The organism is Enterococcus sp. DIV2402 (assembly GCF_017426705.2).
Lineage (GTDB): Bacteria > Bacillota > Bacilli > Lactobacillales > Enterococcaceae > Enterococcus_F > Enterococcus_F lowellii.
This window is the reverse complement of the sequence record NZ_CP147251.1, coordinates 2,417,503-2,475,173: the sequence shown is the minus strand read 5'-3', so window position 1 is coordinate 2,475,173 and position 57,671 is coordinate 2,417,503. Positions and strand designations below refer to the sequence as shown.

The following is a 57,671-nucleotide window of genomic DNA, read 5'->3' as shown; positions in this document are numbered from 1 at the left end:
CTATGGGGGGAAAAGACTCCAAAGAGTTTTTAGCAATTTCTGAAGTGGGTGAAGATGTTATTTGCTCATCGACAGAAAGTGATTATGCAGCCAATCGTGAAATGGCGACTAGTTTGTATACTTCTAAAAAATCACATGCAACCTTTTTAGAAAAAGAGAAGGTAGCGACACCAAATGTACACACCATTCGAGAAGTATCTGAGTTGTTAGAAGTTGCGCCAGAAAAAATAATTAAATCACTCTTTTTCATGGCGGATGAACAACCGATTCTTGCGTTAATGCGTGGCGATCATGAATTAAATATAGTGAAGTTAAAAAATTATTTAGGTAGCCAAACATTACGTGAAGGGACTCAAGAAGAAGCACAGCAGATTTTTGGTGCTTCTTTTGGCTCCCTTGGTCCAGTAGGTGTACCAGAAGAGGTGCGTATTTTTGCTGATTTATATGTTCAAGATTTGGTAAATAGTATAACTGGTGCAAATGAAGATAATTACCATTTCATCAATGTAAATGCTAGTCGTGATTTTAAAGTCACTGAATACGTTGATTTGCATTTGGTTCAAGAGGGCGACCTTTCGCCAGATGGTGCTGGAGAGATTGTTTTTCATCGAGGAATCGAAATAGGCCATATTTTTAAATTAAGAACCTATTATAGTGAAAAAATGGATGCTAGAATAACAGATGAAACTGGAACGAAACTTCCTGTTTTAATGGGTAGTTATGGCATTGGTGTGAGTCGTTTGTTGGCAACAATTGCTGAACAGCACAGCGATGATACCGGAATTACTTGGCCTAGAGAAATTGCACCCTTTGATGTTCATTTATTACAAATGGATATGGAAGATGATTATCAAGCTCATTTGACAAGTGAAGTTGAACTTGCTTTACAAGTCGCTGGTTATGAAGTCTTAACGGATGATCGTGCGGAACGACCAGGAGTAAAATTTGTTGAAGCAGATTTAATTGGTTGTCCAATTCGTATTACAGTGGGTAAAAAGGCTGTTGAAGGCATTGTAGAAATTAAAATCAGAAAAACAGGTGCTGCAATAGAAGTTCGTAAAGAGGAATTACCCTCGACGCTAAGTATTTTATTAAGTACAGAATAAAAATTGAAGTCTAGGATACTCATCAAATGATGAATGTCCTAGACTTCTTTAATGAAAACTAAAGAAAAAAAGAGTATACTAAAATGTACGAAACAAAAAGGGAGGAGTCAGCTTGTCTAAAGAAAGAGAGAAGTTTGAAATATTATTGGATCAGATGAATTTAGATCCAGAGTTACAAAAACATCCCTTATTACAAACAGGAAAAATGACCCAAGTCGTGGTTCATCGCCAGTCTAAATGTTGGTCATTTACCTTGGGATTTGAAAAAATATTGCCAGCAGAGTTGTATCAAAATTTTTATCAACATTTGGAACTTGCTTTTAAAGATATTGCAGCTGTCCGATTACAACTCGAAACAGAAGACAAACAATTTGACGAGCAATTACTGCAAGACTATTGGTCATTAGCGTTAGCCAACCAAAATTGTGATACGCCACTTGTCAAGCAAGTGCTAAAATCGCAATTTCCCAAAATGCAGGAGAAAAAAATTGTGTTGCCTGTAACCAATGATGCAGTGATTTCCATTTTACAACAGCAGTATTTGCCAGTTATTGAAGCCAACTATCAACGTTTTGGGTTTGACCGTTTCCGCATTCAGCCGATTTTAGACCATAAACAAGCAGAAGCTGATTTACAAGAATTAGCACAACGCCAACAAAAGCAACAAGAAGCGTTTATGCAACAAGCTGCTGAAAATATTGCGTCACATGAACAACGCAAAAAAGAGAAAAAACAAGCACCTGCTGCGTTGGAAGGTCCAATTATGTTAGGGCGCAACATCCCGGCAGATGAATTAGTGACACCAATGGGAAATATTTTAGAAGAAGAACGTCGTGTGACAATTCAAGGATACGTCTTTGATAAAGAAGTTCGTGAATTACGCTCAAAACGAAAAATCTTAATTTTAAAAATTACTGATTATACATCTTCGTTTATTGTTAAAAAATTCTCGAATGGTGAAAAAGATGAACAAATATTCGATGCTATTTCAAAAGGTAGCTGGTTAAAAGTTCGTGGAAGTATTCAAGAAGATACATTTATGCGTGATTTAGTAATGAATGCGCAAGATTTAGTGGAAATTAAACATGATACACGTAAAGACTATGCTCCTGAGGACGAAAAACGAGTGGAGTTACATTTGCACTCAAACATGAGTACGATGGATGCGACCAATAATATTAGTGATTTAGTTGCACAAGCAGGTAAATGGGGACACAAAGCCATTGCAATTACCGATCATGGTGGCGCACAAGCCTTTCCTGATGCGCATCAAGCAGGGAAAAAAGCAGGTGTTAAAATCATATATGGCGTTGAAGCAAATGTCGTGGATGATGGGGTCGAAGTGGCTTATAATGCACAACCTGTTCCGCTAACTGATGCAACTTATGTTGTTTTTGACGTGGAGACAACAGGTCTATCGGCTGTTTACGATACGATTATTGAATTAGCCGCAGTGAAAATGAATAAAGGTAATGTGGAAGCTTCTTTTGATGAATTCATTGATCCGGGACATCGTTTATCAAATACAACTGTGAATTTAACAGGGATTACTGATGAAATGGTTCGTGGTTCAAAATCAGAAGAAGAAGTGTTACGTCTTTTCCGCGAATTTTCAGAAGGAGCTATTTTAGTAGCTCATAATGCGTCCTTTGATATGGGCTTCTTAAATATGAGTTATAAAAAATATGGGATTCCTGAAGCTGACAATCCCGTGATTGATACTTTAGAATTGGCACGGTATTTGTATCCAGAATTTAAACGTTTTGGTTTAGGTGTCTTATCGAAAAAATTTGGTGTTTCATTGGAACAACATCACCGAGCGATTTATGATGCAGAAGCAACTGGTCATTTGGCGTGGATTTTTGTAAAAGAAGCCATAGAAAAACACGAAATGTTATTACATGAAGATTTAAACCGACATGTAGGTGGCGCAAACTCGATTAAAGCAGCCCGACCGTTTCATGCAACGATTTTAGTGAAAACTCAAGAAGGTTTAAAAAATCTTTTTAAATTAATTTCCATGTCGAATATCACTTATTTTCATGACAAAGCACCACGTATTCCTCGTTCAGAATTAGGAAAATTACGTGACGGCTTGCTTGTAGGAACGGCATGTGATAAAGGCGAAGTGTTTGTTGCAATGATGCAAAAAGGGTATGAAGCAGCAAAAGAAAAAGCGAAATTCTATGATTATATTGAAGTGATGCCAAAACCCGTTTATGCCCCATTGATTGAACAAGAATTAGTTAAAAGTGAAAAAGACTTAGAAGATATTATTCAAAAATTAATCGCCATTGGAGACGAATTAGGAAAACCAGTTGTCGCAACTGGGAACGTTCATTATTTGAATGAAGAAGATGCAATTTATCGTAAAATCTTAATTAATTCAATGGGTGGAGCGAATCCGTTAAATCGTCATAGCTTACCAAAAGTTCATTTTAGAACGACAGATGAAATGTTGACAGAGTTCCAATTTTTAGGAAATGATCTGGCGAAGAAAATAGTTGTGGAAAATCCGAATAATTTAGTCGATAGTTGTGAAGTTGTCGTTCCTGTAAAAGATGAATTATATACACCAAAAATTCCTGGATCAGAACAAGAAATTACCGATTTAAGTTATAATCGCGCCAAAGAATTATATGGTAATCCATTACCAGATATTGTTGAGAAACGTTTGGAAAAGGAATTAAATTCTATCATCGGAAATGGTTTCTCAGTTATTTATCTTATTTCACAAAAGCTAGTACACAAGAGTAATCAAGATGGTTATTTAGTAGGTTCTCGTGGTTCGGTAGGTTCAAGTTTTGTCGCAACGATGACAGGAATCACTGAAGTAAATCCTTTAGCTCCCCATTATTTTTGCCCAGAATGCCAATATTCTGAGTTCTATGAAGATGGTTCCTATGGTTCGGGCTTTGATATGCCTGAGAAATCTTGTCCAAAATGTGGCACTCGTTTGAAAAAAGATGGTCACGATATTCCGTTTGAGACGTTCTTGGGATTCCATGGGGATAAAGTTCCCGATATTGATTTGAACTTTTCAGGGGAATATCAACCTGAAGCGCATAATTATACCAAAGTGTTATTTGGAGAAGAGTATGTTTATCGGGCAGGAACAATCGGTACAGTCGCCGATAAGACTGCTTATGGTTTTGTGAAGGGCTATGAACGCGATCATAATCTTCATTTTAGAGGAGCTGAAGTCGATCGCTTAGCCAAAGGTGCTACAGGGGTTAAACGTACAACTGGTCAGCATCCAGGGGGAATTATCGTTATTCCTGATTATATGGATGTCTATGATTTTACGCCTATTCAATATCCAGCTGATGATTTAGAGTCAGAATGGCGAACAACTCATTTTGATTTCCATTCCATCCATGATAATATTTTAAAACTAGATATTCTAGGACATGATGATCCAACCGTGATTCGGATGTTACAAGATTTATCAGGAATTGATCCTAAAACAATTCCGACAGATGATCCAGAAGTTATGCGTATTTTTGAAGGAACGGACGTATTAGGCGTTAATCCTGAAAATATTTATTCAAAAACAGGAACTTTAGGCATTCCAGAGTTTGGGACGCGCTTTGTTCGAGGAATGTTAGAACAGACGCATCCATCCACTTTTGCCGAATTACTGCAAATTTCCGGACTATCACATGGAACCGATGTATGGTTAGGGAATGCCGAAGAATTGATTCGACAAGGAACAGCTGATCTAGCAAACGTAATTGGTTGTCGTGATGATATTATGGTTTATTTGATGCATGCGGGGCTTGATGACGGTTTAGCATTTAAAATCATGGAAAGTGTTCGTAAAGGAAAAGGGATTCCTGATGACTGGCAAGTAGAAATGAAGAAACAAAATGTTCCTGATTGGTACATTGATTCTTGCTTAAAAATCAAGTATATGTTCCCGAAAGCCCATGCGGCAGCATATGTATTAATGGCACTACGTGTAGCGTATTTCAAAGTTTACTTCCCAATTTTATATTATTGTGCTTATTTTTCTGTTCGTGCAGATGACTTCGATTTGGTTGCAATGGCTAAAGGGAAAGAAGCAGTCAAAGAACGGATGAAGGAAATTACAGATAAAGGTATGGATGCTTCAACTAAAGAGAAAAACCTTTTAACTGTTCTGGAATTATGTAATGAAATGATTGAGCGCGGATATGAATTTGGCATGATTGATTTATATAAATCAGATGCAGAAAATTTTGTCATTGATGGCAATAAATTAATTGCACCGTTTCGTGCGGTACCAAGTTTAGGACTTAACGTAGCAAAACAAATTGTTGAAGCGCGTAAAAATGGTCCATTTCTTTCGAAAGAAGATTTAGCTAATCGTGGTAAAGTTTCGAAAACATTGATTGAATATATGACAGACAATGGTGTGTTAAAAGATTTACCAGATGAAAATCAATTATCATTATTTGATATGTTATAAATAAAGAAGCGAACCGTCAAAGAATATTCGACGGTTCGCCTTTTTTAAATACGGGTTAATTTAGCGACGACTTCACAACGAGCTGTTTGTGGAAACATGTCAACTGATTGTAAATAATCGACTTTAAAAACGGTTGATAATTTTTTCAAATCTTTCGCTAAAGTTGAGACATTACATGAAACGTACACAAGTTTTTTGGGGGTATGTTTCAAAATGGCTTGCAATAATTTGTCATCTAACCCTGTACGAGGAGGATCGACGACAATACTATCAGGTGAGAACCCTTCATTTAGCCATTTAGGCAACAAATCTTCGGCTGTTCCAGTCTCATAGTGAGTATTTTCGTACCCCATACGTTTGGCATTACGTTTAGCATCTTCAATAGCTTGTGGAATGATATCCATGCCACGGACTTCTTTCGCCTTGTCAGCAATGCTTAAGCCAATCGTTCCTACACCACAATACGCATCGACCACTGTTTCATTTTCTGTAATATTGAGTGCTTTTATTGCCTCGTTATATAAGACACTTGTTTGCTTTGGGTTCAATTGGAAGAAGGCACGTGCCGATAAATCAAAAATTAACCCATTTAAATGTTCTTCAATAGCTTCTTTTCCCCACAAGTGCATAGTATCATCGCCCATAATAAGAGAAGTCTTTTTGCTTTGCACATTTTGCATGATAGACACGACTTCTGGTAATCGCTGATTGATTTCACGAATAAGTGCATTTTTTTGTGGCAATTTTGGTGAATTGGTAATAAATACTAATTGTGTTTCACCTGTTTCAATCCCAATTCTAACCATTAATGTACGTAAAATTCCTGAATTTTTGCGTTCGTCATAAATTGGAATTTGATATTTATTTACCAATTGCATAACAGTATTGATTACTTTTTGTGTGGTTTCTTCTTGAACTAAGCAATCGTCAATCGCAACTAAGCGATGTGAATTTTGCTCATATAAACCTGCTTCAGCCCGCATTTGTTTTGGATTATAACGTATTTGAAATTGAGCTTTGTTACGATAATGCCAAGGATCATCCATGCCTAATGTGTCGCGCAATTCATATTTTTGATAATTTTTCGGTTTGAATTTTGCTAGTGCTTGTGCTAATAAATCTTTTTTGAAATCCAATTGTTTGTTATACGACAAATGTTGTAGCTGACAACCGCCACAACGGTCATAAAAGTTACACGGTGGCTGTACACGATCCCGACTTTTTTTAACGATTTTTGTTAAAGCAGCTTCCGCAAAAGTTGGGGTTGCTTTCGTCACTTTGGCAATAATTTCTTCTCCTGGTAAAGCTCGCGGAACGAAGACAATTAGTCGTTTATAATAACCAATTCCCTCGCCATTGATTCCTAGACGTTTAATTTTCAGTTGTAATGTTTGTCCAGTATTTAATTGTATAGTTGACATAAGTACTCCTTTATGTAAATTAATCTTATACATTTTAACACAATTCAGTTCACTTGCCTAAAAATGAGGAAATTTAAAAAAGATAGATGCTTTCTCAATTAAAAGCTAAGACAGATCAGTCAGAAGTTGCCTTCTCTTATACAAACGTTTCGATAAAATGGTATACTTTTTATTGGTGATTTAAGAATATTTTGTTTAAAATAGAATGTATGTTCGTGAGGTGATGACATGTTGAAAATAACTACTATTCGTAAAGAAAAAGGTGCTTTTTATCAAGTGAAATTTGAAGATAAACGAGAACTTCGTGTATCTGAAGATTTATTAGTTCGCTATCGTTTATTAAAAGGCACAGAGATCGATGAAAAAATTTTTGAAGAAATTAAAAAAAGTGCAGGGTATGATATCGGCTTACAGTTGGCAATGAACTATATCAGTTATCAATTGCGAACGGAGCAAGAGATGCGAATTTATTTAAAAGACAAAGAAATAACTAGCGATGATAGTCAAAAAATTATTCAACGCTTGAAAGAGTTACAATTAATAGATGATATTGGTTATGGTAAAAGCTACGTTCGGACACAGCTACGCTTAAGTGACAAAGGCCCCCAAGCGTTGATGCAGCAGTTACGTAAAAAAGGATTAAAAGATGAGGTCATTCAAGAGGTGATATTATTGTATACACCTGAAGATCAATTTGAAATTGGCGTGCGAACAGCAACTAAAATGCTAAACACCATTCGTGGTAAAAGCCATCGCGAGACGTTACAAAAACTGCGCATGAAATTAATGCAAAAAGGGTTTTCTAGCGATATTATTTCGATGGTGATGGAAGAAATTCCTAATGAAAAAGATGAGGACGACGAATGGGACGCGTTGCAAAAAGAAGGCGCGAAATTGATTCGGAGACATCGAACAGATAAACAAAAAATAAAACAAAAATTATATCAAAAAGGATTTGATTTTGATTTAATCCAACGATTTATTGATGAGGAAGTACTAGATGAAGACTGAAAACTGGCTAGAATGGGATGAAGAAACGCTTCACTCTTTTCAAGATATATTTTTAACGTGGTACCACCAAGAAAAACGTAATTTACCATGGCGTGCCAATACGCATCCTTACAATATTTGGATTTCTGAAATTATGTTGCAACAAACGCGCGTTGATACGGTAATTGGTTATTATTATCGATTTATGGAAGAATTTCCGACCATTCAAGATTTAGCAAACGCTGATGAACAAAAACTATTAAAAATTTGGGAAGGCTTAGGTTACTATTCACGTGCTCGTAATTTAAAAGTAGCTGCACAACAAATTATGGATGAATTTGGAGGTGTATTTCCGAGCACGCCAGAAGAAATTAGTACCTTAAAAGGGATTGGTCCGTATACAACTGGCGCAATTAGTAGTATTGCTTTTGGTTTACCGGAACCAGCGATTGACGGAAATATCATGCGAGTTGTTAGTCGTTTATTCGAAATAGAAGAGGATATCGCTAAAGCAAGCAGTCGTAAAGTATTTGATGCAGCCACACGAAAAATCATTTCGCACACACAACCCGGTGAAATGAACCAAGCATTTATGGATTTAGGTTCAAATATTTGTAATCCGACCGCACCAAGATGTGAAGAATGCCCAATCCAAGAATTTTGTTTAGCACATAAAAATAATCATCCCACTGCATTTCCTGTAAAGTCGAAAAAAGTAAAACCCAAAGATGTTTATTATATTGCTGGAGCGATTGAAAATCCTAAAGAAGAATATTTATTGGTTCAACGTCCCGAAACGGGATTATTAGCAAAAATGTGGCATTTTCCCTTACAAGAGGTAACCAAAGAAGAATATACGGAATTATTGCGTACATGGCAAAAAGATGAGGAACAACAGCTGACATTAGATTTAGTGGCAGAAGATTTATCGCCACAAGTCTTTGAGGAACTGCCTGTCATTTGGCAAAGAAAACATTTCGGCGAAGTAACCCATGTTTTTAGCCATTTAAAATGGCACGTTCTTTTATTTTATGGACGAACAAAAGAATCTTTTACATCAGAAAACGGTCAGTGGGTTCAACCAACGGATTTTTCAACGTTTGTTTTTCCAAAACCGCAACAAAAACTCGTTACACAGTTCAATAAATATCAGAAACTTGATAAACATTTCTAGGCAAGGACGTTTTTTATTGCTATAATATTAACGATGTCGGTGTAATGAACACCCAAACAAATGCGAATGAGGTTCGCTGAGGGAAGGGTTGCTATGCGAGTTCCAAAAGAAGGAGAGTTTGTCAGCATTCAAAGCTACAAGCATGATGGCAATTTGCATCGTACGTGGCGAGATACTATGGTATTGAAAACCAGCGAACATTCTATGATTGGTGTGAACGATCACACGTTGGTAACTGAATCAGATGGAAGACGTTGGGTAACCCGAGAACCAGCTATTGTGTATTTCCACAAAAAATACTGGTTTAATGTAATAGCAATGATTCGAGAAAAGGGGGTTTCCTATTATTGTAACCTAGCTTCACCTTATTTATTAGATGAAGAAGCACTGAAATATATTGATTACGATTTAGATATCAAAGTATTTCCTGATGGAGAAAAACGATTATTAGATGTCGATGAATATGAATTGCACAGCAAAATCATGCATTATCCACAAGACATCGATTTTATTCTAAAGGAAAATGTCAAAATTTTAGTTGATTGGATCAATAATGGAAAAGGACCATTCTCCGAGGGTTATGTCGATATATGGTATAACCGCTACAAGCAATTGTCGCAAAAGTGAGAGTAACAACACAAAAAGGAGCTAGAAATCTTCATAAGGTTTCTAGCTCCTTTTATGTATTGAATGCTATATACTTAAAATATCTAATGTTATAATATTTTTTGGAAATATTATTTTTTATGTAGAAAGAGGTATTTTTATGAATAGATATTATTATGTTATCAAAGATTTATATGAAAAAAGTCGTGTTAAAAGAAGTCTGAAAGAAATATGGGGCAAAAAAATAAAATGGGTGTATATTATTTTGACAGGTATGATGATGTCAATTTTAGTCTTGGTGGTTAGTGCAGTTCTATAATTTTTTATTAAAATATTTTTTTGGATTATGGCATCTGCTTACATTTTAACAATACTATTTTCTTTAGCAGCTATAGTACTAGGCAAGTTTAATAAAAATGATATTCGTTCTAGAAAAAGTTGGTTACATGAAATAAATAATTTTGATAATCTTCTATTGGCATATAAATTTGATATTATTGATATTGAACGGATGATAAAATATATTGATGAAAATATAAAAGGAAATAGAGAAGAGAATAGAAGGAAATATGATATATTTGGAAAATGCATCTCAGTAACTATTGTTTCTTTTGGAATAGGTATTGGAGTATCAATTTGGAACAGTTATGAATTCAAAGGACATGAAGCTTTAATCACCGGGGCGATCACATTACTTTCTATTACTATTGTGATAATGATACTTTTGTTTATACTTTTTTTGGTGTATGACTCATTATTAGCTAAACAAAAAATAGAAGAGAAAATAAAAATAGCTTTACAAGAAATTTTATTCAGACGACGTAGTGTTAGAATGTATATTATTATAAAAAGAAACTCATATAAATTACTGGAAGATTCGACAGTAAAATATCATTATATTAAGCATAATAAAAAAAGAAATGATTCATAGTCTAGCTATAAATCATTCCTTCCATCAAATCTCTTTTGTCATCGTTACATGTTCAATCCCAGCATCTAAAAAGACATCGCCTTCTGCTTGATATCCAACGCGTTCATAAAAGGGTACGGCTGTTAACTGCGCGCCTAAGATTAAGCTATGATAGCCTTGTTCTTTTGCAAATGTTTCAGCAGCTTGCATGATGATTTTGCCTAAACCTTTTTGACGATGTTCGTTTAAAACTGCCATACGTTGAACTTTTATTTTTTGATCTTCCATTGGCAGTAAACGAACAGTTGCCATCGGAAGTCTATTTTCATCATATAAGACAAAATGAACTGTAAGAGCTTCGTATTGATCGATTTCTAAATCTAAAGGAACATTTTGTTCAACCACAAAGACTTGATTACGGATTTTTAATGCGTCTAAATAAATATCGCTCATGGTATCTCTTGTGTGTGCAACTAACATTTTCATCACCTCGTCATTATTATAAGCTTCTTTTAAATGGTTGGATAGTTTAAAAGAGGATTTTTTTTGTCAAATAGCATATAATTAATTCAGATTAGAAGGAGGTTAGTTATGTTTGAACGAGTAAAACAGTCGAAATTATTTTTTTGGTCGCTGGAATTATTAGTCTTGGCTACATTAATTTTAGTTTTATCAAAAATTGGTTTTGTTTTTCAACCAGTCGTTACATTTTTTACAACATTGTTTGCTCCGGTTTTAATTGCAGGTTTCTTGTATTATCTGTTAAATCCGATGGTCGAACTATTAACAAAGAGATTGAAAGTCAAAAGAATTATAGCAATTGTTATTGTGTTTTTCATATTAATTCTGGCATTAGTTTTAATGATTAGTAGTATTATTCCAAATTTGGTTATTCAAATCTCACAATTAGCTGAAAATATTCCAAATTTTGTAGAGCAAGTTGAGACTTGGGCATATGGTATAGCAAATACAGAAGTTGTTAAACAGATGTTCCAACAAGTGGACATTATGGAACAATTGGAAAAAATGAATTTATCCTATGGGGCGCTTATCCAACGTTTCTTAGGTGGTTTATCTAGTAGCCTAGGTTCGATTGTAGGTTCAATTGCTTCTGCAACGATGACGTTAGTAACTGCTCCGTTTATCTTGTTTTATATGTTAAAAGATGGCGATAAAGTGGTTCCGAATATTGAAAAAGCAATTCCCGAAAAACGACGTGGTCAAGTGGAAGAATTATTAGGGAAGTTAAACAAAACGTTGTCTAATTATATTAGTGGTCAAGCAATTGAATGTATTTTTGTTGCTACATTTACTTTCTTAGGTTATTTAATTATTGGCGTAGACTACGCGTTCTTGTTTGGTGTTATTGCGGGTATTACTAATTTAATCCCTTATTTAGGTCCTTATTTAGGTTTATTACCAGCAGTAGCAGTAACCATTTTCAATGATCCGTTTAAGGCATTGTTATGTTGTGTAGTCGTGTTAATTGTTCAACAATTAGATGGTAATATTATCTATCCAAACGTTATTGGTAAGAGTTTAGCTATCCATCCATTGACTATTATTATTGTGTTATTAGTTGCTGGAAATATTGCTGGTTTGCTAGGAATTTTCCTAGGTGTACCTTTCTATGCAGTATGTCGTACAATTGTTTTATTTATAATTCAGGTTATAAAAGAAGATAAAACGAAGCAAAAACAAGGGGAATTATTAGGATAAAAAAGAATTCAATTACTTTTTATTGCAAAGAAAACCCCTTTATGATACGATTTTAGCGTGGCGATTGCCACGCTTTTTTTTCAATAATTTGTAAAAATAAGGAGAGAATGCAACTATGAATGCTGACCCCGAGAGTCAGTCGCTATTAGCGCAAATATTGTTGTTAATTGTTTTAACATTGGTGAATGCTTTTTTAGCAGCATCAGAAATGTCGCTTGTTTCGATTAATAGAAATCGTGTCGAACAAAAGGCAGAAGAGGGAGATACAAAATCCCAAAAATTATTAAAAATATTAGAAAATCCAACGAATTTTCTATCGACAATCCAAGTCGGAATTACGTTAGTCAATATCTTGTCAGGGGCTTCGTTAGCTGACAGTTTGTCTAGCTATCTTGCACCGTATTTAGGTGGCGGAGCAGCGGCAAAAAGTTTAGCAAGTATCATTGTCTTGGCAATTTTGACGTATGTCTCAATTGTATTTGGTGAATTATATCCTAAACGAATCGCTTTAAACAAGTCTGAAGAGGTTGCTCAATTTACTTCTGGTGTAATTCGTTATATTGGAATTATTGCCAAACCGTTCGTATGGTTGTTGTCGGCTTCGACAAACTTACTTTCACGATTAACACCAATGACATTTGACGATGAAGATGCAAAAATGACGCGTGATGAAATGCGTTACATGATGGAAACTGAAGGTGTGTTTGAAGACAGCGAGTTGGAAATGTTACAAGGGATTTTTTCTTTGGATACGAAAGTTGCCAGAGAAGTAATGGTTCCACGTACCGATGCCTTTATGGTTGATATTCATGATGACGTAAAAGAAAATATGGATAAAATTTTAGCTGAAAACTTCTCACGTATTCCAGTCTACAATGAAGACAAAGATAAAGTGATTGGTGTTCTGCATACAAAAACCTTACTAAAAAGTGCATACAATGTTGGTTTTGATAATCTTGATTTAAAAGAATTGTTACAAGAACCTTTATTTGTTCCTGAAACAGTCTTTATTGATGATTTATTGTATGAATTGAAAAAGACGCAAAACCAAATGGCGATTCTTTTAGATGAATATGGTGGTGTGGTTGGTTTAGTCACACTGGAAGATTTATTAGAAGAAATTGTTGGTGAAATTGATGATGAGTCAGATGAAATTGAATCATTATATGAAAAAATTTCTGAAGATGAATACATTATTCAAGGTCGCATGTTAATCGATGACTTTAATGAACTTTTCCATACAAATCTACATATGTCAGATGTAGATACAATGGCAGGTTACTTTATTACTGCATTAGGAACGATTCCTGATGAAGACGATAAACTATCCTTTGATGTAGATAATGTCACTTTAACTTCAGAGGAAATGGAAGGCACGCGTGTCTTGAAGCTACGTGCAAAATTCCGTGAAGAAGAAGTGGATATTGAACCTGAAGAGGAACGACGCTTCTTCCGTAAAGATTTTGAAGAGGATGAACCAAGACGATAGTAAACTATGGAGTCTATGATTTCGATCATAGACTCTTTAATTTGAAGAAAGAAGGCAATTATTTTTATGAATAGTTATCAATTAAATCCCGAAGTGCAAAAGAATCGGTGGTGGATTTTAGTATCGGTTTCTATGTTTACGTTTATGTCAACACTAGATGGTAGTATTATCAATATTGCGTTACCCACAATCTCTAAAGACATGAATGTTCCTATGAACCAAGCAGAATGGATTGTGTCCATTTATTTAATTGTTGTGTGTGCGTGTTTATTGTTATTTGGAAAAATCGGTGATAGTTTTGGAAAAATTAAAGTGTATCAAATTGGTACCTTGATTTTTACGATTGGTTCGTTGCTGTGTGGTTTTAATCATTCTCTTTCATTTTTATTGTTTGCTCGTGTAGTTCAAGCGATTGGTGCTAGCATGACGATGGCAACGAACTCAGGAATTATTACAGAAGTTTTTCCTATGAATGAACGAGGACGTGCGTTAGGCTCAATTGGGGCATTTGTATCTTTAGGTTCAATTGCCGGCCCTGGTTTAGGTGGCTTAATTTTGTCCCAATTTTCTTGGCCATATATATTTTGGATTAATGTACCTGTTGGCATCATTACGATGATAGCGGGCACTAAATTTTTACCAAAAGATATTACCATGACGAAGAAAAAAATTGATAAATTAGGATTCTTGAGTTTTGCATCTTTCATCGTAACATTTTTTGGTGCAGTATTTATTGGACAAGAAGAAGGATTTCTACACATTGTTCCAGTAACATTATTTATTTTAGCGCTTATTTCATTTGTTTTATTTATTTTGATTGAAAAGAAAGTAAAAATTCCTTTAATTGCTTTTTCCATTTTTAAAAACAAAATTTTTACGCTAAGTTTAATTAGTGCGGTAATTATTTTTTCTTCTAACTTTTTTGTGAATGTGGTCATTCCATTTTATCTACAAAAAGCGCGTGGTTTAGGACCTAGTCAAGCGGGAATTTTAATGATGATTTTCCCGTTGGTCATGGTCATTGGTTCACCATTAAGTGGGTATTTAACCGATAAAATTGGCCCAACAAAATTAGTGTTGACAGGATTATCCTTACTTTCGATTACGCAATTAATGTATATGTTTATGGATGTACAGACACCACTTTGGTATTATGTGATAGCGACAGCCATTATGGGACTAGGAAATTCTTTATTCCAATCGCCAAATAATATGTTAGTCATGAGCAGCGTGGCTAAGGAGGACTTAGGTGTTGCGAGTAGTATGAATGCTTTTGCTCGTAATTTAGGGATGGTTATCGGAATTGCATTATCGACAACCGTATTATATGCCGCGATGAGTCAAAAAATGGGAGAAAAAGTCACCACTTATCTAAATGAGCGACCAGATGTCTTTGTCTATGGGATGAAAATTACCTTTTTATGTTCATTGTTATTATGTCTTTTTTCTCTAATAGTAACTGTTTGGCGTATTCGTAAAAATCCAGCAAACTAATTTGCGAGGGATCTTTGAAGAAAGATCCTTCTTTTTTTATGAAATCGATCGAGCAACTTCTCAAAAAACAATTGTTCATATAAAATAGAGAAAAGCAAAGGAGTTGTCAGATGAAAAAGAAAGTCACAATTAGCCAAGTAGCTGAACAGGCAGGTGTTTCAAAAACGACGATTTCTCGTTTTTTAAATGGTCAATATGGAAACATGTCCAAAGAAACGAAAGAACGTATCGCTTCGATAATTGAAGAATTGAATTACCGTCCTAGTCGGCAAGCGCAGGCCTTAAAATCAAAACGTAGTTATTTGATTGGTGTTGTTGTAGCAGATATTTCCAATATGTATTCTTCTTTATTGCTGAAAGGAATTGGGGCTGTTTTAGAACGCAATGGTTATCAGATGATTATTATGGATGCTGCAAATTCTGTCAAACAAGAGCGCAGTTTGTTAGAAAAATTACTGGATCAAGGAGTAGAGGCGATTATCTTACAAGCTTCCTCTAGAAATGCTGAAAATTATCAATTTATTCAAGATTACAATATTCCATTGCTGTTAGTGGACAGACAAACTGAACCAGTTATTTGGCCATTAGTCACAACAAATAATCAAGAAACAGTGGAAGAGATTTTACATCAAGCACTGCAAAAAGATTATCAAAAAGTGCTGGTAGTTAGTGAACCGTTACAAGATGTTACTACCCGTGAAGTTCGTTATGACACAGTCAAAAATGTGACTGAAAAAATGGGGAAAAAACAAGAGTTGCTTGAAGTAACCTCTGAGACTAATTTAAAACAACTCATTTTTGCAGAACTAAAGAATCCTGAACGAACGTTATTATTTGCTTCTAATGGTCGGGTATTAATGGAATTATTAACGATTCTAATCGAAAATAAGATTGATATTCCGCAACAAATTGGAATTACCGGATTTGATGATTGGAATCTAACAGCTTTGGTTGGACCTGGAATTACCAGTATTGAACAACAATCTCAACAAATTGGAGAGGTTGCTGCAGAGAAACTAGTAAATTTTTTGAAAAATTCAGAAGAATTAGAACAAGAAATCATCGTGCCAGCAAAAGTTCAATGGAGAAAATCAATTTAATTTTTGTTATTTTATAAAAAATATTTTATTTAAAAGATGCTTTGGGGATCGGTTTCCTAAGGCGTTTTTTTCTTTTTGTTTTTTTGAGCAGGTGTTTTTAATTTAAGAAAGCGTTGACATTTTTAGGAAACCGGTTTACTATTTGTTTATAGAAACCGGTTAACTTATTGAGAGGATAGTGTTTATGAATAAAGAGAATATTGTATTAAATTTATTAGTATTTGCTGAAAAAGTAGAAAATGGCGTTTCGCAAGCCGAAATATTGCAGAAATCAGCAGAGTTGGGATTTAAAAAAGTCGAAATAAGAAGAGAATACTTTCAAAATATTCATCAAGAGAAGCATGTTATTAAACAGCTTGCTTCGGACTTAGGAATTGAGCTGTTTTATAGTGTACCTGATGAAGTATTTGTTAATGGAAAATTAAATGACTCTTTGCAAAGCTATTTAGATGAAGCTAAAGAAATGGGCGTCAAACATATCAAATGGAATATTGGTGATTTCCAACCTTCTACATCATTGGATGAATTAGAAAAATTAACGCATACCGATATCAACATTAATATTGAAAATGATCAGACGCAAACATCGGGAACGATTCAAGCAATTAGACAATTTATGGAGAAAGTGGAAGAAGAACAGCTTCCAATTGGATATGTCTATGATTTAGGAAATTGGCGTTTTGTAGGAGAAAACGAAGATGATGCTGCTAAACGATTAAAAGAATACGTTCGTTATATCCATGTGAAAGATGTGCGCTATCAAGCGGATAAACCACAAGCCATCAAACTAGATGATGGCGAAATTGATTGGCGAACTATTTTAGCTCAATTACCACAAGATGTTCCTGTGGCTATCGAATATCCGACGACAAATGATTTAGAAATTAAACAAGCAAAAAAACTTTTAGAGGAGTGGTCTGCATGATAGAAAAACAAACACAAATTAACGCGGAAAAATTTGCTTATCAATTTATGAATAGTCTTCAACGACCTGAAGTGCAAACAGAAGAAATGGAGACAGCAGCAAAAGAATCTTTGGCTGCATACTTAACAGCATATTATTTAGCACAACGTTTCAATAATTTAGAGAACACTTTTTTTGAAGAAAATCATCAACAACGTACTTCAGCATACCAACGAATTTTAAGTGAATTGAATCAGTATTAGGAGGCAAATTAAATGGGTGGAGCAATTACAGGTATTTTGTTAGCGATTACTTTTGTTGCATTTGTTGTATATGCAATGAAGGGTGGAAATTTAACAGTTGGATTTTTTGTAATGGCTGTTTTATGGACGATGATAGGCTTAGTGCCGTTTAATCAAGCAATTAAAGAAATTTTTACAGACCCAGTATTAAATTATGGGAAAACTGCATCATATATTATTTTTGGATCATGGTTTGGTCGTGTGTTAGTTGATACAGGAATTGCAGGAAGTATTAGCCGACGAACCGAAAAAGTTGGCAAGAAAAATCCAGTTTTAGCGACCATTTTGATTGCTTTAGTTATTGCATTAATCTTTACCAGTTCATATGGTGTTGGTTCTGCAATTGCAGTAGGAGTGATTTTATTCCCAATCATGTTTTCAATCGGTGTACCTAAACCTATCGCCGTTAGTGTTTTTACGATGTCGATTGGGGCAGCAATGTATGTTAATAACGTTTTATTTGTTCAATTTCAAGTATTTTTCCCAGAAGTTTCTTGGGATGCGCATTACCAACGATTTGGTTTTGTAGCAATGATTATCCAAATGCTTATCGTTTTATTATTTATTCTATTTAACGCAAAGAAAATTCGTAATGGAAAACCAGAAATTGTAGCAACTGATTCAAGTGAAGCAATCGCAGAAGTTCCAATTTGGACTTATGTGTTACCGGTATTACCCGTTGCTTTAAGCATTTTTGCTAAATGGGATGCAGTGCCAGCTTTATTACTTTCAACAATTATTGCTTTTCTAGCAACTGGAAATATGAAATCGTATACACGTTTTGTCAAAATGATGAATGAAACAGCAACTCATGCTATTAGTGACATTTCAGGCTTATTGATTATGTTATTTGTTTTAACAATGTTTCAATCAGCAGCAGTGCATGCGATGTCTGGATTCACAGAAGTTTTCCAACAAATTATTCCAAGCAGTAAAGTGATCATGATAATTATTATAGCCATCTTAGCACCATTATCATTTTTCCGAGGACCGTTAATGTTATATGGAGCAGGTGCAGCGACAGCAGCAGTCTTAGTCGGCACAGGAAAATTTGATCAGTATTTCTTATATGGTTTGCTCGTGGTTCCATCCATGATGGGAGTGTCAGCATGTATCACTCAATCTTGGAATTTATGGGCAGTTCAATATGCTAGATTAGATACGAAAACGTTCTTGTCTACTGGAATTCCATGGGCGTGGGGTGCTACTGTTTTGAATTTAATCGCAGCTTTATATCTATTATAAAAATTGTAAACGCGTACAAAAAACGAATGAGGAGAATGAACAATGAGTGAATTTTTAACAATTGGTGAACCTATAGCATTATTTGGATCAAAAGAGGTAGATAAAAACTTAAAAGAGGCCAAACATTTTCAAAAATTTTTAGCCGGAGCAGAAGTGAATGTAACCGTAGGAGTTTCTCGCTTGGGACACAGTACACAATACATTACGCGTTTAGGAAAAGACCCCTTTGGTGAATTTATTATCGACCAATTAAAAGAAAACGAGATTGGAACAGATTATATTGATGAAACATCCGATTATTGGACAGCTTTCCAGTTAAAAGATCGTGTTAGTCATGGAGATCCGAGTATTTTTTATTTCCGCAAAGGATCGGCAGCTGCACATTTTGAGGCATCTGTTTTAGATACAATTGATTTTTCAGAAGTAAAATTGGCGCATCTTTCGGGCATCTTTCCAGCAATTTCTTCTGAAGCGTTAACAGCTTTTCGTCATTTTGTTGAATTGTTAGAACAACACCAGATTCAAACTACTTTTGACCCAAACTTACGTCCGCAACTTTGGGCAAGCCAAGAAGACATGGTCGCTACCATTAATGAACTAGCTGCACATGCAGATATTATTTTACCGGGGATTAATGAAGGTGAAATTTTAATGGGTAGTCGTAATCCAGAAGATATTGCGGACTTTTATTTAAATAATAGTGAAAAAACCCAAACGGTAGTTGTCAAATTAGGAATAGAAGGGGCGTATGTCAAACAAAAAGATGGGACTTCATTTACAATTCCAGGTTTTAAAGTTGAGCATGTAGTGGATACTGTAGGAGCTGGAGATGGTTTTGCAGCAGGATTAATCACGGCTTTAATTGAAGGAGAAAGTTTAGAAAATGCAGTTATTCGTGCCAACGCAATTGGTGCATTGGCAGTGCAATCACCTGGTGATAATGATGGCTATCCAACACCAACAGAATTAACAGAATTTTTAACAAAAAATAAGGTGGCAAATAAATGAAATTACAAACAGCAATTGATCGTGTAAGTTTGACAGAAGCGTGTCATTTAGCAGAGCAACTTGATGGCAAAACGGATATTATCGAAATGGGCACTTCCTTAGTTAAAGATTATGGTAATTTAGCGATTGAAAAGTTACGAGGTATCATACATCACAGCGAATTATTAGTAGATAGTAAAACAATTGATGAAGGTGCGTATGAATTTAATCAAGGATTCAAATTTGGTGCCGACATTATCACCGTGATGGGAGCAGCTTCCTATGATACTTTGCAAGTGTGTTATGAAGTTAGCCAGCAAACAAACAAGACCATGATGATTGATTTATTAGAAGTTTCGGATGAAAAAATAAAACAAATTCTTGATTTTCCGCAAGCTATTTATACATTGCATCATTCGATTGATAAAAAAGACCAACAAGATGCAGTTGCAAGTGTCGCTGATTTCCATCAAAAGTTTCCGCAAATCAATCGTTTAGCGATTGCAGGTGGAATTGATTTAAAACAAGCAACGGCTTTGGCACAACAAAATTTAGTAGAAGTTGTCATTGTTGGGTCAAAAATTACAAAAGCTTCTTCAATGAACGAAGCAGTAAATGAATTTATGAAGGAGATTAAAAGTTATGATTCAAACAATTATGAACGAAATAAATGAAGTGATGAATTTGGTGGATGAAAAGCAAATTGATGCAACGTTACCATTTTTTAAAAAAGATAAACGAATTTTTATTACAGGTGCAGGTCGTAGCGGGTTTCAAGCAAAAGGATTTGCAATGCGTTTGATGCATATTGGTTATCAAGATTATGTGATGGGTGAGACGATTACGCCATCGATTCAAAAAGGAGATACTTGGATTGCTATTTCAGGATCGGGTACCACTAAAGGCATTGTTACGGATACACAGGCTGCCAAAAAATTAGGCTTAGATATTATTGTTTTAACGAGCGATACAACTTCGCCTTTGGCACAACTAGCTGATTTTGTTATCGTGATTCCAGGTGCGACTAAAACAGGTGCAGGAATCAAATCAGTTCAACTCTTATCGACGCTGTTTGATCAAACGGTTCATATCACTTTAGATGCTTTGACCTTAAAATTAGCACAAAGAGATGAAACGTCTAATGAAGATGCGTTGCATGAACATGTAAATGTGGAGTGAGTATTATGAAAAAAATAGAAATTCTCAAAAAAATTGAACGTGCTGGAATTATTGCCGTGATTCGTGGAGAGACAGCAAAAGAAGCTATTCAAAGCAGTGAAGCAATTCTTGCTGGAGGGATTCAAGGGATAGAAGTGACTTTTACGGTTCCGCAAGCGGAGCAAGTGATTTATGAACTACATCAGCGTTACCAAGAATATTCGGAAGTCGTACTAGGTGCCGGTACAGTATTAGATGCAACGACTGCTAGAATCGCTATTAGCGCAGGCGCACAATTTATTGTGAGTCCATGTTTTGATAAAGAAACAGCTAAGCTATGTAATTTATATCAAATTCCTTATTTGCCGGGATGTATGACAATTACTGAAATGAAAACTGCACTTACTTATGGAGCAGATATTATCAAATTGTTTCCAGGCAGTTTATCGGGACCAAATGCAATCAAAGCGTTTCATGGTCCCTTACCGACTGTAGACATCATGCCTACTGGAGGCGTAAATTTAGAAAATTTACATGAATGGGTTGCAGCTGGAAGTATTGCGGTAGGTGTTGGTGGCAATTTATTAGCACCTGCTAAAGACGGTAATTTTGATAAAATGACAGCTTTAGCAAAACAATATCAGAAACGTTATCAAGAAGTCATCAATCAATTATAAAAATGTTTGAAAAAGAGTTTGTAGCTACGGTTGCAGACTCTTTTTCAATACGACAATTCATGGTATACTGAAAAAGTTCGTGAATATGTCTGACATATTTAACTAGATAGTGAAAGGAAATTAGTAATGAATAATCCAAATTTAAAAGAACAAGTAGATAGCCGTCGTACCTTTGCGATTATTTCCCATCCAGATGCAGGTAAGACAACCATTACAGAACAATTATTGCTTTTTGGAGGAGCCATTCGCCAAGCAGGAACTGTTAAAGGGAAGAAAACAGGGAATTTTGCTAAGTCTGACTGGATGGAAATCGAGAAACAACGTGGAATTTCGGTAACCAGTTCCGTTATGCAATTTGATTACCAAAATAAACGCGTCAATATTTTAGATACACCTGGACATGAGGACTTCTCTGAAGATACCTATCGTACTTTAATGGCGGTAGATAGTGCAGTCATGGTTATTGATAGCGCAAAAGGGATTGAAGCACAAACAAAAAAACTTTTCCAAGTTGTTAAACGTCGAGGGATTCCTATTTTTACTTTTATCAACAAATTAGACCGTGATGGCCGTGAACCATTAGAATTATTGGAAGAACTAGAAGAATTGTTAGATATTGAATCTTATCCAATGAATTGGCCGATTGGTATGGGGAAAGGAATGGAAGGATTATACGATATTTACAATCAACGTGTTGAATTATATCGTCCAGAAAATTATGATGGCGAACGTTTAATTACTCTAGATGAGAACGGTGAAATTCCATCTACCCATCCACTTACTGAAAAAAGTATTTATTCGCAAGTTTTGGAAGAAGTTGAATTATTAAAAGAAGCCGGCGATGAATTTGATACAGATAAAATTGCTCATGGCGAACAAACACCGGTCTTCTTTGGCTCGGCTTTAACGAATTTTGGTGTGCAAACATTCTTAGAAACGTTCTTACAATTTGCGCCAGCACCATATGGGCATAAAACAATGGACGACCAAATGGTGAGCCCATATGAAGAAGAGTTTTCTGGATTTGTCTTTAAAATTCAAGCCAATATGAACCCTGCGCACCGTGACCGAATTGCATTTGTACGAATATGTTCAGGAACGTTTGAGCGTGGTATGGACGTTGTTTTAGGACGCACAGGCAAAAAAATGAAATTAAGTAATGTGACTCAATTTATGGCTGACGCTCGTGAAAATGTCCAAGAAGCTGTTTCTGGTGACATTATTGGGGTATACGATACTGGAAATTATCAAATTGGGGATACTTTATATGAAGGAAAATTAAAAGTAGCTTACGAAGAGTTACCTTCATTTACGCCTGAATTATTTATGAAAGTCACTGCTAAAAACGTGATGAAACAAAAATCGTTCCATAAAGGTATTTATCAATTAGTCCAAGAAGGAGCTATTCAATTATATAAAACATATTTAACAGATGAATATATTATTGGTGCCGTTGGTCAACTTCAATTTGAAGTCTTCCAACATCGTATGTTAAATGAATACAACTCCGAAGTAATTATGACGCCTATGGGCAATAAAATTGCACGTTGGATTGAACCCGAAGACTTAGATGAGCGTATGAGTTCTAGTCGTAATATTCTGGCAAAAGATCGTTTTGATCAACCATTGTTTTTGTTCGAAAACCAATTCGCGATGCGTTGGTTTGCCGACAAGTATCCAGATGTGAAATTGAAGAGTTTGATGTAGGAAATTGTTGTTGTATCAACGTTTTCAAGGGAATATTTTAATGTTTTAAAGTGGATTATATTTTTGCTTTAAGATACTTTAACCCTCTTTTCTATAAAAAGAAAGGAGGGTCTTTTTGCGTTGTCTGGAAATATAAAAGATGAGTGGATTGAAAGAATTGAGGAATTTTGTCTTGAGTTAGAAATCCAAGGTTTTGCATTAAATACCATTAAAAATTATCGGTCAAAGCTACCTAATATGGCGGATTTTTTTATCTTAAAAAATATCTATCCAATGAAATTAACAAAACAAGACACAAAAGAATTAATTCGATATTGGAAAAGCCAAAATTATCAACATAGCACCATTAACATTGCTATTAGCAGATTAAAAAAGTTTTACGATTATCATTTATGGGATGACGAGACAGAGAGATTAATCAAACCTAATCCAGCGTATGTAAAACAGTTACCAATGCAAAAAAAAATAATAAAAACACTGAACGAAACCGAAGTGAGACAATTACTTAACGCTGTGAAAAGTTTGAGTGATGTTAAGTATCTCAATCAAAGAAACCTCGTAATGCTGATGTTCATGTTAGATTGCGGGTTAAGAGTTAGTGAGGTTTGCAATTTAAATAATAGCAATGTGCAAACAAAGCAAATATACATTTTTGATTCTAAGAATAATAAAGATAGAGCTGTAGCGGTATCGCCGATTTTAAGAAAAGAAATTATTAAATTTAAACGATTAAAAAAGGCAAGGTACAGTGAATCAAGACCCGATGACCCATTTTTTTTAAGCTATCAGCTAGGGCGACTTTATCCGCAAGCTATCAGTGAGGTTTTAAAAACTATCAAAAAAAAAGTGAAATTTAATCCGCAAATTAGGCTAAGTCCGCACACGTTACGTCATACTTATGCAGTTATGCAAATAAAAAATGGTCTAGATATTTACACGTTGTCAATGAATCTAGGACACGAGGAGCTAAGCACAACGCAAAAATATTTACAGACGCTAAGTAGTGAGGACTTTATTAAAAAATCAGTAAAAAGTAGCACCCTGATGAACTTGGATAAAAGAAAAAAGAGGAGAAAATAAAAATGAATGAATATTGGCAAAAAATGGATTGGACAGAAAAACAGATGAAAAAAGTTGCAATGAAGGAAATGGGACTGACAAAAAAAGAAGTGGATAAATATTGGAAAGAGCTTATTGATAACGACTTAGTAAAAGTTTATCCAAAATTTATTATGCTAAAGGTGGGAGAGAGTGATGAGTAATAGACGTTACACCCTACAAAACTCAATTAACATGAAATTTTACCAACTACCAAAAGTTTTTTTTACAAATAAAACCTATAAAAGACTTTCTAACAATGCAAAAATTATGTACGTGCTTTTGTCTGACCGTCTGGCATTATCTATACAAAATAAATGGCTAAATGAAACGGGAGAGGTCTATTTTGTATTTCCTATCACTAAACTTTGCGAGTTAACAGATTTATCTAATAAAACGGTTATCAAAGTTAAAAAAGAATTGATTGATGCAGGATTGTTGGAAGAGGAACAGACTGGCAGAGCGAATAAAATGTTTCTTTTGCAACCTCAAGTTGAAGAATCGGATGTTTACCACATTCAAAAAATGGAAACTGATTTAGATTTTGGCGCAGAAATTTTAGATAAAGATGGAGATGGAAAAACCAGAAGTGTAAATTCTTCACCTCAAGGAAATTCCAGAAATGAAGAAAGTACACTTCAAGTAGAAACGCCTTTAAATAAACAATTTGACCAGAAATGTAAAAAGGTAATTTCAAGCGAAAACCAGAAATGTAAAAATTACACTACAGAAGTGAAAAAATTACACCCTAATGATATTGAACTTAAAGAGACAGAAGATGAAGATAATAATAATATAAATATAAACGCACACGTGAGAGAATCACTTGACGTTCAAAAAATCGAAACTATAACTGAACCTGTACAAAGTCCGATGTCAAAAATATTAACAGACACAGGCTTATTTGATAATGCCGATATTCAAATTATTACAAACGAATTTGACGGACAGCTAGTAACTCTTGCAATGATACATCGTCAACTAGAGGCAATGAGCCATCAAAGCATGATATTTGACCCTGTAGGCTATTTTATTCGAGGTATCAACAAAATGCTTAGGATGCAAGCTTTTAAGAATCAACAAGAATCAATGCAAGCTGAATCATCAACAAAGCTAAAAGTACCTATGCACAATTGGCTACAGGAGGCGTAATGATGACGTTTACTGTGGTTTTGTGGATTTTAGAAAGCTAGTATATAATAATCTTTTGTCAATTATCAATTATCAAAAAATCGGAGGAAAATGCAATGAAAAATGCAATGACAGCGAATAATCAATCAAATTTAATCACAGGTGAGGTTTTATCAGTTTTTAGCTATGATGCCTTAAACGATTTGGCACGTGAGTTATATGCCAACGAAGCAATTACATCAAAAGCAATTACATTGTGCCAATCAGTCACCGTAACAGAGACAGACACTAGGCTATTACGTATGCTTTGCCAAAAGTTTAAAGAGGAGACGCTAGGTAAAAGCGCAGTAGCTATCAGCGATCATATTTTGCGTGTACTTGACTTTTTGGGCACAGCACGTACAGCTCATTGGTTGATGTTCTCAGCAAGTGTGCTTGATGAGCCGTTATTCTCACTTGGGGAATAAAGTATACAGAATCGAACTTTATTTCCGAATAGGAATTGTAATGAAAATGTAACAATTGCGTTTTTATCACTAGTAGGTAGTATTTTTATTGGTATCCTACCAAAATAGAGGTATAGAATATGTCTTGAAATGTTGATATACTAGGCTTTAAAATTAAATGCTGTAAAAAAGGAGAAATGAAATGAAAAAAGAAGAATTCTTAGATAGTATACTAGAAGTTGCTTATGACGACGCAATTAATTTGCGTGAAGATTATACAGAAGCAATATTCTCGGCGATTAAGAGTAAAAAAGTTGAAGGGAACAAAGAGCTAGATGAATTAATACATGAATCTAATAATCTGCCAGAGATAAATCCTCCATCAGTTAGATGGATAGACATAGAACATAAGACGGAAAATATAAGACACGCTATTCTAATTATATTAAACCATGAATTTAAAAAGTTACTTTTAGATGTTAAGGATAAACTAAAAGTAAATGCCCGTGAAGAAATAGAAATGATGTATTTTCCAGATGAAGACGAAGAAACACCTTTTACTGATAATGAGATTGAAAAATTATTTAATGTTTTTTTTGAAGACGCACAAGATTTGGCATTAGATGAATACATTCGGGAAAATATCGAATTAAATAATATGTCCATTGATTATTTTGGATAACACGGCTTTTCAAAAAAAGCAATGGTTGCAATTTTGCAATGAAATACCATTATTAGTGAAGAGGTAAATTTATTTAAAATTTTTATCAATAAGCACATATAATACGGGATATTAATTAATAGGAGTCTTCTTCCAAGGCTTATCCTTACCAAGGGTAATCAATCTATCCAATTGACTATCCACTTTACTGAGTTGAGTTAATAACTTGGCTCGGTAATCTTTTTGATGTAAATGTATACCGAGCAGTTAAAAATATGCCTAAAAATAAGGCGGAAAAATAAGAAAGAAGGAATGAAAATGGCACGATTAAACACAACACTAGACAATATTAAAATTAGAGAGGACTTCCAGCAAGCATGGAAAAATAGTGGTATGTCACTTGTTTTTATAGCCAAGCAACTCAACTTTAATCACACCACGCTAAAAATGTGGAAAGTTGGAATGACTAATTTTAACAAGCCATCAGACAGAGATAAAATAGCTAAATTTAATGAAAAATTTAAAGAACCAATTTCACTGATCGAATAAGGGAGGGAGAACATGACAAAGTTTTTTTATTGCTACAATAAAAATTTGAGTAGATACATTAAAAATAAAGGTATTAGATACGTTTTGCACGGAACAAATAAAAATAGTGGAAATGATTACGTTTTATATGAGCGAACGCACGAGTTATCTTCAGCCATTGATGAGTGGCAAAAATTACAAAATAAATAGAAGTCAGTATCTATTTTTTACAAAAGGACATTTAAAAGTAAATGTATTTTTGCAAGGATTGGATTGATAAATAATAGTTAAAAATAGGGTTTCAATAAAGGGGTCAAAAGGGACGTATATAGATTATAGGGTTTCAATAAAGGGGTCAAAAAGGAACGGAGCTGTTTCAATAAACGTCCCAATCAGCACCATTATTGGGAGCAATATATTACTTATACAATATACAGTGTGGGAAATATTAAACAGTATCAAGTCGGTTTTTTGCTGGCGCTAAACTCGACTTTAATTAATTTTTTTGATTATTATTATTCGTTGGCTTCTCGAAACGGAGAAAAGCAATGAAGCAAAAACAAGAAGAAACATTTTTGATTACGTATGGAGAAAAAAAGGAAGGTGCCCAAGTTTTTGCAAGTCCTAAATTATGGACGTTAGCAGAGATGGCGAATAAAGAGAATGATGTATCACTCTTTGATTATTTTCAGGTACCGCTAATAAAATCGGTTCACGAAAAAGAAACAGAAGACAAAGATGATTTCTTATTTTTTATAAATTTGATTGCAAGGAGTGGGGCAAGATTTTATTATGACTCAAAATTGAATCAGGGAGTATTTAGTTTTGGTATATCAAAAGAAATCGCCAACTCTCACTATCAATCAATTTTAAAAAATAAGATGACAAAGCGGAAAAAAGAAAGCTTTAATAAATCATTTGATAGATTTTTAATTTTCGCTAAAAAAATAGAAGAGATTGACATTGAAGAAAATTTTGTTGGATATTTTAATTTTAAAATTTATTGCAAAAATTACAACAGCATCAATGAACAACTCTTTGATAGTTTATTTGTTGATTTAAACGATTTTCGTGAGTTGAAATCTGCAATAGCAATGTTTTACTCAATTATGACAGTATCACAAGTAAAATCAGTTTTTTGTGAGACTACGGTCTCTTACAAAACATTAGATAGCCTTTCTAAAATAGCTGGCATATCCAGGAACACCGCAACAAAGGCAATCAGTAATTTGAGTCAAATTGGAGCTATTTCTTTTATTTTAAATCGGAAATATGAAAATGGTGTCTACCACAGTGATAGATATTGGATTGCTGATAGACTCCATGAAAGTTTAATTTTTGATAGATTATTATCTATTCAGTTTCAATCCAACCACCGCTACAAATTGATTGAGATTGTAAATAGTTTTGGTCGGTTAGTAAGTAGTGATTACAGCTCGGGGCGTTTAGATGATGACTATAAAAAGGTTGATTTTAACAGCAAAGATGGTGTTCGAGCCAAAGCTAAAATCAAACCACTGATTGTAACCAGGTTGGCGAAATAAACACCAGAACCAGAAGCAGAAGATTCATTTGGCAAAAAATACACAAAAATACACAATAAGGAGAATAAAATTAATGACAAAAACACAACAAAAAGAAAAAGTAAAATATGAAAAAGGCGAAGTTTATCTCACGCAAAATCAGATACATGAACATTTTAACAATCTGTTTGGTTGGGGGAAGTTTAAGAGAGATGGAACAATCAGTGGTACAATAATGGTTAATGATTATGTTGTCAATGGGTACAATTATAGATCGAGATTAAATAAAATATACAATAAATACAAGCATGATAAAGGCATGACCTACAAAGATTTTTTATCTCGCTCCACTATTTGGACGTTAGAACAACTAAATAGCTTTACCTACTGTGGCGATTTGTACAGCAAAGGCAATCAATTACATTTATACAATTCCATCTTTTTTAAAATTAGCAAAGAGATGATTTTGGCTGCAAATCCAAACGCGAGAGAAGTAAGTATGGATGGGCGCAAAGTTGTGGTGAATATTGACCTAAGTAGCTTAGATGTCCCCATTGATAAGGCAGATACAGATAAGGGTAATCTAATTGATGTGTTAGGAAGTGACAATTCGCTGTTTGGAGTAGATGACGATCGGTCATTGTTTCAAAATCAAAGATGGCATAAAACACCTTTTAAAGAGTGGTTTGATTGCAATTACTCAAAAATTTTAAATAATGCAGACATTAAATTTTTGGAAAACGTCCATCGATTTTTGCAAGAGAACGGAAGATTTGCAAGTGATAGTTACACCAAGCATTTTATTGATAATGGAAAAGTTGTTACTCAAGCATTTTTTATTAACAAAAAAAATGACCTGGAAAAATTAGAAGCTAATCCTAACGTAGTACGTGTTGGATTAAACGAGAGTAGAGCCGATGCAACGGGATATAACGCCGATGCATGGAACAAATTAGATGAGATACGTAAAAAAGTTGCAAAAAAATGGAACAAATCACTTGAGGAGGGTAAGTTAGTTTTGAGCAATCAAAAATACAAAAAATTAATTGAATATCGGAAACTATACAGCAAAGGCAATCAAAAAAGTCTGAGCAAATGGATTGTCAAAGAATCTAATAAAAATTGGATGCAAGATATTTTGGTAAATGATTTGACAGCCTCCGAGATCAGAGAGTTAAGTCGAGTTGAGCGAAATAATGCAGACATTAAAAAATTGGATGATAAAATTAATAAATTGAGAGATAGATTAAAATCAGCAAGTGATATTGAGTTATTAAATTATCAATTTGTGATTGATGATAAGGGTGTCAAACGTGAGTTAGAGCGACAGGAGCACATACGCTTATCATTGGCTTACTACGAGCGAGAGAGACATATAGCAACATTTAATAGACAGGATAGTATTTTGAGTAAAGCGACTGTGGAGCGAATTACAGGTGTTTTACTGAGAGCATTATCTGATGAGCAAGATAAATTGATTAGACTACAAGCCAATCAAACCAAAATGGACGAGACACAAAAAGTGAATAGATTGTTTAAATTTGGAACAGAGGACAACCAAATGTACAAACTTACACCTCAAGGGACATTGTCAAAAATTCATAGGGAAGAAGAATTTCTTTTGAAAAAGCGTAAAAATAAAGAAAGTAAGCATGCGATTATTTGGGATAAAGGTCAAATCAGACGTAAATACGGCAATAGTGATAGCCAAGTCAATTATTATTCTTAAGATAACTAGGATAAATATGAGGAACACGAGATATTAATTAATAGAGGTGATGAACCTCAAAAAAAGGAAAGCATATATATATTTTTGATTATGGTTTATTAGTCATGGGGGCATAGCTAGTAAAACTTTAATTGTATGTGTTAAATTCTCATTTCGTCACCCTGTTAGCCAAGCAGGGTGATATTTTTTATTATAAATTATTAGTTATTTAAACCAGTGTATTTATATGGTATATTTTTTGTAATTGTAGGAGGGATAACTAAAATGAAAAAATGGATTGAATTAAGTATTATAGGTTTAATGGGGATTTTATTAGTTGGATGTAAAAAAGTACATACTATTGATGAGACTCTAGATCGCATTGCGATTGGAATGAGTAAAACATACTTAGATGTGTATTCTTCTGAATATGATTACGATAGCAACACAATTATTTTAACCGAAGATGAGTATAAAACACCTTACTTGCGATTACCAGAGGATAATAGAAACGAATTTAGATATTTATATATGTCTCACTTGGCATCACCTTTATTTGGAATGAAAGATAAGTCTTCCTATATTCAAATAAATGATTCAAAAGGCAATGAGTTATTTAAATTTAATAACCAGGAAGTTAAAACTAACAATATTCCAAGTGAAATTTATGGCCAGGAATTTGTTGATATAGTAGGAAAGGCCCAGGCTTCCACTGAGAAGCATAAATCATTATCTGAATTTGAGAATGCAATGAGAAATGTTCTAGGGGAAAACTTTGAGAGAAATGAATATGACAAGAATGAAGATGCTTATATTGTGAAACTTAAAAGTACGGAAAATCATATGGAATCTAGAATTGCAAGGGTATTGAAATTATATAGTTCTAATGCGCCATCTGATTTGACGGTTAAGATTTATTCCAGCGATAATACGAAACTGGCTGAGATTAAAGATACTAAGATTGTAAATTATAATACGGAAATTTTTGATGACGATTTTTTAAGTATAGGTCAAGAGGAAGTTGAACGAGTAAATGACTTAAATTACAGTGTAAATAAAAGGTTAAAAGAGCTAGAATAGAGCTAAATATAATAACAAAAAAGAGGCGTAAAATAAATTTTATGCTTCTTTTTTGATGGAAAGCAGGTAGATAGATAATGACGACAGGTCTGATTGACTTAAACTACTATAAGTACAAAAAAGATATTTTAGATAGGCAATTATCAAACAAAGAAATCACACAACAAGAGTATGATGAGAGCATCAAATGGATTGAATTACAAGAAATAAGTCGAATTAGTCCTAATTACATGGATGAGTTAGACGTGTTAAATCAAGATGCTAGTAATAGATTTAGAGCTATCCGTGATGATTTGATCCAACATTTTTATTTGGATGAGTTGGCAAAACGATATGTTACATTAATGCCAAATGAGATTCAGGCGCTAAAGGATGCACAAAATATTATCACGATTCAGAACTCTGTTGAGGATATAGATAGGGCGATAGACAAATTTGAGTATGCTTATTTGCACAAGGGAATTCAAGCAGATAGCGATGAGAAATGGTAAAACTTTTAAAAGTTTTGTTAAAACAATCAAAAATGGATAGAACACGAGATATTAGTAAGTAGAGGCGATAAACCTCGGAAAACATTTATTACTCTCTTTTAAACGTGTGTATTTTTTACACAATACTCCTTTGTAAAGTACGGTACTGTCTTACCGTACTTTATTTTTTTGGTTTGATAAAAGTTAGTAGATAAGATTATAAAATAAAAGGATAGGTAAATGATGGATAAATACATTGTAGATAAAATTAAAATGATTCGGAATGAGATTTCAGATAAATACAACAAGGGATATGTGTCATGCGAAGTTAAACTTGATGAATATGACGTTAATATGATCAAAGCTAATCTTGAGATTGTCAAAACATTGGGAGATATGGGATTTGATGTAGTAGATTATCGAGACGAAAATATTGTACATTTGATTGTTATGTGGATGCTCAGAAATGATGATGAAGAGTTTGATCGTGAACTTGAGATGATACATGACTATTTGGCATTAGTGTTAGATTAATGCCAAAGCGCAGATGTGAAAAAGCTGGATGCCGTAAACTAATTGATTATAGTAAACGTTATTGTAATGAGCATAATGGCAGTAATGATAAATATTATAATAAGTATAAGCGTATGAGTAGCAACTTAACCAGTAATGGGAAAACCGAGAAAGAGATAGCAAATTTTTATAGTTCAAGCACATGGAGGAAAGTTAGGAAGCTAGTGTTGATAAGAGATAGCTACGTTTGTCAGATATGTTTAAGAGATGGTTACGTGCATGGAGCTGATATGGTTCATCACAAGATTGAGCTGAGAGCTAAAAATGGATGGAAACATAGGCTGGATATGGAAAATTTAGAGGCAGTAAATAGAAGCTGTCATAATCAGATTAAGCATGATAGTTAGTGATAGAGAGATAAATCGGTAAAATTTAATTAAATAACATGGAATAAATGTAAAAGGGGCATGGGGTTACTTAAACCCAGTGGTTATATGAAAATAAAATAATCGTTGTGCCCTCACGCGTGTAAAAAATTCCCTTTATCAAAAATTTTTAACTAGCTATTATCCACTTTTTTCATCAAAATTATCACACAAAAATATATATCAGATAAAAAAGAAACAGAATATACAACAAGGAGGTTTTTATAATAGGTAGAAATTTTAAATTTGCCGATACCTCAACCAAACATTACACCAAAGAAGAGTTAGAAGATAAAAAGGAACAAGAAGAAACACTTGCAACTTTTGAACCGTTAGATTTTTCAATTATTCCAACTCATTTGGATACTCAAGGGAAAAAAGAGTGGAAAAGGTTAGGTACAATTGTAGGAGATTTACCATTAAGCGAATTGGACAGAGCCATCATTGAAAATATTTGCTTGTACACGTCACTCATCAAAAAAGCACAAATAATGCTAAAAAAAGAAGAATTAATCATCAACAATCGGATCAATCCATTAGTCAGTTTGATAGATAAAAGCTCCAAGGAGCTAAGGGCGTTGGCTAGTATGAGCGGTCTCTCTATAGACTCCCGTTTGCGCATAAAAAAACCTGAAACAGAAATCGAACAAGAAGATGAATTTGCTAAGATGTTCCAGGAGTCAAGGCAATGATTGACTATGCTCAAAAGTACATAAACGCAGTGGAATCAGGCGATATTATCGTTGGTAAAAAGATACAACAGGCGATTGATCGACACTTAAATGACATAGAAAAAAGTAAAAATAAAGATTATCCATACATATACGACATTAATAAGACGCAAATACCAATTAAATTTATCGGTGCCTTACCTGATCCAAAGAGTGGCAAACCTAATCAATTAGCTTTATTTCAAATGTTCATTTTAAGCTTGATTTTTGGATGGGTGCACAAGAAAACAGGCTACAGACGATTTAAAAAAATATACGTATCATTGGCGAGAAAACAAGGTAAATCATTGATACTAGCAGGCATTGCACTGTATATTTTAATTTTTGGTACAAGTCCAGCCAATGCTAGGCAAATTTACTCAACCGCAAATAAAAAAGATCAGGCTCGAATCGTTTTTAATATGGTCAAGAAACAGCTGAAAGCATTGCGTTCCGAGTCCAAATTTATTCGGAAGCGTACCAAAATATTGCAAACCGAGATTAAAACGGAAGATGATAGCTTTATGCAACCACTATCAAATGACGCAGACACTTTGGACGGTCTAGATGTTAGCCTAGGAATTTTTGATGAATATGCTTTATCTAAAAACACCGATATGATGGATGTAATAGAAACGTCAATGAGTCAACAAGAAGAGCCGTTAATTGCTATTATCTCAACAGTATCAAGCAAGTTAAATTATCCGATGCACACAATTGAATATCCTTACATTTCCAAATTATTAAGCGAAGAAATCGAGGATGATAACTACTTAGCCCTGTGTTGGGAGCAAGATAGCATAAATGAAGTTAAAAACGAATCATTGTGGATGAAATCTAATCCATTACTAGAAGTTGACTCGGTAGCTGAGCGTATGAGGGACGATATTCGAAAGCTTTATAAAGAAGGTAAAGTGAAAGGTAACGTATCAAACGTGTTAACCAAACATTTTAACTTGTGGGTACAAGCGTCAAAAGAGTCCTATTTCTCAAAAAGCGAATGGGAAAAAACTAAGACAAATAAACCAATTAACATTAAGGGACGTAAAGCCTATTTTGGCGTTGACGTTTCTAGGAGTGGAGATTTGACTTCAATCAGCTGGGTTATTCCCATTGAGGAAAGTAAGAAGTTTTATGTTGATTCATATAGTTTTATCGCTACTAAAGGTGGAATTGAGAAAAAAGAAAAAGACGAGAAAACACCTTACCGCCAATATGAAAGAGATAGCTATTGTCAAATTTCAACTTTGCCTAGTGGTTTAATTGATTATGACGCAATGTGTGATTGGTTGATTGATTTTGTAAATGACAATGAACTACAGGTTGAAAGTGTCGCTTATGATAGAGCATACGCCAATGTGGTAGTACAACGACTTGATGGTGTGTTTGATTTAATTGACGTGCGCCAGGTGCCTAATATTTTATCAGCGCCTACTAAGGATTTTAAGTACCAAGCAGAAAATGGAAACGTAATTAGTGCGAATAATCCCTTACTTGATAGAGCAATTTATAACGCAATCACCATCGAAAAGAACGACTTACTTGTTATCGATAAGCAATCGAACAGGAATAAAATTGATCCAATAGATGCTTTACTAAACGCATGGTTTGAGAGTCAATATCATGACTGGGATAAGCTATCTATTGATGTGATGATTGCTAATGGCGAATATGGATTCGGCTTTTAAGGAGGAGCAAAAATAGAAAAAGAAAAGATTAATATTTTAAATTTAATTATAACAATCGCCTTTTTAATGGGCTTAACATGTATTGCTATTGCTGCTTTTTTAGTAGGTGCTATAGTAGGTTTTGCTACGTTAGGCATATTTCTGATTATGGTAAGTGTTATCCTTAACCATGAGTTAGGGGGCGAATAGATGAGTTTTTTCTTACATAGAAAAACAGAAAAAAGAGATGATAGAGCAGTTAATAGCTTTGTTGATTTTGTTTCGTTTAATGATTCAAAAATAACAAGTAACTTTATCGGCGAATCAGCACTTTTACAGTCAGATATTTACACAGCAGTGCGCATTATTGCTGGGGATATTGCGAGCGCAAAAATCAATGTGCAGGATAACGAGCATATCTATGACCTGCTGAACAAGAAAGCTAATAACAGCACAACCGCTTATAATTTTAAGTTTGCAATGGTGGCTAATATGTTATTAAATGGTAATTCATACGCTCATATTGAACGGAACGATGAGGGCATTGTAACAGGATTACGTGTCTTATTGCCTTCACAAGTTGTGATTCGCGAATCAGAAGATGATGGGAAAGTAATCGATTATAAGGTTACCTTTACGGACGGCACAAAAGAAATCGATTATGAAGATATGCTTCATTTTAAAGCGTTTTCTATTGATGGGAAAGTTGGTAAGTCACCTTTATACTCATTAACACCAGAATTATCCATGCTAAAAAATGGAAATAGTTTGCTAGCTTCATTTTTTAAACGCGGTGTGAATTCGAGTGCCATTTTAAAATTAAAAGAAGCAACCATTGACAATAGTTCGAAACGCGAGATCAAGAAGCAATTTGAAGAAATAAACGCAGGTATTCAAAATTCTGGCGGTGTAATCGTGTTAGATGACACGCAAGATTATTTGCCGATTGAAGTTAATACAAAAGTCTTGGAAATGATTCAAAACAACAAATATTCCACCCAGCAAATTGCCAAAGTGTTTGGTATTCCTTTGAGCCGCTTTGGCCAGGAACTAATGAACACAAGCGATTCGCAACAAAATGACATTTACATTACCTCAACTTTAAATGCTTATATTCAAGCGATTGAACAAGAGCTAGCTAAGTTAAACTGTTGCGTTGAGTTTGATTTTTCAACTCTGCGCAGTATGGATAAAAACACTATGCTAGCTAAAGCTATCCAACAAAACGGTGGGAACGGTTTTCTTAAAGTTGATGAAGTCAGAACTTTTTATGGTTTAGATCCAATTGGCGGAGACGGAGGAAAAACAATCTTTGTCAATAGCGCAAGCGTACCATTAATCAATGAGGTTATTAAAAATGAATAACTATGACAAAAATGGGGGAATCCCTATTAAAAATGCTACAACAAAAGGTTATTTACTAGCTTATGATGGTGATGGGATTGATTTATCGTATCCTAAATCCAAAACCAGAAGAGGTAGGGTGCAATCTCAAACAGCACATACGATTACTACTAATCCACACCTAGGAGTCGTGTTGATAGAAGGATGTGAGAACAAAAATTGAAAGTTAAAGGCGAAAATATTATTGAAGGATATGCCATCACGTTTGGAAAGCAGTCTAAAAAGTTAGGCAACTTTTACGAAGTGATTGACAGTCATGCATTAGATGATGTCGATTTATCAGTAGTAAAATGCCTAGCCGACCACGACACGAGCAAAGTGTTGGGAAGTGTAAAAAATAAGACTTTAGAGCTATTCATTGATGATGTCGGTTTAAAATTTAAAGTCATGCTACCTGATACCACCTATGCCAATGATTTGTATAAATTAGTGGAACGTGGGGATATTGATGGTTGTTCATTCGGATTCAACATCAACGAGAAAAACAGAAAATCTCAGTCAGTTAGTAGATTATCTAACGGCGACTATGTACGGAAAATACATAAGATTGACACGTTAAAAGAGATTTCTATCGTTTCGATTCCGGCTTACGATAGCACGACAGCAACTATTAAACGTGATTTTAAACAGGCCGTGAATCAATTTGAATTAGAAAAATTAAGTACACAATTAGAGCTGCTTACGTTGTAAGGAGTTTTTTTATTACCAAAAATACACAGGAACACGGAGGGAAAACCTTGAATTTAGAAGAACTAAAAGCACAGGCACAAGAGGCCTTAGAAGCCAATGACGTTGCCAAAGCTAAAGAGTTGATTGCTCAAATTAAAGCGATTAACGAACAAAACGAAGAAAAAGCATTACTATCCAGTGAGTTAGAAGAGTTAACCGCTAAAAGTGATGTCGCACAGGAGGATTCTCAGCACGTTTCAGACGATGAAGACGTACAAGAACCCAAACAAGACGAATCAGAAGCCGTAGAAGAAGTGGCAGAAGATAAGTTAGAGGAAGAAAAAGACGAAAAAAGAACGGAGATTAACGCAGACATGAAAATGAAAGAAATTAAATTAGGTCAAACAGACGACTTTGAAAACTACATTCGAACTCAAGGTACAGAATTACGTGGGTTAGACACAGCAAACGGTTCGGCAGTTGTACCAGTTGAGGTGGCAACAGATGTCCTGGAATTAAAAGATACCCAAGCAGATTTAACAAAATATGTTACTTCTCAAACAGTTGGAACGGGAAAAGGTAGGTTTCCAATTGCACGGCGTTCACGTTCAATTTTGGCTACAAAAACAGAATTAGCAGAAATTGCTGAAATCAATGAACCGTTATTTATTGATGTTGAATACGCATGTGAAACTCGTATTGGTCAAATTGCTCTTTCAAATGAATTGATTGAAGATGCAGTAATCGATGTAGTGGGCTATGCGAAGAAACAAATGCAACGCATGGTTACAAATACTAATAACAAAGGCGTTATTGATGTTATTTCTGCTTTTTCTAAGAAAGTGGCAAATGGCATTGATGAATTAAAACGTGTTATTAATGTTGACCTTGACCCAGAGCTTGATTTAAAAATTGTGTTAAACCAAGATGCTTATAACTACATTGACACATTAAAAGATACTCAAGGACGTTATTTATTACAAGATGCTATCGCATTTGAATCTGGAAAATCTTTGTTTGGCAAAGAGGTTATTGTTGTATCAAACAAAGTTGCTTCAACGCCTTCAACATCAAAAGGTTTTGTCTTTGTAGGCGACTTACAAGAAGCGGTTGCTTACTTCAAACGAACAGAAATCACAGCTGAATGGGAAAAATTTGATGCTTACTCTAAAGGGTTAGCGGTTGGTGTCCGTTCTGATTATAAACAAATCGATGCAGAGGCTGGATTTATGGTGACGTTAAAAGATGCGCCGACAGCACCTTAATCAAATAGAGAGTTAGGTGAGTAGATGATGGATTTACAAGAAATCAAAAACTACCTACGAATTGACCACTCACTAGATGATACCTTACTTAAAACGCTACAAACAACAGCAGAAGCATACATATATAGCGCAATTGAAGCACCGCAAGTTAAAGATTTACGCTTTGACTTGTGTGTGCTTTTATTGATTGGCCATTTTTATGCGAACCGTTCAGCAACAACAAATGAGAATATTCAAAATTTACCACTAGGCGTTACTTCCCTTATTCAGCAGTTGCGCGGTTTGGGGAGTGGTGCTTAATGGCTAATTTTGTAAAAACCTCCGACTTATCCGAGCGCATTTCATTCAATCAAGTTAAAAATGTGAAAAATGAATTTGGCGAAGTGGAAAGACAAGAGGTTGAAATTTTCAGTTGTTGGGCTAGTGTCCACACGCTGATGTTGAAAGATATTGTCGCAAGTGTAGGTACCGTGCTAGAAGGTACGATTACATTCATTATTCGTTACTACCAAGACTATGCTATTGATAACGCCATGACACTAAAATGGAATGGTAAAAAATTTAGTATTGTTCAGATTACACCAGGGGAGTTTAAAAAAGACTTCACTACGGTAATTGCAAAGGCGGTATTGTAATGAGTGTAATGGTTGATTCGTCAAGTGCTATCAAAGCGCTAAAAAAATTAGGTAGCAACTATAAAAAAGCTGAAAAGAAGGCCGTGTCGGAAGCAAGTTTATTCGTCCAATCGAAATTGGAGAAGAATACACCAGTTTATAAAGACTCACGGAATGAAAAGAAGGCCAAAGATGAAGTTGTTAAATCAACAACCAAGGATGGATATGCCGAAATTGGTTATTCCAATGAGGTTTCATGGCGCATGCACTTCATTGAATTTGGAACGATAAACCAACGCCCACAAGGCTTTGTTCAGCGTACACAGCGAGAAATAGAAAATGAAGTAGTAAAAATAATGACTAACGCTATCAAGGAGGAGTTGATGAAGTAATGCAAACCGCTACTACTATGATTTATCAGATTTTAAGTAATGAAGAAAAATTAAAAGGTATTGAGTTCTTTACCAATTCAATTCCCGAAGATAGCCAAAAATTAGAGAAACTACCAGTCTCACGAATTGTTGAACTACAAGGTGATTACGGAAACTATGCAAGCAATGAGCCGAATACGATACGGTTTGATGTGCAAGTTGATGTATGGCTGAAAAATCAGCGAGACGTAGAGCAATATTATTATTTATTTGATTCAATTTTAAGGAAACAAAGTTGGGTTAACACGTATTCGTCAGTCGAAGAAGATTCAGATTTAAATAATGCAAAAAGAATAATAAAAAGATATACAGGGACATTTAGACTAGAGTTATAAAATAATATAAAGAATAGGATGATTTAATAAATGGCAACAATTGGATTTTCAGAGGCAATTTTTAAAATCGGTACACAAGAATTTACTGTAAATAAAGCAAGCGGGGGAGCAATTGAGGCTTCTATTTCTGGACTGGGATCGCCAGCAAATACCGTTTATGCGTCAAATGTACCTTTTTATACAGTCCAAAAAGGTACTGGCGCACCAGAAGTTGAGTTGCAAATTGCAGATTTACTTGATGGCGGTTTGTACGATGCTTTGCTTGGTGCAAAAGTTGAAGACGGTATCACAATATTAGGTGAGGATACGCAAGCACCATATACTTCACTAATCCTGATCGCAGAGAATAAAGAGGGAAAACGTCAATTTTTTGGTCTCCCAAAAGGTAAATTTACAGCACCAGACACATCTATGTCAACGACTGGAGATGGTGGCGGTGAACTTAATACGGATACAATCAGCGGTACATTCGTCACTGATAATCGCGGTATCACCTACTTGACAGCAGTTGAGTCAGCAACAGTTACATTGGCAAAATTTAAAGAAAAAGTTAACGGAAAAACAACACCATAAATACATAGTTTTTAATTAAAAAATAAAGGAGTCGTTTTATAAATGGCAATCAAGTTACAACTAAAAATCGATGGTAAAAATCGTATTTTTACCCAAAAAACAATCAGTGCACGTAAAATGCGAGAAATGTTCAAATTTTATGAAAAAATGGAAAAATTAGAATCTGAACAAGGGAAAATCTCTCAATTGGATGTACTAGATGATATGTTAATTTTGACAGAGAACTTTTTTGACGCACCAGAGGTCAACTTTGACAATTTGCTTGATGGCATTGATGCGGTTGATTTAATGCCTACTTTACAGGGCGTATTCGAACAAGTATCAGAGATTGGTGCGGACGAAAAAAAGCCGACAATGAAGCCAGCATAAGCTTTTCAGAAGCACGACAAACTATAGATAAGATTTATCGCGATTTAATCGAAGCTGGTTGGAAGCTACCTGAAATCGATGAATCAGACTACTTCTACTTATTCCATTTGCTAGGCGAAGATGGTAATTCTTCAAGCCCAAATGACATTATGTCAGCAGAAGACTTCTTTGCTTCATTGGGAGCTACAATATAAAAATAACATAGAAATTAAGAGGGAGGTAGCCAATTTGGTTACTTCCCTCTATTTTTTGTATATAGGATGTGAATACATAGATGGCAGAACAAAAGCCAGTAGGTGCGATTAAGTTAGGTGTTAGCTTAGATGGCACCAGTTTTGGTAATGATTTAGACACAATTAATACCAAAATAAAACAAGCAGAATCGTCAATGAAAGCCAATATGAAGGCTTTTCAAGGCGCTTCCAAAACATATGATGGATTAGGTCAAAAAGTAAAAGATTTAACGACCGTCATGAATGGTCAAGACGCTAAAATACAGGAACTAAACAAACGTAGAGACCAAGCTATTGAAAAATATGGCGAAGAATCCAAGCAGGTAATCAAGCTTAATACACAAATAAATAACGCAACAGCTAAATATAATGGGTATGCGAAACAGTTAAACGACACAAAAAAAGAACTAGCTTATGCGTCAACAGGTGTCAACACATTAACGAAAGAAATGCGTGAAAACGAAAAGGCAACGAATGATGAAGTTAAAGCGTTAAAACAAGCAGGCGATGAAGCTGGTGCATTAGAAGCCCAACAAAAAGGGCTGGAAAAACAACTGGTGTTGACTGAACAAGCAACACGTGAGCAAGAAAAAGTTGTCGCTCAATTATCCGAAGAGTTTGGTGTGTCGGCAAAAGAGACGCTAGATGCAGTAGCCTCTTTAGAGAAATTGGAACGTCAAACCAAGATTACTAGCACCCAGTTAGACGGTGTAAAAAAATCAGGGCAAAACCTCGACTTGTCCAGTGAGGTAGGGAAGACTGAAAAGGGAATCGGTGGGGCAGATGTGGCGTTAGATACATTTATCGGTTCGTTAGGCGCAAATATTACCGCTAAAGGTTTGGAAGCAGTAGCCAATTTAGCGAGTGAGGTAGCAGAAGAATTCGGAGCTGCAAAAGAAAGCTATGAACAGTTTTTGCTTGCGACACGTGGGAATAAAGGTCAAACAGGTAAGTTGTCCGAAGCAAGCAATAATGCGTATACAGAAATGGGTGGAGATCGTGAGGAATTCAATCAAGCAAGTGAAATTGTTCTTTCATTTACACCACAAATTGACCAGTCAGAATTAGAAAATCAATCAAAAATGGCTGTGGCTTACGCGAAAGCAACTGGGTCGGATGTATCGGAGTCCATTGCTGGTGCGTATAAATTGGCTGGCGAATTTGGAATTCCAGTAGAAGAAGCCTACAATGCAATGCAAACAATGGCAAAAAATGTAGGCGACCAAAAGCACGAAATAGCAGACCAAATGAATGAGTACGCCCGTTTCTACGCACAGAATGGCGATTCAGTTCAGTCCATGGCTGATAAAATTGTCAATGGATATCGTAGTGGTGCCTATCAAGTAGATAAGTTTAACGACCTATACAAAGAGATGGGTTTAACTATTCAGGACACGGGCAAAATGGCGGATGTGGTAGACGATTTAGGGTTATGGGATGTATACGGCCAGTATAAAGATGGCTCAATCACTGTAACACAAATGAACAATGCTGTATTGCAATCAATTCAACAAATTGAAGATCCGCAAAAACGTTTGATGAAGTATCAAGAAGTATACGGCACATTAGCCGAAGACAATGGGTTAAAAGTATTAGACTCACTGGGAAAACAAGGCGAAGGCGCTAAGATAACAGCTGGCGAAATGGATAAGTTAATTGCGTTGTCCGAAGATAATTCGCCGTGGGAAGCTTTAAAACGTAATACAGCTAACTTATTTAGCCCAATGTCTGATAGTATGGTTACTTTCAACTCTAAGATGAAAGATTTTATCGATGAGATGTTTAAACCTCGTAAAATACAGTGGTTCGAGGATTTAAAAGGATTTTTAGAGCCGTATCTAATCCCGATGATTGATAAGGTGAAAAAGATTTTTTCAGATATGTTTAAGTCTTTCTCAGATTATTGGAACACAGACGGGAAACAATTTATCGAAGCTTTCAAGAATTTCCTAGAATTTATAAAGCCATTATTAAATATAGTATTAGGAATTATACACCAGTTTATAGATAGTGTTGGCAATTTAGTCAATGGTATTGTACAGAGTATCCAAGGCCTAATGAAAATATTTACTGGTATTTTTACGGGTGATTTTAAAATGTTGTGGGATGGTCTCAAACAATTATTCTTTGGTTCCATTGAGGCTATTTGGGGTTATTTGAACATGATGTTCTTTGGCCGCATTGTAAAAGGTTTCGGTGGATTCGTCAAAGCAATTCCTAAGTCAATTAGTGGCATGTGGACGAGTATCAAAGCATTCTTTACCCAAGGCATATCAAACGTTGGGCGCTCGGTTGGTGGCTTTGTTGCGTCAATTCCAAAAAAATTATTTACAATGGGTTCAAACAGTAAAAGCGCAATAACCAACATGTGGAATGGAATTAAAGGAAATTTTATAAGTGGTATTGCAAATGTGGGAACGAATGTATCTCGTTTTGTCGCATCTATTCCCCAAAGATTGTTTTCAATGGCATCTAGTGGAAAAAATGCTATTACTAGCATGTGGAAGGGTATCAAAAATTCGTTTTCAAATGGTGTATCAAATATAGTAACAAAAATGAAGAATCTTCCTGGTACGATTGCGGAAGGTATTGTAAACAATACATATAAAGTAGTTAACGCCTTTAAATCAATGTTCAAAAAAGCACAGCAAATTATTAAAAAGCCGGTCAATACGGTAATAGGTGGAGCCAATTGGGTTCTAGAAAAATTTGGTGCTAAAAAACTACCGACTTGGCAGCCAGATGAGAAGTATGCGAAAGGTACACCAAGAGGCGGACATAAGGGCGGAAATGCCTTAGTAAATGATGGTAATGGTGCCGAAATGGTGGTTATGCCAAATGGACAGGCATTTATACCAAAAGGGAAAAATGTGCTTATACCAAATGCGCCAAAAGGTATGCACGTACTTAACGCTGAAGACACTGCTAATGCAATGGGTAAAAATTCCCCAACATTTGCATATAAGAAAGGAACGAATTGGTTTAGCGAAATTGGTAAATGGGCGAAAGAAAAAGTTACCGATGTATGGGATTTTGTTTCAAATCCCTCTAAATTAGTTGACGTTGCGTTAGGTAAGTTTCTTGATTTTGGTGATGCTTCTCATTTTGCATTAGATGCCGGAAAAGGTTTAGTAACAAAAGCGAAAGACTCAATGGTTGGATGGACAAAAAATCTATTTGCTAAAAATGAATCGAATCTTGGTGACAATGGGTTTTATGGAGATGTTTCCAAAAACGGTAATGGTGTTTATCAATACCTCATGAATATCGCCAACGGATTTCTGAAAAAATATAAAGACCAAGGCTTATACCTTTCTTCTGGACTCCGTTTTACAGATAATTTTGATCACAGCAAAGGTTTAGCGGTCGATTTAGCAATACCAGGAGTTAATAATGGTTCACCAATCTATCGAAAAATTGCGGATGAAGCAATTAAAATGGATGGAATCAAGTATGTTATTACAAACGGTATGTGGCGCTGGAAAAATCAAGGATGGAAACCTTGGGCTGATGGAGATCACTATGATCACGTTCATCTTAGCGGAGAAAAGCCGATTGGACAAAAATATAAAGTTACTTCTCAGGGTTTTGGTGTTGATAGATGGCGTAATCTAGCAACCCAAGCATTACAAATGGAAGGTGTTTATTCAACAGCTAATCTAAATGCGATGATGAATCAAATTCGCACCGAGTCAAGTGGTAATCCTAACACCATCAACAATTGGGATATTAATGCTAAAAATGGAACGCCGAGTAAAGGATTATTACAAGTTATCGATCCAACATTTCAGTTTTATAAACGTCCTGGATTCAATAATATTTGGGCGCCGTTGGATAATATGCTTGCTTCTATTAGGTATGTAAAAGCACGTTATGGATCAATTACTAACGGTTATCGTGGAGTTGGATACGAAAACGGTGGTTTTATTACTAAACAGCACCTGGCAATGGTTGGAGAGGGAAATAAACCAGAAGTTGTTATTCCTTTATCGTCCGCAAAACGTTCAAGAGCGATGGAACTGTTGGAGAAAACTAAAACGATTTTAGGCGATACGGATAATGTCATTATTAAAAGTAACGACAATGGTTCAGATTTATCAAAACTCGAATCTAAGTTCGATAAATTGATAAGCTTGGTACAAGGATTGTTGGAAAAAGATAGCAATGTTTACATGGACGGTAGACAAGTTAGCAAGCAGTTAGAAAAAAGAAATAATCGTGACAAAATTAGCAAAGCTCGTGGCAGAGGTCAAGTGGTATTTGCATAACACAAATATAAGGCTTGGTAATAATATCAAGCCTTATTATTATATAGATAGGAGTTTATAGATGCCAACAATTATTGAGAACAAAGAATACACTTTTTTAAATCATATTATTTTTGACGGTGTAGCGAGTAATGAGTTGTTCTATTGCACTGATATGAGTTACAGCTTATTGGATAAGGATGTTCAAACCACACAATTAGGCAAGCAAGACGGTATAACAGTCAAAGATGTTCGATATGCAGAGAAAGAATTTTCACTGGATATTCTATTCACTACAGACCAATTGATTAACAAAAAAATAACGAATATTCATGACCTAAGACGTACCATTGCAAACTATTTTGACTCAAATGAGCCTAAAGAAATGATATGGACGGCAGACCCAGCGTTATATAGAAAAGTTATTTACACAGGAACGACCGATATTGAATTTTTAAATAACAGCACATGTACGGCTAAAGTTACTTTTCTTAATCCCTCAGGCATTGAGTATGCTAGAGATAGCAAAATAACAACTAACCAAGTACCATCTAGTGGTACAGGCAATTTATTTATTCAGCCGGAATTTGCAATGAAGACGAAATATTTTGCTTCATGGTCATTCGTTGAACCCAACGAAAGGTTTAATGGATCAAGAGTATTGACAGGATTTCATGATACTAGCACAGATAGTATTTATCATGGAGAGTATCATAGGTGGGTAACCAATAGTGTAAAAAGGCGCGTTAATCTTTCTAAAGGGGATAGTGTGTCAGCTAGTTTATGGGTACGCTTAAATGAGCCAGCCAACGGACGTGTATTCTTGGCCTCCATCGAGGAGTATAACGAACGTGGGAAAAATCGTACTTATTGGCAAGATTTACCATTGCCAGAATTCATTTTAGGCGAATGGGTTCAGATAAAATTAGAAAATTATAAAATTAAAGGGAGTGATACCAAATATATTAGTTTGTTACCTCGTACTGTAAAATATGGGAACTTTAGCATATCCAAACCACAAATTAATTTAGGCGAGAGATTAACTACGTATGAAGTAACACCTATTAATTTAGATGACACCATCAAAATAGAAAATAGAGGTACATATAAAGCTTACCCTATCCTTAGAGCAAAAATGAACGGAGAGAGTGGCTTACTAGCTTTTGTAAATTCAAATGGTGGCGTGTTGCAATTTGGTAATCCTCAAGCACTAGACGGATCAACAGCTGTACGGTCAGATAGAGTTTTGTATGGCGGATTTGAAGGGAAATTACCCACAGGTTCAATAATGAATCAAGGTATAAGTAGCTATCCTATACATACAAGTGGGAAAGCAAACACTATGAAAGGTTCATTTAGCTGGAAAAATAAAGATGTGGCTACGCCTGTATGGGCGTCCAATGCTAATGATATGTGGAACGGGCCGAGTTTTACAGTTCCAATTGATAAAAATGCGAATAATCAAAATACAGGAGATTTTTCATTTACTAATCGCTTTAATTTTAGGTCAGGTGTAAGAGAGTGTCATCGTATTGAGTTTGCTTTAATTGATGACAATAACAAGCATTTTTTAGGTTTTGTTATGCGTGACTCATCGGGATCAAGAAAAGAATTAATTGCTGAATTCCATATAAATGATGCAGTAAATACCCGTTCATTTAATTTAGATTTAAAGAAGTTTGATGGTGGTTTCTTTGAAATCCAAATTAATCGTAAAGGTAACAAAGTAACTTTTCAACTTGGACAAATTACAAATTTAAAAGGTGCTGTTAATCTTAAAAAAGATGCGATATTAAGTAAAACGTACACAGATGACGCATATAAAAATAGACCAATCGAAAAATCTTTTTATTGGGCTATGAGATGGGCAAACGGTACAGTTGGTACGATTAATTTTACAGATACTAAATTCACTTGGGTTAATACACCGTATTGGAAGGATATAAAAAATATCTATGATGATCAAGATGAGGTGGAAGTTGATGTACAATCCAGAAAGCTGTATGTTAACGGTGTAGAGGCACAAGATTCGGCATATCATTCCATTGCCAACGAATGGGAAAAGTTTGTACTTAATCCATATAGTGATACAGAAGTACAAGTTGTATCTAGTAGTTGGGCACTAACACCAGAAATCGAAGCAGAATTCACAGAAACATTTATTTAGAGGTAGCAAGTGCTATCTCTATTTTTACATAAGGAGAAAATAGATGACCAATTTTTACTTTACTGATAGAAAATATAACTTAATTGACATTGTAGCAGACGAAGGAACAAGAATACAAGTTACCGATGTAACAGACGTTGAAAGCATTGGCGATACAGTCCGAAAATTTGAAGCTGTGTTGACATATGACGAAAATGATTTTGCGTTAGCTGAGAAGTTAACCGCAGTAGGCAATTTTATACTATACAAAAATATTCAGGGAGCATCAGTGTGGATTACTATTGAAGAACAATCTGAGTATGACCCAGTTGATGGAACAGTTCGAGTGATTGGGCGTGATGCTTCCATTGATTTGATTAATGAAGTTCTTCCACCTTTTGCGCCAGATAAACAATATTCAATCAAAGAATATATTGATAAGTTCGTGTATGATTCGGGCTTTGTGGTGGGATTAAATGAAATCCCAGATAATAAGCGAAAGTTACCAGCTTGGGAAAATGAAAATACTTCATTGGAGAGGATTATCAGTGTCGCAAATCAATTTGATGTTGAGCTAGATTTCTCATTTGATATTGATGGGCTGGATGTCATAAAAAAACACGTTAATATTTATAAAAAGCGTGGGACAGATGTCAATCCAGTCACATTATATGTAGGTAAAGAGATTGACAAAATTGTAACAAGTCGTGATTTATATGAGTTTGCGAACTCGATTCAAGCTATTGGAGGGATTCCAGAAGGAAAAGATAGGCCTATCAATTTAAAAGGATATGCGTATACTGATCCAAACGGAAAATACATATTAGATAGTGGTGGATTGTTAAAAGACAGCGAATCTGTTAAAGAATGGAGCCGTCTGCTTTCCAACGAAAATCCGAACCCTCAATCAAGCTATATCGTTCGCTCGAAGTCTTATGATACAGTGGATCAAAAGAAACTTTTTGAAATGGCTATGTCGGACTTGAAAAAGTCTGTGAAGTTGACAGAAAATTATGAGGTTACTATTTTAGATTTTCCTTCACAGATTGGAACAGGCGATACAATCAATTTAGTTGATGAGAGACATAGTATATACTTATCTGCTCGTGTATTAGTCCTGGAATATGACCACATTCATGGCACCGTGTTAGCAACATTAGGAGATTATTTAGTTCAGCAAGTAAGTGATAATAGCATGTTACGTGCCTTGGCTAATGAACTACAATCAAAAATGGAAAAAATCCAAATTGATGGACGTGGTAAGGCGATTGTGGTAACAAGTGAAACACCACCAGAAGGTACAAACAATATTATTTGGATTGATATTAGTTCGCCATATACGCCAATTAAAACGTGGCATGAAGAAACACAAACGTGGATTGAGAGCGGTAATACTTCAAAAATCGTGGAAGATGCTAAAGAATATACAGATGGCAAAGCGGCAGAAGTTGATAATAATGCCACTGAAAGATTGCACATAGCACAAGAAGAATTCAGGAAAAAACAACAAGAAATTACTCGTCTGCAAAAAGAAGCAGAGGAACGTTTCAGACAAGCTGTAGAAGAAGCCAATGCAAAAATGGAAGAAATAGATAAGTCGGTTAATGAGAAGCAGAAACAGTTGAAAGAAGATTATGAAGATCAATCATCACGACTTACTAACAAACTTGAAAGTGTTAAAATGATGCAACGTTATGGTACGGAAATCTTTAGGAAAAAAGAAGAAGATACAATAACGTTCTATGCTTTTGTGTTCCGAGACAACAAAAATATTACAGATAAATTAAGCTCAAATTGTTTTACATGGCGTAAAATCAATAAAGTAACAGGTGATTACGATACAGTATGGAATAATGCTCACAAATATGACGGACAATCAGTCACATATATAGCTTTGGATAACGATTTGGAATGGATGTATCAAGTTACAATTAATCAAGACCGATGCGAGGAATTACTATCTGAAATACTATAAATAAAAATAGACCTTCTAAGAGGTGAGAAGGTCTATTTTACATTGATAAAACTCGTATTTTATCAATATAAAATATTGCAATATTTGATTCTATAACTTTCAATTAATTACGCCATTTTATAATTTTACGATAGGTAATATATACAACAATTAGAACTATCTGAAACAATAGATAGGCTAAAAATGAATATTCTTTAATTTTTAAATCAATAAGAACTTCTTTTATTGGTGTATATGACAGAGCTATTGACAAAAATAAAGTTACGAGTGCCAAAAAGTTATTATTTTGTTCAATATAGCTATTGATGGATTCTTCTTCATAGTTTTTCCTATAATAATCTAGTTCATTCATTTGACTTGAAATATATTCAGGTATTATTAGAGACTCAATTTGATAACTAAGCTTTGAGACAGAATCATAATTGGCAAAAGTCAAGTTTGTTTCAGTGATTGTAAAAATGTAACTATATTTTAAATCTTTTTTCTTTTTTTTCATTATTTTTGACAAATCCAATTCATTTTTACCTAAGAAAAATAATTTATATTTTTTTAATATGATTTTAAAAAGCATTGGGTAAAATGTACTGGCACTTGTAAAGTAAATATTTTCAGAATCACTTTCATTCATGTTCCGGCAGTTATATTTAATAGTTTGTTCAAGTTGTTTGGTTACTGATAAAAAAGTCTTATTTGGAGTGACATACATTTCTAAACCATTTGACTCGATAAAATTTTCTGTATATTTTTTCGAAATATTAGTGTAGTTTGGAAATAAAACGAGATGATTTAACCATGCGCTATGTTCTTTCTCTGAAAAATTATCTAGTTTAAGCTTTAAAATATATGCGGTTTCATACAAGGGAGTATTCTGAAAATCTAAATTAGTTATAGGAGACATTGTGATAAAATACTTTTCATATATATCACTAAAAATATGGTTAATCGATTGTTTTTCAGAGATAGATTTTTTATTAAATTGCTCATGTTCTTTTTCAAAATAATAAGCACCTGATAAATTTTTACTAATAGAATAATAATCAGTGATACTATTTTCATTAAAATCAAAAGTAAATTTAAATATTTTTCTATTGTCAGTAAAGTGATAAACAATAGGAAATAAATAATTGGATTCTTGATCAGTATTATCGATAATAGGACATAATACTGATATCTTATATAATGTTGTTTTGTTTTTTTTTGAAAATATCTATATGGTTATTAGCTAACCTTTTTTCTTTCTCTACTGTGTTAGCTAAAGCTTTGTCGAAAGATTCTGTATTATCGTTTAGTATATAATTCAATTTGTCTAGATTTTTATTATAAGGTATAACTTCTCTTGGATTAATATGTATATCTGCTAATATATAATATTTTTCTTTTTTATCTGCTTTTTTCTTGCTAGGCTTTGAAAGAAAACAGTAATAAATTTCATATCTTCCATGTAATTCAATTATTTTGGATTTTGGTTTGTCAATAGTTGTCATATGAAATACTCCTAACTAATTATTTATTTAGTATTACAACTATCATATGTATAAAACATAAAAAATGCTAGTTTTTCTTTGTTATTTGTTTGGTTCAGATTAAAGAAAATAATAGTATTATCAGTATGTAGTAAATAGCTGTTTTATTTGGTATCTTTCAGCCTATATCAGCCACCGTAAAATTTGCGGGTACTAAGTATCTAACAGTATATTTCAATAGATTATAGAGCCACTTTTTAGCAATTAATTGCTGAGAGTTTTTTATTATTTTAAACACTAAAATAGGCGTTTCTAATATGGTACTTTAAAGACTAAAATTTTTTATCACAAGTTGACTGAAATTTAAAGGCAGGGTATAATGAAAAATATAGTTAAGAGCGTATGAATCCTTTTATATCAACTTTTTCAAATGAGTTCTAGTCGTAATATTCTGGCAAAAGATCGTTTTGATCAACCATTGTTTTTGTTCGAAAACCAATTCGCGATGCGTTGGTTTGCCGACAAGTATCCAGATGTGAAATTGAAGAGTTTGATGTAAATATTTACTGAAAAATGATTAAAGTCCCCTTTTATGTCTGATTAGGCATAAAGGGGGCTTTGTGTTTATGTAAAAGTAACTACATTATATAGAGAGAACAAAAAGTAGCTAGGGAACTTAAAGGGAAAATATTATTTTTCATTCATTGCGACATTGCCACAAATATTCTAAAATAACGTTAAAGGAGTGAACAGAGTAATGAATCAATTAAAAGTAACTATTGTTTTTAATGGCAAAGAAATTTCTAATAGCCTAGACCCTGCAACTATTGATGGCATTGAAGAAGCAGAAAAAATTGTGAATGAGACAATCGAAACCTTTATTCAAAGATATAAATTAAATGATTTATTCGCACAAAAAGTTCGTAAAGATTCATATTGGAATAAAGAAGAGTTTCAACAAATGAATGAAGAAGATAAATATAGTGCTACTCATTCAAAAGAAATTTATGATTTATTCCAGAGCTACCTGAAAGAGTCGAATATGGAAAAAGCTCAGGCAGTTCGTTTGGCAAAAGAAAATATTGCAAATTATTATCAATTAATCACCGATTTGGAGCATGAAGGGTATGAACGAGCAATCGCTAAACACATCGTAGAAAATAGTCCGCGAAGAAAAGAACGTTTAGAATTTGCGGTGATGGTTTTAGGAGATAAAGGTTATCCAAAGCATAATAAAGAAATTGCTGAACTTAAAGGATTTTATGAATAAAAATATCCAAACTATAGGAGATGATGTACAATCTCTCCATAGTTTGGATATTTTTTCTTTATTCTACAGGTAACGCTTTAGGAATCGATATTTCAATAAACTCATTGTCTTCAATAATGGTTATATCTTTATCAGAGTACAATTCAGAAGGAATCTTAGCTAAAAAGTGTTTTTTGATTTCTTCGATTTCTTCTGGATGGATTTTCCTCTTATTATTTACAATTAAAATTTCATTATGGAGCGGTGCTTCAGTATAAATAACAGTGGTATTACCAGCAGTGAAAACTTTAACTAATGAAGCATCGGTATTCTCGAGTTGTTGTTTGACTAATCGAGAGTGGCTGTTTGTTACATTTACCAACTTCATATCGCTCACCTCACATTCTCTTGTCTATAGGATAATTATATTTTCTTTTCAAAGAAATAGAAAGTATTATCTCTTAAAAAATTAAAAAAAGTTGGTCAAAAAATGATATTTGACCAACTTTTTTTTAGATAGTAAATCTAGTTTATTCTTTTTCATCGACGACAACGTTTTTTGTTGCGATAATTACTTTACCCTCATCATTTAAAGTTGCTTCAAGTGAATGTTCGGTTGGATGATCGAGGTAGAATTCGGCAATCCCATCTTCAATTTGTTCTTGGATTGTTCGACGTAGTGGACGAGCACCCATTGCTGGATCAAAGCCCAGTTCTACGAGTTTTTCTTTCACTTCTGGTGTGACATCGATGTGTAAATGTTGTTGTTCTAACATGCCATTTACTTCATCTAACATCAACGCAACAATTTTCAATAGATTTTCTTTACTCAACGCTTTGAATTCAATGATACCGTCAAAACGGTTCAAGAATTCTGGTGTGAAATAATGATGCAATTGATTTAAGACAGAACGAGTGATGCCTTCTCGAGCAGCGCCAAAACCTACATTGGCTTCTACTTTGCCTGACCCAGCGTTACTTGTCATAATGATTAATGTGTCTTTGAAGCTGACTGTGCGTCCTTGAGCATCTGTCAAACGTCCATCATCTAAGATTTGTAAGAACATGTGCAATACATCCGGATGAGCTTTTTCTACTTCATCTAATAAAATGAGACTATACGGATTACGGCGCACTTTTTCAGTTAATTGTCCAGCTTCTTCATAACCAACATAACCAGGAGGGGAACCAATTAATTTAGAAATACTATGTTTTTCCATATATTCCGACATGTCAAAACGAATCATTGAATCTTCTGAACCAAACATTTCATAAGCTAGTTGTTTGGCAAGTTCTGTTTTTCCGACACCGGTTGGACCTACAAATAAGAAAGAGCCAATCGGACGATTTTTCTTGCCAAGACCGACACGATTGCGACGAATCGCTTTGGCTACTTTATCAATTGCTTCATCTTGACCAATCACATGTTCTTTTAAGTCAATGGCTAAGTTTTTCAATTGGGCTTGTTCTTTTTCTTTTAGTTCACCGACTGGAATACCTGTCCGCTCTTCAACGATTTGTTCCATAGTTTTTTCATCGATTACAGGTGTTTCTTCTTCAGTAATTTGACGTTCTTTCATTTTTTGTAATTTATTGATTTGGTCTCGATAATAAGCTGCTTTTTCAAAATCTTCTTCCTGAGAAGCTAGTTGTTTTTGTTGTTGGGCATCTGCTAATTTTTTATCGATAACTTTTGGATCAACAAATTGAATAGTTAAGTTTTCTTTTGAACCAGATTCATCTAATAAATCGATTGCTTTATCTGGTAAGAAACGGTCTTGGATATAACGATTTGAAAGAACAGCCGCAGCACGGATTGCTTCATCTGTATATTTTACATGATGATAATCTTCATAACGTGGTTGGAGACCTTTTAAAATGGTAACTGTTTCTTCAACAGATGGTTCGTCCACACGAACAGGCTGCATTCTACGTTCTAACGCAGCATCTTTTTCAATGATACGATATTCACTAAGTGTAGTCGCGCCTACCATTTGTATTTCGCCACGAGCTAATGCTGGTTTCAAAATATTACCGGCATCCAAGTTACCATCCCCAGCACTACCAGCACCTACGATTTCATGCACTTCATCAATAAATAGGATAATATTTTCCGCTTGCTTAATTTCTTCAATTAGTTTTTGGACGCGTTCTTCAAATTGACCACGGATACCTGTTCCTTGAACTAATGAAGCAACATCTAGACGAATTACTTCTTTATCCAAAAGTTTTTGAGGAACATCACCATCGACGATTTTTTGTGCCAATCCTTCAACAACAGCTGTTTTACCGACACCTGGTTCACCGATTAATACCGGATTGTTTTTTGTTCGTCGATTGAGAATTTCAATGACACGTTTAATTTCTGAATCGCGACCAACAACAGGATCGATTTCACCATCTCGAGCTTGTTGCGTAATATTAATACCATATTCACCTAAAATTCCAGGTGTATTGTTGATAGGTGGTTGCCCACCATTAAAATTATTTTGATTTCCACCTGCTTGGGTAGGAGGCGTCTGATTATAGGAAGGAGTTCCTTGTTGCATTTGTTGAGACATTTGTCTAAACAAATCATCTAGACTACCAAAGCCAAATGGATCTTGAGGCATCGCATTTGTTGTTTGTTGACCTTTAATTTTTTGATAACAACTTTGACAATAATCAATTTGTTTTCTTTGTCCGCCGACATTTGCATATAAATGAATTGTCGCTTCGTTTTTTCCACAGTTTTGGCAAAGCATAGTGTCTCACGACCTTTCATACAGTTTTGTCTTTTGTAGTGAGTAATCAGGAAAAGAAGGGCAATTAATCCATTGACCAACTTTGACCTTTAACACTATTATACAATCTTTTTAATGATGTGCAAGTATTTGAATTTGCAGTTTTCTTAAAAAGAATTATAATTTTTAAGGTAGAAGAATTACAATTAAATAAAGGAGCTTAACTATGGAAAACAACCCTTATGTTGATTTATTAGATAAATTGCAAAATGGAGAGATTGAAGAAATTGTAATAGAAAGAGACGATTTTTTTTTGTTTCGTGAAGTGTGGATTAATCGAGAAGACCGCACATCCTTTGTTGGGGAAGCTGGTTTAAATGGGAAAATAATTTATCGCTATGAAATGGATGCGAAATAAAAAGTAATTTTCGTAAGTATTTGATGATTTATTTGGGAAAACGGTTGTCTAACTAACAAAAAAATGGTAATCTTAACAATTGAAAGGGTGGTTAAATTCTGTCTGTTAGACAAGAGTTGACAAAAGTAAGCCCTCACAAAAAATTTAGATATCACTAAAGGAGATTGATAATATGGAAAAGAAAGATTTTCACGTAATTGCTGAGACAGGAATTCACGCACGTCCAGCGACTTTATTAGTTCAAACAGCGAGCAAATTTAACTCTGATGTTAACTTAGAGTACAAAGGTAAATCAGTTAACCTTAAATCAATCATGGGCGTTATGTCTTTAGGCGTTGGTCAAGGTTCTGACGTTACAATTACTGCAGAAGGTGCTGACGAAAAAGAAGCAATTGCTGCTATCGTTGAAACAATGCAAAAGGAAGGATTGTCTGAATAATGGTTGAAATGCTAAAGGGAATTGCGGCAAGTGATGGCGTAGCAGTTGCGAAGGCATACCTATTAGTTCAACCTGACTTAACTTTTACAAAAGTTACAGTTGAAGACATATCTGCTGAAGAAGCTCGTCTAGATGATGCACTAGCTAAATCTACTGAAGAATTAAAACAAATTCGTGATAAAGCTGCTCAAGCTTTAGGCGAAGAAGAAGCGCAAGTATTTGACGCTCATTTAATGGTTCTTAGCGATCCAGAAATGATTGGTCAAATTAAGCAAAATATTTCAGACAATAAAGTTAATGCTGAATCTGCGTTAAAAGAAGTTACAGACATGTACATTGGCATGTTTGAAGCAATGGAAGATAATGCTTATATGCAAGAGCGTGCTGCGGATATCCGTGACGTTGCGAAGCGTGTATTAGCACATTTATTGCAAGTAACTTTACCTAATCCATCTATGATTAATGAAGAAGTTGTTGTGATTGCACATGACTTAACACCGAGTGATACAGCGCAATTAGATCGTAATTTCGTTAAAGCATTCGTAACTAATATTGGTGGACGTACTTCTCACTCAGCGATTATGGCTCGTTCTTTAGAGATTCCAGCAATTGTGGGGACAAAAGATATTACTGCAAAAGTAAAAGCAGGTGATATTATAGCTGTTAACGGTATCGAAGGCGATGTTATCGTCAATCCTACTGAAGAACAAGCTACAGAATTCCATAAAGCTGGAGAAGCTTTCGCTGCACAAAAAGCAGAATGGGAAAAACTTAAAAATGCCCAAACTGTTACAGCTGACGGTAAACACATTGAGCTAGCAGCAAACATTGGTACACCAAAAGATTTAACTGGTGTCCATAACAATGGTGCTGAAGCTGTTGGACTTTATCGTACAGAATTTTTATACATGGATGCTCCAGATTTCCCATCTGAAGAAGACCAATATGTAGCTTACAAAGCGGTATTGGAAGGCATGGATGGTAAACCTGTAGTTGTTCGTACAATGGATATCGGTGGCGATAAAGAACTACCATATCTACAATTACCACATGAAATGAACCCATTCTTGGGATACCGTGCATTACGTATCAGTTTATCTGAATTAGGCGATGGCATGTTCCGTACACAATTACGTGCATTGTTACGTGCTTCTGTTCATGGACAATTACGTATCATGTTCCCAATGGTTGCAACGCTGAAAGAATTCCGCGCTGCTAAAAAAATGTATGACGAAGAACGTCAAAAATTAGTTGACGAAGGTATCGCAGTTGCTGATGGTATCCAAGTAGGTATCATGATTGAAATCCCTGCAGCAGCCGTTTTAGCTGACCGTTTTGCTAAAGAAGTTGACTTCTTCAGTATTGGAACAAATGACTTGATTCAATACACAATGGCAGCAGACCGTATGAACGAACAAGTTTCTTACTTGTATCAACCATATAACCCATCAATTTTACGTTTAATTAAAAACGTGGTTGATTCAGCACACGCTGAAGGTAAATGGGCTGGTATGTGTGGAGAAATGGCCGGCGATCAAATGGCTGTTCCATTATTAATGGGGATTGGTTTAGATGAGTTCTCAATGAGCGCAACATCTATTCTAAAAACTCGTAGCTTAATGAAACGTTTAGACACTACTAAAATGCAAGAACTTGCAAATCGTGCGCTTAAAGATTGCGACACAATGGAAGAAGTCGTTGCTTTAGTTGAAGAATACG

General features: G+C 34.7%; 57 protein-coding genes (2 of these 57 only partly in view). 51 read left to right on the top strand and 6 right to left on the bottom strand.

Features of this window, described 5'->3' with window-relative positions; translation table 11 throughout:
* Positions 1 to 1,106, top strand: the 3' portion of a protein-coding gene (locus DOK78_RS12005) for a proline--tRNA ligase (protein WP_207940128.1). It extends 601 nt beyond the left edge of the window; only the last 1,106 of its 1,707 coding nucleotides appear in the window; its start codon lies beyond the left edge, outside the window; it ends in the stop codon at positions 1,104 to 1,106.
* 112 nt (positions 1,107 to 1,218) lie between these two features.
* Entirely contained in the window at positions 1,219 to 5,556 is a 4,338-nt protein-coding gene (locus DOK78_RS12000) for a PolC-type DNA polymerase III (RefSeq protein WP_207940129.1), read from the top strand.
* A gap of 44 nt (positions 5,557 to 5,600) precedes the next feature.
* On the opposite strand, the gene rlmD is transcribed toward DOK78_RS12000, so the two are convergent.
* A complete protein-coding gene (gene rlmD, locus DOK78_RS11995; RefSeq protein ID WP_207940130.1) occupies positions 5,601 to 6,977 on the bottom strand; it encodes a 23S rRNA (uracil(1939)-C(5))-methyltransferase RlmD in 1,377 nt (458 codons plus the stop codon).
* Between the two features lie 228 nt (positions 6,978 to 7,205).
* Between rlmD and recX the strand changes: the two genes are divergently transcribed.
* The 5 genes from recX to DOK78_RS11970 all read left to right on the top strand — a co-directional run bounded on the left by recX (position 7,206) and on the right by DOK78_RS11970 (position 10,678).
* Positions 7,206 to 7,988 carry a recombination regulator RecX gene (gene recX / locus DOK78_RS11990; protein ID WP_207940131.1) on the top strand — a complete coding sequence of 261 codons (783 nt, stop codon included), beginning with the start codon at positions 7,206 to 7,208 and terminating at the stop codon, positions 7,986 to 7,988.
* Positions 7,978 to 9,141, top strand: coding sequence for an A/G-specific adenine glycosylase (gene mutY, locus DOK78_RS11985; RefSeq protein ID WP_207940132.1), 1,164 nt, complete (start codon positions 7,978 to 7,980; stop codon positions 9,139 to 9,141). Before recX ends, mutY begins: the two co-directional genes overlap by 11 nt.
* 93 nt (positions 9,142 to 9,234) lie before the next feature.
* Positions 9,235 to 9,768: a nucleoside tri-diphosphate phosphatase gene (locus DOK78_RS11980; protein ID WP_207940133.1), complete on the top strand. Its 534-nt coding sequence runs from the start codon at positions 9,235 to 9,237 to the stop codon at positions 9,766 to 9,768.
* 139 nt (positions 9,769 to 9,907) lie between these two features.
* Complete coding sequence (locus tag DOK78_RS11975) at positions 9,908 to 10,066, top strand: hypothetical protein (protein WP_207940134.1); 159 nt, start codon at positions 9,908 to 9,910, stop codon at positions 10,064 to 10,066.
* 27 nt (positions 10,067 to 10,093) lie between these two features.
* Entirely contained in the window at positions 10,094 to 10,678 is a 585-nt protein-coding gene (locus DOK78_RS11970; protein WP_207940135.1) for a hypothetical protein, read from the top strand.
* 24 nt (positions 10,679 to 10,702) lie between these two features.
* On the opposite strand, the gene DOK78_RS11965 is transcribed toward DOK78_RS11970, so the two are convergent.
* On the bottom strand, positions 10,703 to 11,137 hold the full coding sequence (locus tag DOK78_RS11965; RefSeq protein WP_207940136.1) for a GNAT family N-acetyltransferase: 435 nt from the start codon (positions 11,135 to 11,137) through the stop codon (positions 10,703 to 10,705).
* A gap of 111 nt (positions 11,138 to 11,248) precedes the next feature.
* Between DOK78_RS11965 and DOK78_RS11960 the strand changes: the two genes are divergently transcribed.
* From DOK78_RS11960 to DOK78_RS11770, 40 genes are all read left to right on the top strand, one after another.
* Entirely contained in the window at positions 11,249 to 12,376 is a 1,128-nt protein-coding gene (locus DOK78_RS11960; protein ID WP_207940137.1) for an AI-2E family transporter, read from the top strand.
* Between the two features lie 115 nt (positions 12,377 to 12,491).
* Positions 12,492 to 13,865, top strand: a complete 1,374-nt coding sequence (locus DOK78_RS11955) for a hemolysin family protein (RefSeq protein ID WP_207940138.1) — start codon at positions 12,492 to 12,494, stop codon at positions 13,863 to 13,865.
* Between the two features lie 66 nt (positions 13,866 to 13,931).
* The gene (locus DOK78_RS11950) at positions 13,932 to 15,359 is read left to right on the top strand and encodes an MFS transporter (protein ID WP_016175423.1); all 1,428 of its coding nucleotides are present in this window, start codon (positions 13,932 to 13,934) and stop codon (positions 15,357 to 15,359) included.
* 110 nt (positions 15,360 to 15,469) lie between these two features.
* Positions 15,470 to 16,459, top strand: a complete 990-nt coding sequence (locus tag DOK78_RS11945; protein ID WP_207940139.1) for a LacI family DNA-binding transcriptional regulator — start codon at positions 15,470 to 15,472, stop codon at positions 16,457 to 16,459.
* Positions 16,460 to 16,643: 184 nt separating this feature from the next.
* Complete coding sequence (locus DOK78_RS11940) at positions 16,644 to 17,384, top strand: sugar phosphate isomerase/epimerase family protein (protein WP_207940140.1); 741 nt, start codon at positions 16,644 to 16,646, stop codon at positions 17,382 to 17,384.
* Positions 17,381 to 17,626: a hypothetical protein gene (locus DOK78_RS11935; protein WP_016175420.1), complete on the top strand. Its 246-nt coding sequence runs from the start codon at positions 17,381 to 17,383 to the stop codon at positions 17,624 to 17,626. The genes DOK78_RS11940 and DOK78_RS11935 overlap by 4 nt, the downstream gene beginning before the upstream one ends.
* Before the next feature lie 12 nt (positions 17,627 to 17,638).
* The gene (locus DOK78_RS11930) at positions 17,639 to 18,910 is read left to right on the top strand and encodes a hypothetical protein (RefSeq protein ID WP_016175419.1); all 1,272 of its coding nucleotides are present in this window, start codon (positions 17,639 to 17,641) and stop codon (positions 18,908 to 18,910) included.
* 42 nt (positions 18,911 to 18,952) lie between these two features.
* Positions 18,953 to 19,918: a sugar kinase gene (locus tag DOK78_RS11925; RefSeq protein WP_207940141.1), complete on the top strand. Its 966-nt coding sequence runs from the start codon at positions 18,953 to 18,955 to the stop codon at positions 19,916 to 19,918.
* Positions 19,915 to 20,571 (top strand): orotidine 5'-phosphate decarboxylase / HUMPS family protein, encoded by a 657-nt coding sequence (locus DOK78_RS11920; RefSeq protein WP_207940142.1) that lies wholly within the window; start codon positions 19,915 to 19,917, stop codon positions 20,569 to 20,571. The genes DOK78_RS11925 and DOK78_RS11920 overlap by 4 nt, the downstream gene beginning before the upstream one ends.
* Entirely contained in the window at positions 20,540 to 21,076 is a 537-nt protein-coding gene (gene hxlB, locus DOK78_RS11915; protein WP_207940143.1) for a 6-phospho-3-hexuloisomerase, read from the top strand. Before DOK78_RS11920 ends, hxlB begins: the two co-directional genes overlap by 32 nt.
* Positions 21,077 to 21,081: 5 nt before the next feature.
* Entirely contained in the window at positions 21,082 to 21,732 is a 651-nt protein-coding gene (locus DOK78_RS11910; protein ID WP_207940144.1) for a bifunctional 4-hydroxy-2-oxoglutarate aldolase/2-dehydro-3-deoxy-phosphogluconate aldolase, read from the top strand.
* Between the two features lie 126 nt (positions 21,733 to 21,858).
* Positions 21,859 to 23,439 carry a peptide chain release factor 3 gene (locus DOK78_RS11905; protein ID WP_207940145.1) on the top strand — a complete coding sequence of 527 codons (1,581 nt, stop codon included), beginning with the start codon at positions 21,859 to 21,861 and terminating at the stop codon, positions 23,437 to 23,439.
* A 120-nt stretch (positions 23,440 to 23,559) separates the two neighbouring features.
* Positions 23,560 to 24,519, top strand: coding sequence for a tyrosine-type recombinase/integrase (locus tag DOK78_RS11900; RefSeq protein WP_207940146.1), 960 nt, complete (start codon positions 23,560 to 23,562; stop codon positions 24,517 to 24,519).
* A gap of 2 nt (positions 24,520 to 24,521) precedes the next feature.
* Complete coding sequence (locus DOK78_RS11895) at positions 24,522 to 24,701, top strand: hypothetical protein (protein ID WP_207940147.1); 180 nt, start codon at positions 24,522 to 24,524, stop codon at positions 24,699 to 24,701.
* Positions 24,694 to 25,689 carry a replication initiator protein A gene (locus DOK78_RS11890; protein ID WP_207940148.1) on the top strand — a complete coding sequence of 332 codons (996 nt, stop codon included), beginning with the start codon at positions 24,694 to 24,696 and terminating at the stop codon, positions 25,687 to 25,689. The genes DOK78_RS11895 and DOK78_RS11890 overlap by 8 nt, the downstream gene beginning before the upstream one ends.
* Positions 25,690 to 25,784: 95 nt before the next feature.
* Positions 25,785 to 26,135 (top strand): hypothetical protein, encoded by a 351-nt coding sequence (locus DOK78_RS11885; protein WP_207940149.1) that lies wholly within the window; start codon positions 25,785 to 25,787, stop codon positions 26,133 to 26,135.
* 181 nt (positions 26,136 to 26,316) lie between these two features.
* On the top strand, positions 26,317 to 26,796 hold the full coding sequence (locus tag DOK78_RS11880; protein ID WP_207940150.1) for a hypothetical protein: 480 nt from the start codon (positions 26,317 to 26,319) through the stop codon (positions 26,794 to 26,796).
* 297 nt (positions 26,797 to 27,093) lie between these two features.
* Positions 27,094 to 27,324 (top strand): hypothetical protein, encoded by a 231-nt coding sequence (locus DOK78_RS11875; protein ID WP_207940151.1) that lies wholly within the window; start codon positions 27,094 to 27,096, stop codon positions 27,322 to 27,324.
* 12 nt (positions 27,325 to 27,336) lie between these two features.
* The gene (locus tag DOK78_RS11870; RefSeq protein ID WP_207940152.1) at positions 27,337 to 27,513 is read left to right on the top strand and encodes a hypothetical protein; all 177 of its coding nucleotides are present in this window, start codon (positions 27,337 to 27,339) and stop codon (positions 27,511 to 27,513) included.
* A gap of 338 nt (positions 27,514 to 27,851) precedes the next feature.
* Positions 27,852 to 28,847: a hypothetical protein gene (locus DOK78_RS11865; protein WP_207940153.1), complete on the top strand. Its 996-nt coding sequence runs from the start codon at positions 27,852 to 27,854 to the stop codon at positions 28,845 to 28,847.
* Between the two features lie 73 nt (positions 28,848 to 28,920).
* Positions 28,921 to 30,555 (top strand): hypothetical protein, encoded by a 1,635-nt coding sequence (locus DOK78_RS11860; protein ID WP_207940154.1) that lies wholly within the window; start codon positions 28,921 to 28,923, stop codon positions 30,553 to 30,555.
* A gap of 264 nt (positions 30,556 to 30,819) precedes the next feature.
* Complete coding sequence (locus DOK78_RS11855) at positions 30,820 to 31,614, top strand: hypothetical protein (protein ID WP_207940155.1); 795 nt, start codon at positions 30,820 to 30,822, stop codon at positions 31,612 to 31,614.
* Positions 31,615 to 31,691: 77 nt separating this feature from the next.
* Positions 31,692 to 32,105 (top strand): hypothetical protein, encoded by a 414-nt coding sequence (locus DOK78_RS11850; protein ID WP_207940156.1) that lies wholly within the window; start codon positions 31,692 to 31,694, stop codon positions 32,103 to 32,105.
* Positions 32,106 to 32,327: 222 nt separating this feature from the next.
* Entirely contained in the window at positions 32,328 to 32,618 is a 291-nt protein-coding gene (locus DOK78_RS11845) for a hypothetical protein (protein WP_207940157.1), read from the top strand.
* Positions 32,618 to 33,004 (top strand): HNH endonuclease signature motif containing protein, encoded by a 387-nt coding sequence (locus DOK78_RS15805; RefSeq protein WP_207940158.1) that lies wholly within the window; start codon positions 32,618 to 32,620, stop codon positions 33,002 to 33,004. Before DOK78_RS11845 ends, DOK78_RS15805 begins: the two co-directional genes overlap by 1 nt.
* A gap of 377 nt (positions 33,005 to 33,381) precedes the next feature.
* Positions 33,382 to 33,714, top strand: a complete 333-nt coding sequence (locus tag DOK78_RS11840; protein ID WP_207940159.1) for a P27 family phage terminase small subunit — start codon at positions 33,382 to 33,384, stop codon at positions 33,712 to 33,714.
* Complete coding sequence (locus DOK78_RS11835) at positions 33,711 to 35,420, top strand: terminase large subunit (RefSeq protein ID WP_207940160.1); 1,710 nt, start codon at positions 33,711 to 33,713, stop codon at positions 35,418 to 35,420. Before DOK78_RS11840 ends, DOK78_RS11835 begins: the two co-directional genes overlap by 4 nt.
* Before the next feature lie 189 nt (positions 35,421 to 35,609).
* On the top strand, positions 35,610 to 36,764 hold the full coding sequence (locus DOK78_RS11830) for a phage portal protein (protein WP_207940161.1): 1,155 nt from the start codon (positions 35,610 to 35,612) through the stop codon (positions 36,762 to 36,764).
* Complete coding sequence (locus DOK78_RS11825; RefSeq protein ID WP_207940162.1) at positions 36,757 to 36,966, top strand: hypothetical protein; 210 nt, start codon at positions 36,757 to 36,759, stop codon at positions 36,964 to 36,966. The genes DOK78_RS11830 and DOK78_RS11825 overlap by 8 nt, the downstream gene beginning before the upstream one ends.
* On the top strand, positions 36,963 to 37,493 hold the full coding sequence (locus DOK78_RS11820) for an HK97 family phage prohead protease (RefSeq protein WP_207940163.1): 531 nt from the start codon (positions 36,963 to 36,965) through the stop codon (positions 37,491 to 37,493). The genes DOK78_RS11825 and DOK78_RS11820 overlap by 4 nt, the downstream gene beginning before the upstream one ends.
* A 47-nt stretch (positions 37,494 to 37,540) precedes the next feature.
* Positions 37,541 to 38,737 (top strand): phage major capsid protein, encoded by a 1,197-nt coding sequence (locus tag DOK78_RS11815; protein ID WP_207940164.1) that lies wholly within the window; start codon positions 37,541 to 37,543, stop codon positions 38,735 to 38,737.
* A 27-nt stretch (positions 38,738 to 38,764) separates the two neighbouring features.
* Positions 38,765 to 39,037 carry a head-tail connector protein gene (locus tag DOK78_RS11810; RefSeq protein ID WP_207940165.1) on the top strand — a complete coding sequence of 91 codons (273 nt, stop codon included), beginning with the start codon at positions 38,765 to 38,767 and terminating at the stop codon, positions 39,035 to 39,037.
* Positions 39,037 to 39,372, top strand: a complete 336-nt coding sequence (locus DOK78_RS11805) for a phage head closure protein (RefSeq protein WP_207940166.1) — start codon at positions 39,037 to 39,039, stop codon at positions 39,370 to 39,372. The genes DOK78_RS11810 and DOK78_RS11805 overlap by 1 nt, the downstream gene beginning before the upstream one ends.
* Complete coding sequence (locus DOK78_RS11800; RefSeq protein ID WP_207940167.1) at positions 39,372 to 39,743, top strand: HK97-gp10 family putative phage morphogenesis protein; 372 nt, start codon at positions 39,372 to 39,374, stop codon at positions 39,741 to 39,743. The genes DOK78_RS11805 and DOK78_RS11800 overlap by 1 nt, the downstream gene beginning before the upstream one ends.
* The gene (locus DOK78_RS11795) at positions 39,743 to 40,117 is read left to right on the top strand and encodes a hypothetical protein (RefSeq protein ID WP_207940168.1); all 375 of its coding nucleotides are present in this window, start codon (positions 39,743 to 39,745) and stop codon (positions 40,115 to 40,117) included. The genes DOK78_RS11800 and DOK78_RS11795 overlap by 1 nt, the downstream gene beginning before the upstream one ends.
* A 30-nt stretch (positions 40,118 to 40,147) precedes the next feature.
* Entirely contained in the window at positions 40,148 to 40,690 is a 543-nt protein-coding gene (locus DOK78_RS11790; protein ID WP_207940169.1) for a major tail protein, read from the top strand.
* A gap of 42 nt (positions 40,691 to 40,732) precedes the next feature.
* Positions 40,733 to 41,059 (top strand): phage tail assembly chaperone G, encoded by a 327-nt coding sequence (gene gpG / locus DOK78_RS11785; protein ID WP_207940170.1) that lies wholly within the window; start codon positions 40,733 to 40,735, stop codon positions 41,057 to 41,059.
* Between the two features lie 274 nt (positions 41,060 to 41,333).
* Positions 41,334 to 45,560 (top strand): hypothetical protein, encoded by a 4,227-nt coding sequence (locus tag DOK78_RS11780; RefSeq protein WP_207940171.1) that lies wholly within the window; start codon positions 41,334 to 41,336, stop codon positions 45,558 to 45,560.
* A gap of 61 nt (positions 45,561 to 45,621) precedes the next feature.
* Positions 45,622 to 47,706, top strand: coding sequence for a distal tail protein Dit (locus DOK78_RS11775; protein WP_207940172.1), 2,085 nt, complete (start codon positions 45,622 to 45,624; stop codon positions 47,704 to 47,706).
* 43 nt (positions 47,707 to 47,749) lie between these two features.
* On the top strand, positions 47,750 to 49,660 hold the full coding sequence (locus DOK78_RS11770; RefSeq protein ID WP_207940173.1) for a phage tail protein: 1,911 nt from the start codon (positions 47,750 to 47,752) through the stop codon (positions 49,658 to 49,660).
* 103 nt (positions 49,661 to 49,763) lie between these two features.
* On the opposite strand, the gene DOK78_RS11765 is transcribed toward DOK78_RS11770, so the two are convergent.
* Both DOK78_RS11765 and DOK78_RS11760 read right to left on the bottom strand, forming a co-directional pair.
* Positions 49,764 to 50,558 (bottom strand): hypothetical protein, encoded by a 795-nt coding sequence (locus DOK78_RS11765; RefSeq protein ID WP_207940174.1) that lies wholly within the window; start codon positions 50,556 to 50,558, stop codon positions 49,764 to 49,766.
* A 274-nt stretch (positions 50,559 to 50,832) separates the two neighbouring features.
* Complete coding sequence (locus DOK78_RS11760) at positions 50,833 to 51,144, bottom strand: hypothetical protein (RefSeq protein WP_207940175.1); 312 nt, start codon at positions 51,142 to 51,144, stop codon at positions 50,833 to 50,835.
* A gap of 736 nt (positions 51,145 to 51,880) precedes the next feature.
* Here DOK78_RS11760 and DOK78_RS11755 point away from each other — a divergent pair.
* The gene (locus tag DOK78_RS11755) at positions 51,881 to 52,393 is read left to right on the top strand and encodes a hypothetical protein (protein WP_207940176.1); all 513 of its coding nucleotides are present in this window, start codon (positions 51,881 to 51,883) and stop codon (positions 52,391 to 52,393) included.
* 58 nt (positions 52,394 to 52,451) lie between these two features.
* Here the strand turns inward: DOK78_RS11755 and DOK78_RS11750 are convergent, their stop codons facing one another.
* Together DOK78_RS11750 and DOK78_RS11745 are read right to left on the bottom strand one after the other, a co-directional pair.
* Complete coding sequence (locus DOK78_RS11750) at positions 52,452 to 52,760, bottom strand: DUF1827 family protein (RefSeq protein ID WP_207940177.1); 309 nt, start codon at positions 52,758 to 52,760, stop codon at positions 52,452 to 52,454.
* A gap of 142 nt (positions 52,761 to 52,902) precedes the next feature.
* Positions 52,903 to 55,116 (bottom strand): ATP-dependent Clp protease ATP-binding subunit, encoded by a 2,214-nt coding sequence (locus DOK78_RS11745; protein WP_207940178.1) that lies wholly within the window; start codon positions 55,114 to 55,116, stop codon positions 52,903 to 52,905.
* 205 nt (positions 55,117 to 55,321) lie between these two features.
* Here DOK78_RS11745 and DOK78_RS11740 point away from each other — a divergent pair, with 205 nt between their 5' ends.
* The 3 genes from DOK78_RS11740 to ptsP all read left to right on the top strand — a co-directional run.
* Positions 55,322 to 55,513, top strand: coding sequence for a hypothetical protein (locus DOK78_RS11740; protein WP_207940179.1), 192 nt, complete (start codon positions 55,322 to 55,324; stop codon positions 55,511 to 55,513).
* A gap of 172 nt (positions 55,514 to 55,685) precedes the next feature.
* A complete protein-coding gene (locus DOK78_RS11735; protein WP_016175407.1) occupies positions 55,686 to 55,952 on the top strand; it encodes a phosphocarrier protein HPr in 267 nt (88 codons plus the stop codon).
* Positions 55,952 to 57,671 carry the 5' portion of a phosphoenolpyruvate--protein phosphotransferase gene (gene ptsP, locus DOK78_RS11730; protein ID WP_207940180.1) on the top strand. 11 nt of this gene lie beyond the right edge of the window, so the window shows 1,720 of its 1,731 coding nt (coding positions 1–1,720); the start codon lies at positions 55,952 to 55,954; the stop codon falls past the right edge of the window. Before DOK78_RS11735 ends, ptsP begins: the two co-directional genes overlap by 1 nt.

Coding starts and splice junctions, on each gene's coding strand:
- DOK78_RS15805 (WP_207940158.1), top strand. CDS start 32,618: ATGCCAAAGCGCAGATGTGAAAAAGCTGGATGCCGTAAACTAATTGAT.
- gpG (WP_207940170.1), top strand. CDS start 40,733: ATGGCAATCAAGTTACAACTAAAAATCGATGGTAAAAATCGTATTTTT.
- DOK78_RS11970 (WP_207940135.1), top strand. CDS start 10,094: ATGGCATCTGCTTACATTTTAACAATACTATTTTCTTTAGCAGCTATA.
- DOK78_RS11930 (WP_016175419.1), top strand. CDS start 17,639: ATGGGTGGAGCAATTACAGGTATTTTGTTAGCGATTACTTTTGTTGCA.
- DOK78_RS11835 (WP_207940160.1), top strand. CDS start 33,711: ATGATTGACTATGCTCAAAAGTACATAAACGCAGTGGAATCAGGCGAT.
- DOK78_RS11810 (WP_207940165.1), top strand. CDS start 38,765: ATGGATTTACAAGAAATCAAAAACTACCTACGAATTGACCACTCACTA.
- DOK78_RS11735 (WP_016175407.1), top strand. CDS start 55,686: ATGGAAAAGAAAGATTTTCACGTAATTGCTGAGACAGGAATTCACGCA.
- mutY (WP_207940132.1), top strand. CDS start 7,978: ATGAAGACTGAAAACTGGCTAGAATGGGATGAAGAAACGCTTCACTCT.
- DOK78_RS11830 (WP_207940161.1), top strand. CDS start 35,610: ATGAGTTTTTTCTTACATAGAAAAACAGAAAAAAGAGATGATAGAGCA.
- DOK78_RS11790 (WP_207940169.1), top strand. CDS start 40,148: ATGGCAACAATTGGATTTTCAGAGGCAATTTTTAAAATCGGTACACAA.
- DOK78_RS11870 (WP_207940152.1), top strand. CDS start 27,337: ATGACAAAGTTTTTTTATTGCTACAATAAAAATTTGAGTAGATACATT.
- DOK78_RS11960 (WP_207940137.1), top strand. CDS start 11,249: ATGTTTGAACGAGTAAAACAGTCGAAATTATTTTTTTGGTCGCTGGAA.
- DOK78_RS11950 (WP_016175423.1), top strand. CDS start 13,932: ATGAATAGTTATCAATTAAATCCCGAAGTGCAAAAGAATCGGTGGTGG.
- DOK78_RS11925 (WP_207940141.1), top strand. CDS start 18,953: ATGAGTGAATTTTTAACAATTGGTGAACCTATAGCATTATTTGGATCA.
- DOK78_RS11845 (WP_207940157.1), top strand. CDS start 32,328: ATGGATAAATACATTGTAGATAAAATTAAAATGATTCGGAATGAGATT.
- DOK78_RS11895 (WP_207940147.1), top strand. CDS start 24,522: ATGAATGAATATTGGCAAAAAATGGATTGGACAGAAAAACAGATGAAA.
- DOK78_RS11940 (WP_207940140.1), top strand. CDS start 16,644: ATGAATAAAGAGAATATTGTATTAAATTTATTAGTATTTGCTGAAAAA.
- DOK78_RS11765 (WP_207940174.1), bottom strand. CDS start 50,558: ATGTCTCCTATAACTAATTTAGATTTTCAGAATACTCCCTTGTATGAA.
- DOK78_RS11800 (WP_207940167.1), top strand. CDS start 39,372: ATGAGTGTAATGGTTGATTCGTCAAGTGCTATCAAAGCGCTAAAAAAA.
- DOK78_RS11980 (WP_207940133.1), top strand. CDS start 9,235: ATGCGAGTTCCAAAAGAAGGAGAGTTTGTCAGCATTCAAAGCTACAAG.
- DOK78_RS11750 (WP_207940177.1), bottom strand. CDS start 52,760: ATGAAGTTGGTAAATGTAACAAACAGCCACTCTCGATTAGTCAAACAA.
- DOK78_RS11890 (WP_207940148.1), top strand. CDS start 24,694: ATGAGTAATAGACGTTACACCCTACAAAACTCAATTAACATGAAATTT.
- DOK78_RS11945 (WP_207940139.1), top strand. CDS start 15,470: ATGAAAAAGAAAGTCACAATTAGCCAAGTAGCTGAACAGGCAGGTGTT.
- recX (WP_207940131.1), top strand. CDS start 7,206: ATGTTGAAAATAACTACTATTCGTAAAGAAAAAGGTGCTTTTTATCAA.
- DOK78_RS11745 (WP_207940178.1), bottom strand. CDS start 55,116: ATGCTTTGCCAAAACTGTGGAAAAAACGAAGCGACAATTCATTTATAT.
- DOK78_RS11905 (WP_207940145.1), top strand. CDS start 21,859: ATGAATAATCCAAATTTAAAAGAACAAGTAGATAGCCGTCGTACCTTT.
- hxlB (WP_207940143.1), top strand. CDS start 20,540: ATGATTCAAACAATTATGAACGAAATAAATGAAGTGATGAATTTGGTG.
- DOK78_RS11775 (WP_207940172.1), top strand. CDS start 45,622: ATGCCAACAATTATTGAGAACAAAGAATACACTTTTTTAAATCATATT.
- DOK78_RS11855 (WP_207940155.1), top strand. CDS start 30,820: ATGAAAAAATGGATTGAATTAAGTATTATAGGTTTAATGGGGATTTTA.
- DOK78_RS11875 (WP_207940151.1), top strand. CDS start 27,094: ATGGCACGATTAAACACAACACTAGACAATATTAAAATTAGAGAGGAC.
- DOK78_RS11740 (WP_207940179.1), top strand. CDS start 55,322: ATGGAAAACAACCCTTATGTTGATTTATTAGATAAATTGCAAAATGGA.
- DOK78_RS11850 (WP_207940156.1), top strand. CDS start 31,692: ATGACGACAGGTCTGATTGACTTAAACTACTATAAGTACAAAAAAGAT.
- DOK78_RS11920 (WP_207940142.1), top strand. CDS start 19,915: ATGAAATTACAAACAGCAATTGATCGTGTAAGTTTGACAGAAGCGTGT.
- DOK78_RS11910 (WP_207940144.1), top strand. CDS start 21,082: ATGAAAAAAATAGAAATTCTCAAAAAAATTGAACGTGCTGGAATTATT.
- DOK78_RS11975 (WP_207940134.1), top strand. CDS start 9,908: ATGAATAGATATTATTATGTTATCAAAGATTTATATGAAAAAAGTCGT.
- DOK78_RS11805 (WP_207940166.1), top strand. CDS start 39,037: ATGGCTAATTTTGTAAAAACCTCCGACTTATCCGAGCGCATTTCATTC.
- DOK78_RS11865 (WP_207940153.1), top strand. CDS start 27,852: ATGAAGCAAAAACAAGAAGAAACATTTTTGATTACGTATGGAGAAAAA.
- DOK78_RS11770 (WP_207940173.1), top strand. CDS start 47,750: ATGACCAATTTTTACTTTACTGATAGAAAATATAACTTAATTGACATT.
- DOK78_RS11780 (WP_207940171.1), top strand. CDS start 41,334: ATGGCAGAACAAAAGCCAGTAGGTGCGATTAAGTTAGGTGTTAGCTTA.
- DOK78_RS11860 (WP_207940154.1), top strand. CDS start 28,921: ATGACAAAAACACAACAAAAAGAAAAAGTAAAATATGAAAAAGGCGAA.
- DOK78_RS11825 (WP_207940162.1), top strand. CDS start 36,757: ATGAATAACTATGACAAAAATGGGGGAATCCCTATTAAAAATGCTACA.
- DOK78_RS11935 (WP_016175420.1), top strand. CDS start 17,381: ATGATAGAAAAACAAACACAAATTAACGCGGAAAAATTTGCTTATCAA.
- DOK78_RS11880 (WP_207940150.1), top strand. CDS start 26,317: ATGAAAAAAGAAGAATTCTTAGATAGTATACTAGAAGTTGCTTATGAC.
- DOK78_RS11885 (WP_207940149.1), top strand. CDS start 25,785: ATGAAAAATGCAATGACAGCGAATAATCAATCAAATTTAATCACAGGT.
- DOK78_RS11955 (WP_207940138.1), top strand. CDS start 12,492: ATGAATGCTGACCCCGAGAGTCAGTCGCTATTAGCGCAAATATTGTTG.
- DOK78_RS11755 (WP_207940176.1), top strand. CDS start 51,881: ATGAATCAATTAAAAGTAACTATTGTTTTTAATGGCAAAGAAATTTCT.
- DOK78_RS11795 (WP_207940168.1), top strand. CDS start 39,743: ATGCAAACCGCTACTACTATGATTTATCAGATTTTAAGTAATGAAGAA.
- rlmD (WP_207940130.1), bottom strand. CDS start 6,977: ATGTCAACTATACAATTAAATACTGGACAAACATTACAACTGAAAATT.
- DOK78_RS11965 (WP_207940136.1), bottom strand. CDS start 11,137: ATGTTAGTTGCACACACAAGAGATACCATGAGCGATATTTATTTAGAC.
- DOK78_RS11760 (WP_207940175.1), bottom strand. CDS start 51,144: ATGACAACTATTGACAAACCAAAATCCAAAATAATTGAATTACATGGA.